General features: G+C 53.9%; 41 protein-coding genes and 3 pseudogenes. 14 read left to right on the top strand and 30 right to left on the bottom strand.

Features of this window, described 5'->3' with window-relative positions:
• Window positions 1–21: 21 nt before the first annotated feature.
• Window positions 22–330 carry a tyrosine-type recombinase/integrase gene (locus BM035_RS20220; protein ID WP_302848267.1) on the top strand — a complete coding sequence of 103 codons (309 nt, stop codon included), beginning with the start codon at window positions 22–24 and terminating at the stop codon, window positions 328–330.
• A 510-nt stretch (window positions 331–840) separates the two neighbouring features.
• On the opposite strand, the gene BM035_RS20215 is transcribed toward BM035_RS20220, so the two are convergent.
• The gene (locus tag BM035_RS20215; protein WP_092034107.1) at window positions 841–1,362 is read right to left on the bottom strand and encodes a cytochrome b; all 522 of its coding nucleotides are present in this window, start codon (window positions 1,360–1,362) and stop codon (window positions 841–843) included.
• A gap of 140 nt (window positions 1,363–1,502) precedes the next feature.
• Here BM035_RS20215 and BM035_RS20210 point away from each other — a divergent pair, with 140 nt between their 5' ends.
• From BM035_RS20210 to BM035_RS20190, 6 genes are all read left to right on the top strand, one after another.
• Window positions 1,503–2,390: a LysR family transcriptional regulator gene (locus tag BM035_RS20210; RefSeq protein WP_092034106.1), complete on the top strand. Its 888-nt coding sequence runs from the start codon at window positions 1,503–1,505 to the stop codon at window positions 2,388–2,390.
• A gap of 307 nt (window positions 2,391–2,697) precedes the next feature.
• On the top strand, window positions 2,698–2,838 hold the full coding sequence (locus tag BM035_RS22715; RefSeq protein ID WP_175497439.1) for a hypothetical protein: 141 nt from the start codon (window positions 2,698–2,700) through the stop codon (window positions 2,836–2,838).
• A 632-nt stretch (window positions 2,839–3,470) separates the two neighbouring features.
• Complete coding sequence (locus tag BM035_RS20205) at window positions 3,471–4,136, top strand: HupE/UreJ family protein (RefSeq protein WP_092034115.1); 666 nt, start codon at window positions 3,471–3,473, stop codon at window positions 4,134–4,136.
• Window positions 4,137–4,147: 11 nt separating this feature from the next.
• Window positions 4,148–4,747, top strand: a complete 600-nt coding sequence (locus BM035_RS20200) for a hypothetical protein (RefSeq protein ID WP_053115069.1) — start codon at window positions 4,148–4,150, stop codon at window positions 4,745–4,747.
• A 29-nt stretch (window positions 4,748–4,776) separates the two neighbouring features.
• Window positions 4,777–5,124: a DUF6488 family protein gene (locus BM035_RS20195; protein ID WP_053115068.1), complete on the top strand. Its 348-nt coding sequence runs from the start codon at window positions 4,777–4,779 to the stop codon at window positions 5,122–5,124.
• Between the two features lie 61 nt (window positions 5,125–5,185).
• A complete protein-coding gene (locus BM035_RS20190) occupies window positions 5,186–6,496 on the top strand; it encodes an MFS transporter (protein ID WP_053115067.1) in 1,311 nt (436 codons plus the stop codon).
• Window positions 6,497–6,745: 249 nt separating this feature from the next.
• On the opposite strand, the gene BM035_RS20185 is transcribed toward BM035_RS20190, so the two are convergent.
• The 5 genes from BM035_RS20185 to BM035_RS20165 all read right to left on the bottom strand — a co-directional run bounded on the left by BM035_RS20185 (window position 6,746) and on the right by BM035_RS20165 (window position 14,484).
• Complete coding sequence (locus tag BM035_RS20185) at window positions 6,746–9,547, bottom strand: hypothetical protein (RefSeq protein WP_139216085.1); 2,802 nt, start codon at window positions 9,545–9,547, stop codon at window positions 6,746–6,748.
• A gap of 1,183 nt (window positions 9,548–10,730) precedes the next feature.
• On the bottom strand, window positions 10,731–10,934 hold the full coding sequence (locus BM035_RS22500; RefSeq protein ID WP_139216084.1) for a hypothetical protein: 204 nt from the start codon (window positions 10,932–10,934) through the stop codon (window positions 10,731–10,733).
• 15 nt (window positions 10,935–10,949) lie between these two features.
• Entirely contained in the window at window positions 10,950–11,705 is a 756-nt protein-coding gene (locus BM035_RS20175; RefSeq protein ID WP_092034098.1) for a nuclease-related domain-containing protein, read from the bottom strand.
• A 566-nt stretch (window positions 11,706–12,271) separates the two neighbouring features.
• Complete coding sequence (locus BM035_RS22495) at window positions 12,272–12,685, bottom strand: hypothetical protein (protein ID WP_139216083.1); 414 nt, start codon at window positions 12,683–12,685, stop codon at window positions 12,272–12,274.
• Between the two features lie 239 nt (window positions 12,686–12,924).
• Window positions 12,925–14,484, bottom strand: a complete 1,560-nt coding sequence (locus BM035_RS20165) for a tryptophan halogenase family protein (protein ID WP_175497438.1) — start codon at window positions 14,482–14,484, stop codon at window positions 12,925–12,927.
• A gap of 122 nt (window positions 14,485–14,606) precedes the next feature.
• Here BM035_RS20165 and BM035_RS20160 point away from each other — a divergent pair, with 122 nt between their 5' ends.
• The 5 genes and pseudogenes from BM035_RS20160 (at window position 14,607) to BM035_RS20145 (ending at window position 18,902) form a co-directional block, all read left to right on the top strand.
• Window positions 14,607–15,293 (top strand): DUF6445 family protein, encoded by a 687-nt coding sequence (locus BM035_RS20160; protein WP_092034089.1) that lies wholly within the window; start codon window positions 14,607–14,609, stop codon window positions 15,291–15,293.
• Between the two features lie 167 nt (window positions 15,294–15,460).
• Window positions 15,461–16,267: a PEP-CTERM sorting domain-containing protein gene (locus BM035_RS22825; protein WP_092034087.1), complete on the top strand. Its 807-nt coding sequence runs from the start codon at window positions 15,461–15,463 to the stop codon at window positions 16,265–16,267.
• A gap of 613 nt (window positions 16,268–16,880) precedes the next feature.
• Window positions 16,881–16,991: pseudogene (locus BM035_RS23300) on the top strand (IS5/IS1182 family transposase); the annotation flags it as partial.
• Window positions 16,992–17,338: 347 nt separating this feature from the next.
• A complete protein-coding gene (locus tag BM035_RS20150; protein WP_049756875.1) occupies window positions 17,339–18,331 on the top strand; it encodes a TolC family protein in 993 nt (330 codons plus the stop codon).
• Entirely contained in the window at window positions 18,306–18,902 is a 597-nt protein-coding gene (locus tag BM035_RS20145; RefSeq protein ID WP_368073295.1) for a substrate binding domain-containing protein, read from the top strand. Before BM035_RS20150 ends, BM035_RS20145 begins: the two co-directional genes overlap by 26 nt.
• 15 nt (window positions 18,903–18,917) lie before the next feature.
• Here the strand turns inward: BM035_RS20145 and BM035_RS20140 are convergent, their stop codons facing one another.
• The 10 genes and pseudogenes from BM035_RS20140 to BM035_RS23045 form a co-directional block, all read right to left on the bottom strand.
• On the bottom strand, window positions 18,918–21,968 hold the full coding sequence (locus tag BM035_RS20140) for an efflux RND transporter permease subunit (RefSeq protein WP_008172293.1): 3,051 nt from the start codon (window positions 21,966–21,968) through the stop codon (window positions 18,918–18,920).
• A 1-nt stretch (window position 21,969) separates the two neighbouring features.
• The gene (locus BM035_RS20135; protein ID WP_008172291.1) at window positions 21,970–23,124 is read right to left on the bottom strand and encodes an efflux RND transporter periplasmic adaptor subunit; all 1,155 of its coding nucleotides are present in this window, start codon (window positions 23,122–23,124) and stop codon (window positions 21,970–21,972) included.
• Between the two features lie 23 nt (window positions 23,125–23,147).
• The gene (locus BM035_RS20130; RefSeq protein WP_014420756.1) at window positions 23,148–23,684 is read right to left on the bottom strand and encodes a TetR/AcrR family transcriptional regulator; all 537 of its coding nucleotides are present in this window, start codon (window positions 23,682–23,684) and stop codon (window positions 23,148–23,150) included.
• A 64-nt stretch (window positions 23,685–23,748) separates the two neighbouring features.
• Window positions 23,749–24,276, bottom strand: a complete 528-nt coding sequence (locus BM035_RS20125; protein WP_053115066.1) for a MerR family transcriptional regulator — start codon at window positions 24,274–24,276, stop codon at window positions 23,749–23,751.
• A gap of 50 nt (window positions 24,277–24,326) precedes the next feature.
• Entirely contained in the window at window positions 24,327–25,130 is an 804-nt protein-coding gene (gene lgt, locus BM035_RS20120; RefSeq protein ID WP_053115065.1) for a prolipoprotein diacylglyceryl transferase, read from the bottom strand.
• Window positions 25,131–25,169: 39 nt separating this feature from the next.
• Window positions 25,170–26,054, bottom strand: a complete 885-nt coding sequence (gene ccmI, locus BM035_RS20115; RefSeq protein ID WP_227507756.1) for a c-type cytochrome biogenesis protein CcmI — start codon at window positions 26,052–26,054, stop codon at window positions 25,170–25,172.
• Window positions 26,055–26,056: 2 nt separating this feature from the next.
• The gene (locus BM035_RS20110) at window positions 26,057–26,545 is read right to left on the bottom strand and encodes a cytochrome c-type biogenesis protein (protein ID WP_053115063.1); all 489 of its coding nucleotides are present in this window, start codon (window positions 26,543–26,545) and stop codon (window positions 26,057–26,059) included.
• Window positions 26,536–27,057, bottom strand: a complete 522-nt coding sequence (locus BM035_RS20105) for a DsbE family thiol:disulfide interchange protein (protein ID WP_371915651.1) — start codon at window positions 27,055–27,057, stop codon at window positions 26,536–26,538. Before BM035_RS20105 ends, BM035_RS20110 begins: the two co-directional genes overlap by 10 nt.
• Window positions 27,057–28,808 (bottom strand): annotated as a pseudogene (locus tag BM035_RS20100) (heme lyase CcmF/NrfE family subunit); the annotation flags it as partial. The pseudogene BM035_RS20100 and the gene BM035_RS20105, both read right to left, overlap by 1 nt.
• The gene (locus tag BM035_RS23045; protein WP_254775546.1) at window positions 28,739–29,095 is read right to left on the bottom strand and encodes a hypothetical protein; all 357 of its coding nucleotides are present in this window, start codon (window positions 29,093–29,095) and stop codon (window positions 28,739–28,741) included. The gene BM035_RS23045 and the pseudogene BM035_RS20100, both read right to left, overlap by 70 nt.
• A gap of 31 nt (window positions 29,096–29,126) precedes the next feature.
• Here BM035_RS23045 and BM035_RS22480 point away from each other — a divergent pair, with 31 nt between their 5' ends.
• Window positions 29,127–29,495 (top strand): hypothetical protein, encoded by a 369-nt coding sequence (locus tag BM035_RS22480; protein WP_139216081.1) that lies wholly within the window; start codon window positions 29,127–29,129, stop codon window positions 29,493–29,495.
• Between the two features lie 455 nt (window positions 29,496–29,950).
• Here BM035_RS22480 and BM035_RS20085 read toward each other — a convergent pair whose 3' ends face one another.
• A complete protein-coding gene (locus BM035_RS20085) occupies window positions 29,951–30,847 on the bottom strand; it encodes a cation transporter (RefSeq protein ID WP_092034079.1) in 897 nt (298 codons plus the stop codon).
• A 97-nt stretch (window positions 30,848–30,944) separates the two neighbouring features.
• Between BM035_RS20085 and cadR the strand changes: the two genes are divergently transcribed.
• Window positions 30,945–31,349, top strand: coding sequence for a Cd(II)/Pb(II)-responsive transcriptional regulator (cadR, locus tag BM035_RS20080; RefSeq protein WP_053115060.1), 405 nt, complete (start codon window positions 30,945–30,947; stop codon window positions 31,347–31,349).
• Between the two features lie 140 nt (window positions 31,350–31,489).
• Here cadR and BM035_RS20075 read toward each other — a convergent pair whose 3' ends face one another.
• The 13 genes and pseudogenes from BM035_RS20075 to BM035_RS20015 all read right to left on the bottom strand — a co-directional run.
• Window positions 31,490–32,350: a sterol desaturase family protein gene (locus BM035_RS20075; protein ID WP_053115059.1), complete on the bottom strand. Its 861-nt coding sequence runs from the start codon at window positions 32,348–32,350 to the stop codon at window positions 31,490–31,492.
• A gap of 73 nt (window positions 32,351–32,423) precedes the next feature.
• A complete protein-coding gene (locus tag BM035_RS20070; RefSeq protein WP_075267711.1) occupies window positions 32,424–33,179 on the bottom strand; it encodes a helix-turn-helix domain-containing protein in 756 nt (251 codons plus the stop codon).
• Between the two features lie 46 nt (window positions 33,180–33,225).
• On the bottom strand, window positions 33,226–33,534 hold the full coding sequence (locus BM035_RS20065; protein ID WP_227507755.1) for a TlpA family protein disulfide reductase: 309 nt from the start codon (window positions 33,532–33,534) through the stop codon (window positions 33,226–33,228).
• Between the two features lie 31 nt (window positions 33,535–33,565).
• Window positions 33,566–33,817, bottom strand: a pseudogene (locus BM035_RS20060) (IS110 family transposase); the annotation flags it as partial.
• A 232-nt stretch (window positions 33,818–34,049) separates the two neighbouring features.
• A complete protein-coding gene (locus BM035_RS20055) occupies window positions 34,050–34,358 on the bottom strand; it encodes a DUF3240 family protein (RefSeq protein WP_053115057.1) in 309 nt (102 codons plus the stop codon).
• A complete protein-coding gene (locus tag BM035_RS20050; protein WP_053115056.1) occupies window positions 34,355–37,447 on the bottom strand; it encodes an efflux RND transporter permease subunit in 3,093 nt (1,030 codons plus the stop codon). The genes BM035_RS20055 and BM035_RS20050 overlap by 4 nt, the downstream gene beginning before the upstream one ends.
• 3 nt (window positions 37,448–37,450) lie before the next feature.
• The gene (locus tag BM035_RS20045; protein ID WP_053115055.1) at window positions 37,451–38,551 is read right to left on the bottom strand and encodes an efflux RND transporter periplasmic adaptor subunit; all 1,101 of its coding nucleotides are present in this window, start codon (window positions 38,549–38,551) and stop codon (window positions 37,451–37,453) included.
• On the bottom strand, window positions 38,544–39,755 hold the full coding sequence (locus tag BM035_RS20040; protein ID WP_175497437.1) for a TolC family protein: 1,212 nt from the start codon (window positions 39,753–39,755) through the stop codon (window positions 38,544–38,546). The genes BM035_RS20045 and BM035_RS20040 overlap by 8 nt, the downstream gene beginning before the upstream one ends.
• Window positions 39,756–39,984: 229 nt before the next feature.
• Entirely contained in the window at window positions 39,985–40,377 is a 393-nt protein-coding gene (locus BM035_RS22470; RefSeq protein ID WP_139216080.1) for a hypothetical protein, read from the bottom strand.
• Between the two features lie 293 nt (window positions 40,378–40,670).
• Complete coding sequence (locus BM035_RS20030; protein ID WP_053115052.1) at window positions 40,671–41,246, bottom strand: TlpA family protein disulfide reductase; 576 nt, start codon at window positions 41,244–41,246, stop codon at window positions 40,671–40,673.
• A gap of 56 nt (window positions 41,247–41,302) precedes the next feature.
• A complete protein-coding gene (locus BM035_RS20025; protein ID WP_254775545.1) occupies window positions 41,303–42,013 on the bottom strand; it encodes an SCO family protein in 711 nt (236 codons plus the stop codon).
• A gap of 36 nt (window positions 42,014–42,049) precedes the next feature.
• Window positions 42,050–42,640, bottom strand: coding sequence for a protein-disulfide reductase DsbD domain-containing protein (locus BM035_RS20020; protein ID WP_092034074.1), 591 nt, complete (start codon window positions 42,638–42,640; stop codon window positions 42,050–42,052).
• A 16-nt stretch (window positions 42,641–42,656) separates the two neighbouring features.
• A partial coding sequence (locus BM035_RS20015) for a protein-disulfide reductase DsbD family protein (protein ID WP_139216079.1) occupies window positions 42,657–43,837 on the bottom strand: 1,181 nt, incomplete at its 5' end.

Raw genomic sequence — 43,837 nt, 5'->3', positions numbered from 1 at the left:
AAGGACTTTGGTTGGCAGTACCTGTTCCCATCCGTAACAAGATGCGTTCATCCCATCGCTGGTTATGTGTGCCGCCACCATCTTCATCATTCATCGTACTCGCGGCGATTGAGGCAGGCCGTTCTGGCCACGGGAATCACCAAGCGTGTGACGGCTCATACCTTTCGGCATGCCTTTGCGACAGAGTTATTGAGATCGGGGAGCGATATCAGGACGGTTCAGGAAATTCTTGGGCATAGCGACATTCGAACGACAGAAATCTACACGCATGTCATTGGCGATCGACGTGCTGGAACCGTCAGCCCTTTTGATCGTTTGCCAAGTTCTTGATGGGGCATTGCTTACCCGTTTAAGGGGCGTAAAGCCTGGAATTGGGGATGCGGCGAATGTTCGCTTTTGTTTAGCTGAGTTCAGGGGATGCACTGGTCGCAAAGCGAGCATTCAGATTAAGGCGTAATGCCTGCGCTTTCTTCTCAAAGCGGTCCTTTTGTCCGGGCCGCGTGTCCCCGTTACTCCTCCCGATTCACTGTAAGACCTGACGTTGTGGGGATATCTGACAAAACGCCAAAGGTAGGGAAAACTCAAAGCAGCAGTGCAACTAAAACAGGTATGTTTACATATGCTCGTGTCGCTTAAAATCGAAAAGGGCCCTTTAACGGGCCCTTTTTAATCTTGCACAAATAATGAATTAGAACTCCGTTAACAGCTTCCGGCATCGAACTCCCATTGGCCGCTCACAGGATTATATTTTCGCTCTGCCGAAAGCGCTCGTCCCACATAAAATATTTCTCCAAGACTCCAACTAATATGTATGCCTCTTGAGGTTGGCATTGGCGCAGGTCACATCATGCGCTTCAGGGTATCGTCGCCCTTCAAAAAGTGATGACCCAGTGCCATGACAACGTGGCCTACAACCAGCACTGAAAGAACCCAGGCCAAAGGAGAGTGCAACCGTCCAAGGGCTTTCGCCCAGTCCAGTCCATCACCTTTGGGGAAAACCTCGATGCCAAAGGCTGTCACTCCATAGCCTCCACCGAGCATCACCAACATGCCGGTAACAGGCATCAGCAAAAGGGCCAGATACAACAATCCATGGCCCGCCTTGACCAGCATTGCCATAGATGCGTTTGGTTTGGGTCTCCGAGCGCTCTGACGAACCGCCCAGAACAGGCGCACGACAATGAGCACCAATAGCAAAGTTCCGATCGATATGTGCCACGGAACCAGCGTTTGCCCAATCCAGTGCTCGCCATCAGAAATGCGATCCCCAAACTTTAGAACTTGCCAGACCACGAGTAACGCCATAGACCAGTGCAGAAATCTGCTAATGGTTCCGTATCGAGTTTTGCTGTCTTGAATCATGGATCTTTTTCATCCCGGAAAAGTGGTGAGTCATTTAAGGAGCAAAACTATAGCTCCCACCTCATTAACTTAGAACCGGCTATAATCGCAGGAGAGCTTTAACTGAGAGTAGGAAGTAAACATTGGACAGGTATACCAGTATGCGCGTTTTCGTCCAGGCGGCCTCTCGCGAGAGTTTGTCGGCTGCGGGACGGACGCTCGGCATGTCTCCGGCTATGGCGACCAAACATGTCGATGCCCTTGAAGCGAGACTTGGAGTCAAGCTGCTCCATCGTACAACCAGAGGACTGTCCCTGACCGATCCTGGCAGAGAATATCTGGAAGGATGCCAGCGCATTCTTCAGGATCTGGACAAGGTGGAATCTGACATTTCCGCCCAGCGGCAAGAAGCAAAGGGGCGTTTGCGGGTGAATGTTCCGCTATCCTTCGGGCTTCGGTTCATTGCTCCAATGATCCCCGGGTTTACCGAGCGGTACCCGATGGTGGACGTTGAGCTGGGACTGAGTGATTCGCGGCAGAATCTATTTGATGGTACCTGGGACCTGATTTTCCGCGTGGGCTATCTGGCGGACAGCGATCTCAGGGCGCGGCGCCTGGGAGATACTCCCATGAAAGTCTGTGCCTCACCGGATTACCTCGCGCAGCACGGCACACCTCAACGCGTGTTTGATTTATCCAGTCATAACTGCCTGAGTTATACCCTGTCTCCGTTCCAGAGCAAGGGTTTTTGGGCGTTTGGTCACCATGGCGAAATAGAGGTTCCAGTAAAGGGTAACCTCAGAGCCGACAATGGCGATGCCTTGATGGCGGCCGCCATTCGGGGCCAGGGCGTTATCTATCAACCCGAGTTCATCGTGGCAGATGCCCTGGCCAACGGCGAACTGAAATCCTTGAGCCTGGACCACCCTCCTTTGGAGCCAGGCGGGCTATGCGTGCTGTTCTCGCCTGATCGGCGATTACCCCTTAAAGTACGGGCAATGATTGATTATTTGGTTGAGGTGTTTTCAGCCAAAATTCACGCGAAATGAACTAAGACAGTCTCACTGCGTTTGCGAGTTCAGATTAAGGGGCTACCAGCGTGGACAGATAAGCATTCAAATTGAGGCGATATATCCGAGGATTCCTCGACCCTAAACCAGCTTATTGTCCAACGGATCGGGTCCGCTTCAGGCTTGAAGGCTTCGGAGCAAACCCCTGACTCGAACGTCCGCTTTTATTTGGCTGAGGTAGATGGGTCGCCTCGGTCGCAAAGCGAACGTTCAGACGCACCTTATTGCCACCGCTTTCCTAGCCTTCCACCCCGTTCGGAACACGCTTGGGAGTTACCCCCGGCGGATGACACGCCGAGTGATGCCAGAGAACGTGTTTCAGGACGGCGGTGTGTTTGAGAGCGCCTCGAAAAATTTTGAAGTGGTAAAAGAAAAGGGCCGCTTCGGTTATTATCATGCAAAGGATCAAGCAAAAGGGCTTAAATAAAATGTAAACGGAACCCGAGCAAAGTTACTTTTAATACAGGTTCCAAATGCCGCTTTGCAAAGCAGACTGGACTTAGATAATGTGCCAAGCACCTGTTGATGTTAACGAGGAACGGCGTGGGTCCGAATACGGTCCAGTTTTCAACCGGCAACACTATTCTGGTAGTGATCGCACTGGCACTACTGATGACCTTTCGTGTCGTCTGGGCTTCCGATCAAAGCGCGCACGAGTCTTCAAAGAGCCTTTCCCTTAAAGAATTTGTTGCGAGTCACGGTCATAGCCACCCGTCTTCTCTCAATCATCTCCATGTTTCCACTCCCGAAATATCGGACCAAGACCATCTGCTGCTTCACGCGCTTGGCGCCGTTGAAAAGCACTTGCCTATCAATCTGGCGGCTGTCCCGTCCTCACTTCGGCAAGATAAGCCAAAACTAGAGAAAGTGCCTGCTCCTCTGCCGGAGCAGACGTATGCACTATATAGGCCTCCGAAAGCCTGAACAACTGACTGAGCATTGGCGCGTTTGCGTCTTTCTTTACATTTCAGTTGATATTTCGGAGATCACCGAATGAATCCCATTCCGTTTCTGAGCCCCTCAGGCGCAGGTTTAGGCGTGCGATGGCTGTCCCTTTTTATGACAGCGCTCGTGTGCTTGATGTTCTCTCCCCTGCTGTTTGCTCATGGTGTTGAAGAAGGCGACGCCACGTTCATAGAGCAGGCCAGTGGGGCACAATTGCTGCCCTTTATCTATCTGGGGGCCAAACACATGGTCACCGGTTATGACCACCTGCTGTTCCTGGCAGGTGTCATCTTCTTTCTTTACCGCATGAAAGACGTCGGTATCTACGTCACGCTTTTTGCGGTTGGACACAGTGTCACGCTTCTTTACGGCGTGCTCAGTGAGACCAACGTCAATGCTTATATGGTGGATGCCATCATCGGCTTTTCCGTGGTCTACAAGGCTCTGGATAACCTTGGTGCGTTTCGCCGTTGGTTTGGATTTCAGCCCAATACCAAGGCTGCTGTTCTGATTTTCGGATTTTTCCATGGGTTCGGCCTTGCCACTAAGCTTCAGGATTTCACGCTTGCAGAGGATGGCCTGGTGGCGAACATTCTGGCGTTTAATGTGGGAGTTGAAATTGGTCAGTTGATGGCGCTGGGTCTCATCCTGATTGCAATGAACTTCTGGCGCAGGACGGATGTTTTTCCCCGGCAGGCACTTGCAGCCAACGTTCTGTTGATGAGCGCCGGTTTTATGCTGATGGGTTATCAGTTGACCGGCCTATACACCGTTTCCTGAGGAGTTAGACCATGCAAGACATTTCCAATATGAGTCGTGAGGGACTTCCCTCCTCGAAAAGCCTGTTCAAGGCGACCGGAGTGGCTGCCGTCATCGGCGGCGTGGTTCTGGTCACAACCATCCTCCCGGCCGAATATGGCATCGATCCCACGGGACTCGGCAAGATGATGGGCCTTACTGTTCTCAGTCAGGCCAACGCCGCAGAGTCCGCGCAACCTGAGGCATCACCAGCCTCGTCGGGTAACCTGCTGGCATTGCCGGCTGGTCCGGTCTGGAAAACGTCAGAAGGATTGAGTTCGGATTCCACGACCGTAACCTTGGGACCCAACGAGGGTCTGGAAGTCAAAGCCACAATGGCTGAGGGCGATCGAATGGTCTTTAACTGGACCACGGAGGGAGGTCCGGTGAACTTCGACATGCACGGTGAACGGTTCAATGACGGCGACAATTTCACCAGCTACTGGCAGGGGCGCGACCAGCCTTCTGCCAGCGGCGCATTTGAGGCACCGTTTGACGGCACCCACGGATGGTACTGGGAAAACCGCGGAGAAGGCGCGGTCACCGTTGTTCTTAACACCAGCGGGTTTTACAACGACATCGTCAAGAAGTAATTCAATCATTCTCACTTAGGAGTTATCTCATGAAAAATATGATCCACGTATTTGCAGCTGTTATTGCTTTGTCCGTTTCAGGCCATGCTTTCGCAGGAGCAGGCCATAGCCATGGCGTTTCTGAGCCTGTGTCGAAAGCACAAGCGACTGAGCGAGCCGCTGCCGTTAAAAAGCAACTCGTTGACTCCGAGCAGGTTGCGTCTACCTGGACGAAGGTTTCCGAAGGCACGGCAGAACAGCGGTCTACGTCAGCCGGTAAACTATGGGTAGTCCAATTTTCGAATCCGGACGCTGCCAATGAAGACAAGGCAAACCTGTTTGTCTTCATGGATGAGTATGGTAACCCGATCGGTGCCAACCACTCGGGCAAGATGTAAAGCTGGAGATAGAACAAAGGCCCGCTGACCGCTTGGTTGCGGGTCTTTAGCCAGGAAAACCATGTTTGAGATTCTGAAGAACCGCACCTACCGTCACCTGTTTTTAGCCCAGGTCGTCGCCCTGCTGGGAACTGGCCTGGCAACGGTTGCCCTTAGCCTTCTGGCGTTTGACCTGGCCGGAGACGAGGCCGGACAGGTCCTTGGCACCGCCATGGCTATCAAGATGGTCGCTTATGTCTTGATAGCTCCCCTGGCATCAGCTCTGGCGGAGAACATACCCCGTCGTGCTCTGCTGGTCTCTCTGGATGTGATTCGAGCGACGACAGCGCTGGCTTTGCCTTTCGTCACCGAAGTGTGGGAAGTGTACGTGCTAATCGCGGTCCTTCAGTCCGCATCGGCGGCCTTTACACCAACCTTCCAGTCTACGATTCCGGAGACTCTCCCAGACGAAGACGATTACACCAAGGCGCTGTCGCTTTCCCGATTGGCTTACGATCTGGAAAACCTCATCAGCCCTGCGCTCGCAGCGTTGATTCTGCTTGCCACCAGCTGGCAGGCATTGTTTTCGGGCACGGTAATTGGCTTTATCGCATCAGCCTTGCTCGTGGTGTCCGTTGCTTTGCCCTCCGGGGCCAAATCGGAAAAACGTCGCGGCGTTTATGATCGCGCAAGGGCCGGATTCAGAATTTTCATGGCAACTCCTCGCCTGCGCGGGGTAATGTCGCTGAACCTGGTTGTCAGTCTTGCGGGAGCCATGGTGATCGTGAATACGGTTGTGCTGGTGCAGGGACAATTCGGCCTTACCGACCAGCATACGGCTATGGCTTTTGCCGCGTTTGGTGGCGGTTCTATGTTGGCAGCATTGGCGTTACCAGCTCTACTGAAGCGCTGGCAGGACCGGCAAGTTATGCTCACGGGAGGCGGGATTCTTGTGTTCGGCTTGGTTCTCGCGCTACCGGTGGAATCTCTGGAATGGCTATTACCCGTGTGGGCATGGTTAGGCGTTGGTTTTTCCACCGTTCAAACGCCCATCGGCAGGGTCCTTACACGATCGTCGCATGCCGAAGACAGGCCAGCTCTGTTCGCAGCCCAGTTCTCTTTATCCCATGCCGGATGGCTGGTCGCGTATCCATTAGCTGGCTGGCTCGGGTCTACTGCGGGAATGACCATCACTCTATTGATCCTTCTGGGGCTTGCTCTCGGCGGGCTGATCCTTGCCGTGAAGTTATGGCCATCTGTTGATCCGTCAGAACGCTCGCACCACCACGACGATCTTCCAAGTGACCATCCTCATATCGCAAGTGATTCCAACTCCAGTGTCCACAGTCACAACTACGTCATTGATAGCTTGCATCCCAAATGGCCAGATTGAGTTTTGCAGTTACCGCTTAGAAAACTTCAATGGCCGCCACCTCTGGAATGGGGGGGGATGCAGGGGCGTTTCTTGGGCAACTCGGGGGAATCAAATCCAGAAATTTGGGATGCTGCGAACGTTCGCTTTTGTTTAGGTGTCGCCGAGGATGCGGGACGGTCGCAAAGCGAACATTTACAACAACTGGAAGGGGACTATCACTGACAAGTGTGATGCCCGGACGCTTACTTTGCTTGCTGGTTTCTCCCGCTAAGCGTCCGGACGTGTTATTAAACGCGTCATGTAAAGCTGCACCTCCTGATCGAATTCATCGAGCAATTTGTATCCAATCAATCGATCAGCCAGCTGCTCGCGAGTCGCTAGAAGTTCATAGTACCTAGCAGGCCAACTGAGACGACCTGATACCATCTCACCTGGGGCAGGAAGTGGGAGCAGCACCTCCCTGTCACCGGATGAAAGAGCGAGGGCGGGTCCGCCACTCTCACCAGGAGCAAACTTCAAATCAGTTCCGAAAAGCCCCTTTAAAAGCAAGAAGCGGGCAGGTTGTTCTTCAGACGCCAACTTATAGGCTGCTCGATAAGCCGTTTTTGACGGGCGCAAGCGGCCTTCTTCTGGAAAAGCGATGGAGTAGCGCTTTTCCAGAAAAAGCTGCATTAGATTCTGGCCAAGGAACGGATTCGCGCTCGCAAGGTCTAGAGCCCTATTCGCTGCTTCGCCGCCCGATTCAAAGTCCTCAAGCAGCAGCGAAGCCACATCCGGGCCGTACACCATGGCGTAAGAGGCGATTGCAAAATCTACGACAGAGATAGCCGCCTCAACCATCAGTTCACCAGTGCTGCTTCCTTCTCCCAATTCTCCGGCCTCAGCACTTGAGAGGAGTTCTTCATAGCGCACCCATGCTCCGGCCTGTTGATCTCGAACATCCGCCAGTTGCGCCATCACTAAAACCCAATCGGCGATGTCATTCACTATGTCCGCCAAAACCGGGCTATCGAGCAGACGTGCGGCCTTAAAATCAGCCGAAGCACCGCCATGTGGGCAAAGCAAAAGCTTAAGCCGAACGTTAGGGCCCGTTCGCTGGTCGCAATGAAACGGATTCTCTACAACGAAGTCGACGCCGCGTCTCCAGTCATCGGTTGTTGCCATTGGTCGAGAAAGCATCGCAAACGCATCAGCATAGCCCAAGCCACTTTTTTGCTGTACGTATCGGTCGAAATAAGTTCTTGTCGGCCGAAAGACGTCTTGCTGAAACCGCAAGAGAAGACCTCTCCACTCCTCAGCATCGCCACTTGGCAGTGCCATCTCTGCTGTCAATCGCTCGTCGATTACCCATTGTAAATCCACAAAATTTCCGAATCGCTGTGTCGCACTGAGGCTCCCCATATCCGCCTGCATAGTTACCAGACAATCACGTGCTGGGTCTCCAGAGTTCTTGATAATTGCAAAGAGCGCGTCTTCATTGGCAAAGTAAAAAGTGCTCGGATCAACGTATGCCCCCAGGGCGCCTATTCCACGTACCGATCTGTCAAACACAAGATAACAATTTCTCCAATCAGTCCATATCAATTCACGGACGCCACGGCTTATTCTCCGCTGCTCAAATTCCATGTTTACGAGCTGCCGTTCGATCCGGAGAAAGCCTTCCCGCATTTGCTCTGAAACTTGTCGAACCGCATTCATTATTTTTTCTTGATTTTCGAGGACTGCATCAAGCTTCGCATTAATCTGTTCGAACTGCCCTTGGAGGTATTTCATTAATATCTTGAATCGTTCGGCATCCGGGTCAGTAGGTCTAGAGAACACTCCTGTGATGGAGGAAATCGCCCCAAGGTAGTTACCCGTCATAAATCCGGAAAAAGCACCAAATGCAGCATTGCCAATTTCTACTGCATCGTTCAACTCAGGGGAAGCTATACCCAAGTCGTTGGCGATCTTCCCAACAGTCATTAGGGCCCCAGCAGCCGCGGCAGCGTCGCTTAGCATTTCTTGAAGATCCGCTTCCTTTTCAAACCGCGCAATCATCGAATCACGTAATTCTGAACCTTCACAGGTTCTTTCACCTTCCTCACAAGCAAAGCGGTTTGCCAAAAAACCACGGTCGCGAAGAGCACGAACTTTCTGGGAGGGCGGCATCTCGTCAAAGATGAAGTCTGAAATTACAGCTTGATTATTCTCGAGATTGACCACACGTTCATCCAGATCGACGACTGCAACCTCAAGGTCGGCCACTTTACCCGAGAGATTGTTATACGCGGCGTTCAACTTATCGAGGCGCTCGCTCACTTCGACTTTAAAGTCTTCCAACTCTACTGCGAGATCTACGACAAAATCCGCTACAAGCCCAATGTTCTCTTCATTTACCTCAATGAGATCCCACTGAGCACGGTCGGTGTTAACAAGCGTTTGAACGATGAGATCCTGGCTTTGCTTCCAAACAGCTTCATCTCCGCCTGCACGTTCACGCAAATCTTGGAAGATCTCTACACCTTCGGAGAATGCTTTTTGCGCACGTTCCGGATTGGCCTGTAATTGTTCAAACGAGAGCCCAAGATCCACCAGAATCTCTTCTTCTTTCGACTTCAGTAGCTGCCTAAGCTGCGTTTGACTTGCTGACTCGAGATCTTCGTTACCGATATCAATCACAGTAGTAATGGCCGCTCCGACAAGGAGAGCAGGAATCGTAACTGTTGCTTGGGGACCGGCTACAGTTGCGACAAGGGCCATGCTTCCGCCCACACCGAGTGAAAGCCATTCTCCAGCGTTCTTTGCGCTGGCATATTTGGTGCGCATCTGAACGTACTTTAGATAGGTTTGCTCAACGGCGGCACTTCGTGTATCGGCAGACAGGGTGGATTGCGGCACAGAGAAGTCAGTACTGGTGCGCAACTGCCTGATGACATGCGGTCCATACTTTGCGGCAACACGGGCAATTCCAACGTCCCTATCAGACAGGCCAACGTTATCATCGGTATGCGCAGAGACCGACACCACAATAAATATGGCTGCCGCAATAAACCGGAATAGGCTCCTACCAAGGAGGCTCATGCTCAATGGTGAACTCATCCAGCGCAAATCTCTGACTGGCTGATGGGCAGACTTAGCCGCTTTTGCCTCTCCGTATACCAGTTATACCAAGCAGTACTCACGTAGCAACCGGCCGCGCGCGATTGCACATTACAAAACTCTCCAGCACTGTCGCAGAAAGGAGCCGGTGAGCATCCCCTGTGGTTAGTGTTATATACGCCGTAGTTGCCCGCATTCAGGCGAACCTCCGCGGACAATTTAGCGCCAACTAGTGTTTTACCCTGCTTGTTTCCTAGGGCTGGGACACAATTGAACACTCTCTTATGCGCACCGCCGGACCAGTATCCATGAGTAACTGCGAGCTTTACCGGCGGATGTCTCTCAGGTTCCTTCGGAGGGGGGTTGATAGCTGCATCCATCTTTCCTGCTGTCTCTTTAAGCTGTTTGTAAAGGCTCTGCTGTGTTCGCAAAAGTAGGTTTTGCGTTTCTCTCAGCTCTTCGAATCGATCCTCTATACAACTCAACCGTTCGGTTATTTGCTCAAGATTCTCAGTTTCTGGAAATGGGCAAGGATCAGTGACAATCGCATCTTGCGCTACTACTAGAGGTACGCTCCAAATCGGTATAATCCCCGTAAGAACAAAAACTCGAATTATCTTCATCGTAATTCTTCCCTAAACCAACGACTTATTTTTCCGCGTTATCATCCTTCCGGTTTTCTTGCCCAAAAAAATGCACGACCGTTCTCTTTAATCGGAATACCGAAAACCCTATAAAGTCTTAATATCGTCAATTCTATGCAATAGTGGGGCCTTAATAGTTAAACTTTCAGTTTCATCAGTAAATTAAAATCAAAGTGTAATTATGGGAGGAATCATGGTGTAAATTTTATCGACACAGATAAGGATTCCATGGGCTACCATGGAACTTAACGCCATTGATCACCACTGACTAGTCTTCTAGGAAGATGACGCAGCATTTCTCGCATTGTTCGCGGATCTACGGCCCCTAATCCTCGAAACAAAAGTCACGGTTGCCGGCGATCAAGAGCTTGAAGCTGTGAGGAAGGTATCAAAGCCACTCGATCGCCTCGAGGCCTTTTGGGATACTCCCACTGCCGGTCAGATCGCCTGCGTGTGTAGTACATCGCCGTCTGGGAGCTCCGGAATATGGTCATGCAATCTGTGAGTGTCCGAAATACATACGAGTCTCACGACGCTGAGCCATTGCTCTCAACGGCGTTGCTGACCTGACAATACTTTCCGAGGGCGTCTTCGCTGCAAAAACCATAGCGACTTACTCTAACATCATTGTGTTGCTTATAAAGTCGATCTAACTGACCACTAAATTTTCCCCGCTCAATAGTATTACCTTCTTTTAGCAGCTCACCCAGCATTTGACGTTTCGAAGTCATAACCAAACTCCTCGGCTAATATTCCATAATTGAAATTATATTAATTATTAAAATCAACTGACCAGCTCTCTCGCCCTTCTTAACCGTCCGAATAACCATTTGATTACCACATTTTGGACAAGCTCTCTCAGATTCTGGATTTACACGTTTTCTAAGATGCCTGACATGTTCACGGTTGGTTTTGAATCCTCTCTCCAATCTTCCTGATCGGATCCTGTCCACCGCATCTTCGACCTGATCCTTTTGCAGAACAGGTTCCGAGAAAGACTCGATATACCTGATGAAGCCACCAGCATGCGTCACATTCGCAGGCATTTCTGTCTTAAAAGTGCTGTCACCAGTGAAAACGATAAGTGACTTTACGCTTCCTTCAGGAGCTTCAAGAAGTTGTTCGATCGTCTTCGCGTGCTTATAGTTTTGACGGAGTGGATTTTGGAATTGGAACGTTTTTTTGAAGATCTTTTGAGTCCACTTAGCCTGCCATTCTGAACCGAAAATCCACCCTTTCATGTGTTTCGTTTCGACCACAAAGACGCCGAAGGCAGACACGAAAACATGATCGATTTGGGTTGTGCCATCCGCAGTAAGCAAAGTGACGTCATGGAAGGGCGTATAGGTTTCCTTTGGCAACCGATACCAAACCGCACTTTTGACAAGAGCTTCGCCGAGCTTTCCCTTGAACCAAGAGGACTTTAACAACGCACCTAAAATTACGATGGGCAAAAGCCACCAAATATTCATTACCTGGCCGATCAGCGGACTGTAATCCATTTGACGAAGTCTCCTGAGAATTAGAGCGGAAGCTACAGGTCAGCTTCTTAAATTGCGAGTTACGCTCATTGACTGATAAAAGCGGGCTAGGTGTGGCGGTCGTAAAGCGAACATTCAGATCTTGGGATAACGCCTTGGGCAGCGATGCAGTGTAAGCTGCGTCCGGCACGTGCAGCGAGCGTATTGCCCCAATTGGTTACACGTGCAGTTGCTACTTAATCGCGATGGATCATTTGGACTACCCTTCATTGCCAGTTTTCGTTCAACTTTTCTTAATTGGCGCAAGCAACCAATAAAATATCCATGCAAGCCACGATACAAAAATTATGAGCAGAACCCAGGCCAGCTTTTCGCCACCGGTCGTCTTACTCGACCTCAGAATAATTATTATCGGCAGCAACCAGCCAATAGTTACAATGAGGAATAGGATTGTGAAGTTGAGATCTGAACCTTCCATACGCATTAGTATCCTCGACTAAATATAGACATATAAAGCCTCTCATCAGCCGCAAAATTGAGAGCAAGCACGGCAATTTTGGCGGACAGCATCTGATTGTTATGTGTTGCTAATCTGGCTCTTCCCAGCTTTGAACCGAACCTCTATAAAAGGTAACTCGACCGCCATTTTCGTAATACCAATTTGCAACGATGCCTCCGTCAATTCTATGAGCCGGTCCGAGTATTCTCTCGACCGATTCATAGTCCATTTCCGCTTCCAGTTTTCTCCAACTTTCTACTCTCTTCCATCCGTCATTGATTGTGACAGGATCACCTGTACCCTTAATCAAAGATAATCTTGCTTCTAGTTTCGAGATTCGATTCTTTAGCCCCTGAAGCTCGTTCTCGATACTTACCAGTTCTTCAGTTTCGAGTTCGGTCTGGGTCGAATTGGTTTGCAAACCTTGGCTGGTGCCAGTTGAAGAGCAGCCAGAAATAATCAAGGTTGATATAAGGAACGATTTCAATAGTTTGTTTTTCATCGTATACCTCTGCGCTTCCCCAGGTCATCCCCATTCTTACTCGCCCTATAGAGTAGAGAATTAAGCTGTCTTTCGTAATCGCGTAGGAGGTAATTTGCGCAGCGAAAGGGTCCGTTTTGTGGTCATTCAGACAATTTTCGAATGTCCGCTTTTGTTTAGATGAGTTCAGAGGATGCCCTGGTGTAGGGTCACCCAACTCAGGCAGTTTTCGATGCTCGATAGCTGAGGCACTATTTGATCTACCTGAATGAAGCTGTGTATTTTTTGAGATACTCCGAGTGCGTCGGTGAGCCTTCGATCGCCATTTTTTGGAGTTTCCGGAGCTTAACGAAGTGTTCGAGGCTTTCCTGGGGAGGGATGTGCGAGATACTCACTGGCGTTTCTTCTGGAAGCCAATCCATCCCATAAAGCACCGTTGAGTAGTTTGGTGCTCGAAAGAGAACGGTTTCATTTTTGAAGTCACCGTCAGTTGGCGGTTTGTGCTCCCACATGGCCAATTTGTGTTTCAGTGCAGGTAGTTCCGCAGTTTGTGACTGGACATCACGCCAAAACGAGCTGTCCTCTCGTTTTGTGAGCACATAATGTAGAACGATAAACTCCATCGCTTCATCAAATTTAGAGTTGAATGCGTCATTGAACTGCTCTTGGCAAGCGGTGCTTTTTGAAAGGGGGTCCCAATAGTCGACTAAAAGTCTTAATTCCATTTCTACGAAATAAAGCCCGGTCGACTCAAGTGGCTCCAAGAACCCGGAAGAAAGACCGACTGCAACGCAGTTCCTATTCCAACTCTTTTTCAGTCGGCCAACGTTCATCTTCAAATGGTTGGCTTTCTGCTCTGGAACGATATTCGGATAAAATCGCCTCAGTGCTTCTTCAGCCGTTGCCGAATCACAATGTTTGCTCGAATAGATATAGCCGAAACCTGTTCTTCCCTGAAGATCAATTTCGAAGGTCCACCCTGACTCCCGAGCTGTTGCTGTTGTGTATGGGCGCGGTTCGTAGTCCGAACTCTTGTGAGGCAAGCGGATAGTGACTGCGCGATCGCAAAACAGATATTTCGAGTAATCAATAAATTCGCTGTCTAGAGATTTCATTAGCAAGCCGGAAAAACCTGTACAATCCAGAAACAGGTCACCATAAAGGTGTTGTCCACTTTTTAGATCGAGATGACTGATGTTTCCTTTCTCGCTCAGGTGTACGCCATTAATGTCCGCCAAGAGATGCTTCACGCCTTTTTGAAGCGATATTTTTTTCAGAAACGTCGCGAACTTCGTAGCATCCAAGTGATAACCATAATTTATTGGCGCCTCATATGCGGAACTTTGCCAAGTTTTTGGGCAGCGACCGGCGGCAGCAAGCGCCCCTTGAACTCCGGAGCAGCGATCATACCTTTCGCTGTTAAGGCCACTAAGTTTTGCGTTCAGCCAATGGCTCACAAGAGGTTCTGGCGCCAGGGTCATGGGGCCTTCGAAAGGATGAAAATATTGGTGTGGCAGTTCATCCTCACCCTGTTTATGAAGCCATTCTTTAAAAAGGATTCCATGCTTGAAGGTCGCGTCGGTCGCCACCAGAAACTCGCCCTCGTTAATACCGCAAGCAGCAAGAAATCCACGCATGGACTGTATAGTTGCCTCTCCCACTCCAATTGGTGCAATCGTCTCTGACTCGACTAGAGTGACTGTATATTTTTGGCTATTTTCTAACTTAAATACTTCACTCAGAAACGCTGCGGCCATCCAGCCAGCGCTACCACCACCAGCAATAACAACATCGAATATTTTTTTTTCGTCCTGGTTCATTATTAATTCCTGAAGGTCCATTATTAATAACGAGCTTGGCCCATTACTGCTACAACCATAGGAGATGTTTGCTATCTTTGTAGCTGAATTTTGGTGCTTCGCACTTAATCTTAGGAGTTAGTATGTCTTCTTTCAAAATAAATTTTAACTCCCGCCCTAAAGTAGTTTGGCTGGGGAATCGCGAAGTTCCACTGCTGGTGATTGATGACATTTTTGCAGACCCGCAAAATGTAAAAGCTCAAGCCTTAAACCAAAGTTTCCCAGAATCCCAAGCATACTACCCTGGCCGTCATCAGCCATTGCCGAATTCGATACCTGGAATCTCCGAATTCTGCCTGTTTATCGCACGTGTGCTGAGTCAAGCGACCGGTCGTGATATCTCTCCCTCTTCAATAAATACTGATTTCTCAGTGATCACGACTGCCGAGAACTCACTATTGGAAAATCAGGGGCAACCACACATTGATTCCACGCCAATGCTTGGAGTGATTTACCTGAACACTTTAGATTTTGGTGGAACTGTATTCTTTCGCAATCGGGAAACCGGCTCCATGAAAGTCACGACTCCAAGCGAAAAAGAGCACTATGAAGCTGTGACAAATAATCGGGCGGAAAAACGTCCCGACAAATATATTGTCGATTCATCAGGGCCTTGGGAAAAGGTGACGACAATCGACGGCCGTTTTAACAGGTTGGTCATTTGGCCCGGCAACGTTTGGCACTCCGTAGAAATTAAAATAGCTCCCGAGCAGGGCGAACTTCATGAGAAGCGCTTGACTCAAAGAGTCATCGTGAATGAGTTGAAATAAACTGAGACAAGAAATGTGTCAGATTATTTTACAGACTTAGATCACTTTGACGACCGAATAGTTAAAACCGACACCAAACTGATTGATAATTAAATTTATTCTTAAGTTGGCCTGGGAATTGCTTTGCTTCACCTAACTAAAAATACCTTATCTTGGGGTGCGAAGCCATGTATAAAATTCAAAAAAACCTTCTGGCAGCAGGGCTGTCCTCCTCTGCTTTTTTGAGCGGCCCCGTTAGTGCTGGTTTGATTACGTTTGAAAGTTCGATCGACAGCTATCTCGCTGAGGGTGAGTCTATTTCGGGCGCATTTGATATTTCGAATTTTCTTGATGAGCAGTCTTCAAGCGGTTTTGACGTATCGGCCAATGCCGGGACTATTCGACTCTACGGTTATTCCAGTGAAACGGCAACAGCGCCTTCATCAGAATACGCTGGCAGCTATAGTTACGTTTCTGGTTACCAACAGAGATCTTATACCTACTCCTATAGCTGTGGTAGTTGGCTGAATAGTCGCACCTGCTATAGTACTCGCTATTATTATAGTCCGATATATGAAACGGGCTCTTACTACGACAACTATGTCGGTGATGGTGAAACTGACACCTACATTGCCGACTTTGGTGATCAGCAATCTAGCGGAACGACTAGCAATCCTGATGTTTATGTTTCAACCGAATATGAAGGCTTAGCAACCCGAACTCGTATTTATGATCGCAACGAGTGGGGCGATACCTCTGATTATCTAGAACTGTCCGAGTTTTCGCTAAATGATCTTATGTCCGACGGTAACTTGGGATATGATTTAAGTGTCACTGGTGGTCACTTTGATCAGTTCAGCATATTCCTGGATCTTGATTACGATGCAATTGGGAAACCCGGAAACAGTGTCTCTGTGCCAGAGCCAGGAACAATCGGGCTTACTGGGCTTGGTTTGCTCGGCCTGTTCGCAAGTCGTCGGAAATTCTATAAATAGGATATTTGACGGGTTATCCAGCGTTCACATCTTCAATCGGTCAGTGCGATGGGGATGATTGGTACTTCAATGTCAAGACTCCCGATGTTTAAACTTAGGGCCAATCTACCACGCTTCCACAGACGGCTTTTAAGCTGATAATTTCAGGCTCTGAATAGCGACTTTACATCGCAACGTCGGATTATGAAACCGCTCTATGGACCAGAAGACATGGGCGGGAGTAATATTGATGCTGTCGCCACAGTCGATATCAGTAGATGGTTTGTTAATTCATCAGCCCAACTTGGTTGCGAGCCATACATGTCCAGTATTCGGTTGTCGAAACAATGGGCCGCTGTTCAGATTGAATTGATTAATTCCAGAGAGAAATAGGTGGGTGTAAAAAATACCGACATTCGGTGGCTGCTCTTGGTTGTTAGTTTCTATTGGAAGTGAAACGGAAGCGTGGGCGGCGGACCTTCCACCCCAATGTCCGCTTTTGTTTAGCTGAGATCCTTGAGTCGCCTTGGTCGCAAAGCGAACATTCAGCTTGGAAGATAGCGCCAGCCTAACGGGCCGATTCGTGGAATTGCACTGGAACACTCTGGTCCAGTTGACGGACTTTTTGAACTCGGAGCATCCCTTTCGCACCATCAAGCGGCAGTTAAGTTATGCCAAAGTCCGCGATCGCAGCCTGTCGAAGAACACCAACCTGTTCTACCTGTTCGCGGCGCTCAGCAACATGCGGAGTGACAGGTTCGCCGTTTTTAAGCCATTTTATGCGTCCTTCACCGCAGTAGTTCTTGTACTCTTCCGCCACGTCGGGGCGGCGGCTGCTTCGAATGCTTCTTTGGTCTTCGTGACACGCGCATGGCCCTGTTCTTCATGGAGCATCCATTGGTCGTCGCCGTAGATAATAGGCAGGTCCATGAAGGTCTTAACCCTCCATTAACCACCTCCTAGATAGTCTGTATCCCGTCGTTTACCGCAGATTTGACCGCGCCCGAATGGACTTTACCTATGTATCGCTTGCCCTGCTCGAAAGTAGTGCTGACTGCTTTATGCTGCCTGGTTATTGCAGGCTGCAGTTCGTTGTCCACGAGAACGGACTATCTCGCTCAGGCCGATTCCGAGCGTCAGAACGTCGTCTCCAAGTTTGAGATGGAGGTTGGTCTCGAAACAGCCTACCTGAATGAGCTGGTCAACAGCCATGACCTGGACGCGCTTATTGTCGAAGCGCGCGCGGCCAATCCTGATTTCCAGCAAACACGGCTTTCACTCCAAATTCTCCGTGCTCAATACCGAGCGACTCAGGCGGATCAACTCCCCGACGTCGAGGCTGGATTCGTCGCGAATAACACTGACGGTCTAGATACTGCCTACACCGGCACCGTCAGCATCAGCTGGGAGCTGGATTTGTGGTCGAAGATTTCTGATGAGGCGTCGGCTGCCGCCAGTGACGTTGCTGAACAGCTGGCTCTCTACCAAGCTGCGCGGGATACGCTCGCAGCCGAGGTCATGCAGGGCTGGTTGAAACTGGTGAATCTGAATCGCTCCGTTGCCATCGAAAAGCAACGCGCGGAGCTATTGGAAAAAAACGAACAGTGGATTCTTCAGCGTTACCGCTCGGGACTGGGTGACCTTGAAGATCTGGACAGCGCCCAAAGCTCTGCGGCCAGTGCCAGGGCGACATTGATTGCAGTTCAGGAATCCCTGCAGCAACAGCAAAGGGCGTTGAACCTGTTGCTCGGGCGAAGCCAGGCTAGCACGGTCATTTCCGCCGACTATCCGCAGGTTCTTTTACCCCTGTCCGACCTTGCAGAGCAAACATTGCAGCGTCGCCCGGACCTTAAAGCGGCCTATATGGCTATCAGGGCAAATGATTTTCGAACGTCCGTTGCCTACAAGGACATGCTGCCATCCATCAACCTGGAAACAGCGCTTAGCGAAACAGGCACATCGCCCAGTGACGCCCTATTGCGCAACCCGGTGTGGTCATTGCTCGGTCAGCTACCGCGTTGTGCCCTGGATCGACGAATTGATGGCAACGCATCCAGGTTTGAATCTCAGAGTTCAGATTACTGACACCAACGTGGACTTTTACCGGGATTCGGTCGACATGGCGCTTCGCTACGGCGCGCCCAGTGACACCAACCTGTATGGCTTCAAAATTTGCGATGTGCCGCGCCTGCTTTGCGCATCTCCTGATTACCTTTCGCGTCATGGTCGCCCCATTCATCCTGATGACCTTGAGAACCACAACGGACTGTTCTATCAGTTGCAGGACATCCCATTTGACCTCTGGACGTTCAAACGGGGAGACGAGGAATATCGAGTCAAAATGACGGGCGATCGCGCCTCAAACGATGGCGATCTGGTTCGCCGGTGGTGCGTCGCTGGTCGCGGTCTTGCGATAAAATCGTGTCTTGATATGTCGGATGATCTGCTTGCAGGCCGTGTCACCACAATCATGCCGGACTATGCGCCGCCGGTATCCGAGCTGTGGCTGATTTGTCCTACCCGACAGTCAATAACGCCGGCAATGAGGTTGTTGAGGGATGACCTGCGTGCAAAAGTAGGCGAACTGATGAATGCAATGATTGCCGGAGGCTTTTTTCCTCCGGATCGCTTGTCCGGAGGAAAAAAAGACGCCTGAAAAACAGCGGGTGCGTTATTGATGATAAGAAATTCTCATTAACGTGCAGTACACCACTGGCAGCACCACTAACGTCAATACCGTTGCAACACCCAAACCGAACACGATAACCACCGCCATGCTCGCGAAGAAGGCATCGCTGAACAGAGGAATCATTCCCAACATGGTGGTTACGGCCGCCATAAGCACAGGTCGTACCCGGCTTACCGCGGCCTCAACCACCGCAGTGAATGCATCATCCTGCTGTTCTAACTGAATATTGATCTCCTCAACCAGCACAATGGCATTCTTCAGTACCATACCGATCAGACTCAGAGTCCCGAGCAGCGCCATGAATGTAAAAGGCGCGCCGAGCAATACCAGTCCACCAATGATTCCAATCATCATGAGAGGAACAATCATCCAGATAGACAGAGCCTGTCGGAAGCTACCGAACAACAGCATCGAAATAATGAACATCCCCAGCAGTCCAAGAGGCAGCGAGGAGAAAAGCGAAGTCTGAGCTTCGGATGAGGTCTCGTACTCTCCACCCCACTCAATCGAATAGCCGTGGGGAAGCTCCAGCGCGTCGACCTGCGGGCGGATCCTCTCCAGCACACTCGCCGCCGTCTCCCCCGACAAAGGCATGGGTTCGGCATAAACCGCCAACATCCGCTCCCTGTTTCTGCGTTTTATCAACGGATCCCGCAGTTCCGTATTGATGGCATTGATGACGTTGCCCGCGCTGACATAGCGGCCCTGCTCTTCACTCCAGACATTGATCGAGGTAAGGTTTTCGATGTCAAAACGCTGCTCCTCTCTTGACCGCATAATGATCGGAATGAGGTCGCTCCCCTCACGGTACACTCCAACCTGCTGCCCCTGATTATTCAGCAACAACGCCTGGTGCAGTGATTCGCGAGATACGCCAAGGCGCCGGGCCTGTTCTTCGAGGAACTCCGGTACGATCACGGCTTCCCGATTACCCCAGGACAAGCGCACGCTGTCGGCCAGAGGTTCATTTTCAAAAATTGCCTGCACGCGCACACCGATTTTCCGGAGTTCTTCGGGATCTTCTCCAAAGATACGAGCTTCAAGACTGGCTTTGGCTGAGGGCCCCACCTGCAAAGCCTGCACTTTGTAATGCACGTTCGGGAAGTCTGTACGCAGTTGCTCAATGACTTCCTCCATACGGGCCTCTCTCGACGCCTTATCCCGGGTCTCTACGATCAATTGGCCAAAACTGGCGTATCGCTGCTCCGGTGAATACGTCAACGTAAAACGCTGGGCTCCGCCACCGGTGACACTGGTCACCTGAACGACCTGGTCCATGTCATTCACGCGCGATTCCAGCCGCTTTACGGTCTCTTCGGTTTGCAAGATGTCGGCGCCCTCGGGCAACCAAAGGTCAACAAAGAAGAGTGGCGTTGTGGCATTCGGGAAGAAAGCATTCTTAACCTGTCCCGAGAACGATAGAACCCCAGCCAGAAGCGCGATCGCAAGTGTTAATGTCACGAAGCGATAATGAATCGCGTAGGTCAGCAGGCGGCGGAAGACGACGAAAACAATTCCCTTATAGGGGTCGTTATCGGATGACTGCCCGACACTCTCGAGCTTGTCGGGATAGAACATATCAAAGAAAAACGGGGTCAGAGTGAGTGCCGTCAGCCAGCTCAGGAAAAGCGAGTAGCACAGAACCCAGAACAGGGAGCCAATGAATTCTCCGGTGGTGTCTGGTGAAAGGCCGATAGGAGCAAAGGCCGTAATGGCAATCACGGTAGCGCCGAGCAGCGGGTACCGGTTCTGCGAGACCACTTCTTTGGCTGCCTGCCTTTTGGACTTGCCCTTGGAAAGGCCAATCATCATGCCCTCGGTGACGACGATGGCATTATCGACCAGCATCCCCAGCGCAATGATCAGCGCACCCAATGAAATCTTCTGGAGCTGAATACCGTGTATTGCCATAAGCACGAATGTACCCATGATGGTAATCAGCAGGATCAGCCCCATGAGCAGGCCACTTCGCAGCCCCATGAACAGCAAAAGCACAATAATGACAATGCCCACCGCCTGAGCAAGGTTCATGAGAAAAGCAGATACTGCCTCCTCGACTACTTCAGGCTGGTTATACACTGTGTTCAGTGTCATGCCGATGGGTTGCTGTTTTTCCAGGCGTTTCAAAGCCTCATTGAGACTCTCACCTACATCAACAACGTTGGTGCCCTCTGCAAATGACACGCCGATGGTCAAAGCAGGCAATCCGTCAGAGTGGTAAAGCAAGGCGGGTGAGTCATTGGTCACCCTGCGAACTTCGGCCAGATCGCTGAGCCGGATAATACCCGAATCAGCGCTTCCAACTGCCAGTTGCTCAAGTGCCTGAACGGAATCAAGCTGACCGGTTGGCTGAACGGATAACGACAGCCCTTCACTGCGCAGGTGGCCAGCGTTGCCCACCGTATTCTGCGCATTCAGAAGGCTTGCCAGGTATTCTGGCGAGATGCCAAGAGCACGCATACGGTCACGGTCCAGTGACACGATCATCTGCTCGTCGACACGACCACCGATACTGACTTTTGCGACGCCCTCCAACAATCGCAGTTCTCGCTGAATGAGATCCGCATGGTCACCAAGATCTTTCAGCGAGTAGCCGTCACCACGCAACGTGAGCAGCAGGCCGAAGACATCGCCAAAGTCATCGTTCACGATGGACGTGTTCACGCCTGGTGGCAGACCAGGCTGGGCATCATTAATCTTTCGCCGAAGGATATCCCAATACTGGTCTAACTCCCCTTCTCTGACCGTCTTCTTGAGTTGGACAGTAATCTGCGACAAGCCGTCCGAGTTCACCGAAGTAATGTCATCGATGCCCGGCATCTGCTGGATCGCTTTTTCCAGAGGCAGCGTAACCTCCTCCTCGACTTCAAGAGGCGTTGCTCCGGGATATTGGGTGGTCACCAAGGCGGAACGTAACGTGAACTCCGGGAATTCAAGCTGGCCAAGACCCAGAAACGCGAACATGCCCCCAACCCCAAGCAACAGCGTGACCATCCAGCTGATGGACTTCCGATCAAGAAAATAATCGACCATCTCAGAGCCCGCCCTCTTTTTCCCAGGGACGGACCGAACGATCCCTGTTCATCCGGTGAGCGCCGGCAACCACGATTCTGTCGCCCGGGCTGAGCTCTCCCCGAACAAGCACGCCATCGTTCATTTTCTTACCCGGCTCGACATCCACCGGCTCGACGCTGCCCGTGTTATCGCCATTCTCACCATCGGCAGCAGCCACGTATCGCCAAACCACGCTAGTGCCGGGTTCTGCGTCAGGTGTTACAAGCGCCGCGGTTGGTATCAGCCACGACGGGGCGCTCTCTCCAGCCAATGTGCCGTAATCAAGCAGAACGGTCGCGCTCATCCCCGAAAGCACTGTGATGTCCTCGGGTTCAGGGAGCGTTACGGTAACCTCATAACTGAGCGACCCCTGAGAGGCATTGCTGTCATGCTCTTTGTAGCTCGCGGCGTAGCGTTTATCGGGAAGCTCGGGAAACTGTACCCACGCGATAGTGTTGCCATTGGCGCGAACGTTCCTGGATCTCTGTGGTTGAAGGCGGCGGACCTGTTGTTCAGGCATCTGGAACGAGACGTCGATAGAGCCGGGCCGTTGCAGTTCGGCAATGGCCTGCTGCGCTGATACAACCTGAAAGACATCCACCGGCACCCGTGAAATGACGCCATCAAATGGCGCTTTGAGAACGGTATAGGAAAGTTGGTCCTCCGCGCTGGCCAGTTGCGCTCTGGCAGAGAGGTACTCGGCCTCGGCCTCATCGAAACGGGCCTGACTGATGGCCTGGCGCTCCAACGATATTCGCATTCGCTCGAAGGTGGCCTGTGCCAGATTGAAATTTGACCGGGCGTTTTCCAGGCGGGTTCTTGCGTCCCGATCGTCCAGGCGGGCAACGACCTCCCCTTTTTCCACAGTGTCGCCTGCTTTAACGGCCAGCTCCGTCAGCTCTCCTCCCACTCTGAAAGAGAGTTCTGAATGGTCAGACGCCGAGACTCTGCCCGGATACTGATTGAGCGTGCCTGACTGCGCCTGCTCCAGCGTCATGAGCTTTACCGGGTAGACAGTTTGCTGTGTCAGAGGGGGCGCCTCCGCCGAACATCCCATCACCAGGAGGCTCGAAAGCATTGCAAGCGCTTGTAGGCCTCTCAAGGGCATGGCGGTACTGACCATCTTGAATTTCATAACGCGTCACTCTCCAGAAAAAATTAGGTATTCCGACGATCGGCAACCGCATCCCAAGCCATATTAAACGCTAATTCGATATGCTCATCGGTACCTTCGAACGACCCTTGCAGGCATCGTTGAACGAGGTGGTAAATCGGGCGGAACATAAACGTTTCGAGAAGTGGAAAAGGTACCGGTTTGATCAGCCCGGATTGCTTTCCCTGATCAACTGCATTCAAAAGATTTGCGGCTCGGCTTTCGTTTCGTGCCTGGATCTCGGGAGTCATCCAAGCAGAATGCGTGAACGTCTCGTGGTAGCGGAATAGTTCCGGACGCTCAAGGCCGATCCGGAACAGTGTGTGCCACTGGCGTCGCAGTCCTTCACGCAGATCTTTCCCGCGAGAAAAACTGTCCAGCGCCGCATCAATGACCTGATCGCTGACGTAATAAAATGTCGCCAATAAAAGCTGTTCTTTATCTTCGTAATAGATGTACAGCGTGGCTGGTGACAAACCCGCAGCCTTGGCTATCTTGCCAACCGAGGTTGCTGAAAAACCGTGATCTGCTACTTCCCTCACGGTAGCTTCCAGGAAGGCTATTCGTTTCGAGTCGTCTCTTTGCCGCATTTGTCTGCTCAACGCTTCAAATTGGTCGGCCTAAAATAAATGAACGTTCACTTATTTTCAAACCGAAAATATAGGCGTATACCGAAGTAGGTGCCCTACTGAATTCCTGGACAGAATGGCCATTGGGGGCTCCATCAGGCATCTGTCTCCAAACCTGGACTGTAGTTTTCATGTCGTCACGAAGTCTCTTGAGCTCCTTTAACTCCTGATCCAGTCTGCAAAGGCGGTCTGTGAATAGCTCCTTCAGGTCGCTGCCAGCCAAGCCACCCTCCGTCCCATGACTTAGAATGACTTTGACTTCACGCAGGTTGAATCCCAGCTTGTTTGCCACGCGAACAAACCGTAAGCGCCACAGGTCTTCCGAATTATACAAGTTGTAGCCATTTCGGGGATCTTTTCGTGGCCGAAGTAACCCTTCACGGTTATAGAAACGAACGGTGTCCGGAGAGACATCCGCCAAGTTTGCAATTTCATTGACTTTCATCGTGCCCACATCGCTCGCATGAAACAGATCCCGATATATCAGAGGAGAAAACGCCAGCATGACCACTCTGAAACTCTCTCAATTTGTTATTGCATAAATGAAGTCGACCTTTATCCGCCCGTCGCCACCTTTACGTTATTGATCGGTTGGCTTTTCGACCAAGCGACTAACCCAAGGCCTCCAAGGATCATCGGCAAGGTCAACAACTGCCCCATGGTCACCCAGTCAAGGGCAATGAACCCCAGTTGCGGGTCGGGGAGGCGAACAAACTCGACCGCAAAACGGAAAATTCCGTAGAGCAACAGGAACAGGCCGGACGTTGCGCCCATCCGACGAGGGTGGCGTGAGAACCACCACAGCACCACAAACAGCACAACACCTTCCAGGGCAAACTCGTACAATGACGACGGGTGACGTGGCGCCGACCCCATATTCGGGAACACCATGGCCCAGGGCACGTCGCTGACCCGCCCCGGGAGCTCGTGGTTGATAAAGTTGCCAAGGCGCCCCGCCCCCAGGCCAATTGGCACCAGTGGCGCTATAAAATCCGTGAGTTGGAAAAAACGCAGGTTCTGCTTGCGGGCGAAGACCAAGGCTGCAATCAGGACGCCGGTCAAACCGCCGTGAAAACTCATGCCCCCTTCCCAGACCTTGAACAGCCAAAGCGGATTGTCTGCCAGCTTGTCAAAACCGTAGAAGAGCGCATAACCGACGCGGCCACCGAGAATGACGCCCATCGCGCAGTAGAAAATCAATGTTTCAACAGCGTCTGCGTTCAACCCGAGTCGATGAGCCCGACGACGCCCCAGCCACCAGGCCGCGAGAAAACCGACAAGGTACATCAGGCCGTACCAATGGATTTTCAGTGGGCCCAGTGCAATGGCTACCGGGTCGATTTGAGGATACTGAAGCATAAGCTTCCCTGATTTCGTGTGTGAACGTGCGTTAGGGTTTCAATCAGTAACACGTTCCGCTCCATTGGCTGTCTCCTCCAATCGTTGCCTGGCAACAGCGATACCTTTACGAATGACCTCTGCGGAGGCGGAATCCTCGAAGCCAGCCAACGCTCGGCGCCAGTAACCGATCGCCTGTTCATAGCGGCCATCGTCGAAAGCCTCAACCCCCAGCATGCCCAACACTGTCGGCTGACGCGGATCCTTATCGAGTGTTTCATCTACCAGCGCCTGAACTTCATAGGTCAGGCTGCCTCCGGCCACATAGAATTTCAACTGAGCCAGTTGGGCCAGAAGATCGGCTCGGCGGCCTTCCAGTTCGATCAATCGCTCCAGGGCGCGAATCGACCGATCTGGCTGACCGACCTTCTGGTACAGCGGAAACAACAAAGCCCAGACCTTGGGATTATCCGGCTGACTCTCGGCCTGCTCTTCGAGCCGGACAATCAGGTTCTCCGGTGAGGCACCGGGAGAGTTAAGAACCTCCTGCACCACGGCATACAGAGCCAGATCGCCATTGGCGCCCACCCATCGATAGCCGGTTACGGTGGCGGCAATCAATGCCGTTATCACCAGAGGGATTACAAAACGTCCTGCCAGCGGGTTCCTGAGAGGCACGCGACGACGGGCCTCGGTGTCCTCCAGAAGATTGCGTTCAAGCTCGTGACGGCTTTCTTCAAAGCGTGCGACGTCAACCTCGCCGCGATCGCGGGCGCTTTCCAGTGCTGAAAGCCGGCGCTCATAGACGGCGAGGTTTTGCGCCTCCGCATGATCATCGGCCTCAAATCGCTGCTGCCAGTCATGGATCGCCCTTGCTCTCCGCAACGGTAGACTCAGGAACCACAGCGCAAGCAGCAGCAGTGTGCCGATACTTAACCAGAGCATAGTCATTCCGATCCCTCACGGTGACGATGAATCAGGGAAGACAGGCGGGTACGCTCCTCCTCGGAGAGCGGCCGCACTCGCCGGTGCCTGCGCGCCCGGACAAACGCAATCACAACCAGGGCGCCTCCTGCTACCAGCGCTGCCGGCAACGCCCAAAGCAGCCACGTTCGCCCGTCAAGGCGCGGATTGTAAAGAACGAACTCGCCAAAACGATTAGCCATGAAATCAAGAATTTCCTTATCCGCACGCCCATCACGAAGCATCATTGCTACCCGCTCCCGCATGTCCGCCGCCACCGGCGAATCGGAACTGTCGATGGCTTGAGCATCACATTTAGGGCACCGCAACGACGCCGTAAGGTCGCGATAACGCTCCGCCATCACCGGATCCTCGAAATGACGCGCATCGATTGCCGTGTCCGCCACCGACTGGAACGAAGCCAGCAAAAACACGATGACCACACAGCAACGGCTCTTTCGGTTTAGCGCCATTTCTCTACCTCCGCCATGACTTCATCCACCTGGGCGGGCGTTATGTACCCGACGTGCTTGTATCGAACGATACCGTTTGCGTCGACCAGAAAGGTTTCGGGCACGCCATACACGCCAAGCTCGAAACCCAGGTCGCCGGCAGGATCGAAGATGTTGACCTCGAAAGGTTTTCCAAACTCTTCAAGAAATTGTCGCCCCAGGTCACGTGTGTCTTTGTAGTTGATGCCCACCATCTGAATGCCGCGTTCGGAGAGCGCCAGTAGCTGGGGCATTTCCTCCTTGCAGGTCGGGCACCAGGACGCCCAGACATTGACCAGAGACATCTGCCCGCGAAGCAGGGATTCATCCACCTCGGTATCAGGGTCCTCCAACGTTGGGAGCGTGAACGCGGGAAACGCCTGACCTATCAGGGCCGACTCGCGAGCACTCGGGTCCAACGAAAGCCCCCGGTACAAAAAGAAGGCCAGGCCAAGAAACACCACAAACGGAAGCATCAGCAACAGGCGGCGCATCATGCGCGAACCTCGCGCGCCGGCCTCACCGATTCCCGGTCAGCGGCGGCGGCACGGCGGCGACGGTAGCGACGGTCTGCCACGGCCAGCACGCCCCCGGAGGCCATCAGCAGCGCACCCAGCCAAAGCCAGCGTACGAAGGGCTTGACCTGTAGGCGCATTGCCCAGCTGCCGTCGTCCAGTTCCTCCCCCATGGCCACGTAAAGGTCCCGCAACAGGCCGGGGTCGAGTGCGACATCGGTCATCGGCTGCCCTCGGGCAATATACAGGCGCTTTTCTGGGTACAAGGTGGTGACAATCCGGCCTTCACGGGCAACCTCGATGGCCGCCGTGTCAGCAAGGAAGTTGGGTCCCCGACGCTCGCCCAGTTCGGTCAGAGTAAAATCGTACCCGCCCAGATCTACCTGCTCACCGATATCAAGCCGCACATTACGCTCCATGGCGTAGTTCGACACCATCACCACGCCCACGATGGTGACGGCCAGGCCCACGTGGCCGACCACCATGCCCCAGTATGAAGGGGTCAACTTACGCAATCCGGCCAGCGCAGAGGACGCATTGCGGACTTTATCAAACAGGTCGCGCACCAACGCCAGTACTATCCACAGGGCCGCCACCATCCCCAGCGCCACGGCGACATTCCACTGGCCGTTGTAAAGAAACGGTATCGATACCGCAATCGCCAGTGCGGCCAGACCCGCCCCCAGTAGTCGCCGGAACAGCTCGCGACCGGGCATCTGCTTCCAGCGTGCGACCGGCCCCAGCCCCATAAAGGCACAAAGCATGACGGTCAGTGGCACGAACAGGCTATTAAAGTAAGGCGCGCCGATACTGATTTTGCCCAGCCCGAGTGCATCCAGGATCAAGGGGTACAGCGTGCCCATCAGGACCGTGATCGTCATGATGACCAGCAAAATATTGTTGATCAGTAACAGTGCATCCCGGGAAAGCCAGCTAAAGCCCGCATTGGCGCTCATTCGCGGCGCCCGTAGCGCAAAGATCAACAGCGAGACGCCGACCGTTATTCCCAGCAACGCCAGAATGAAGAGCCCCCGTGACGGATCATTGGCAAAGGCATGAACTGAGGTCAGTACCCCTGAACGCACCAGGAAGGTGCCCAGTAACGAGAGTGAGAACGTGAAAATCGCCAGCAGTGCCGTCCAGCTCTTGAACGTGCCGCGTTTTTCCGTGACCGCCAGTGAATGTATCAGCGCTGTCCCGCTCAGCCAGGGCAGGAGCGATGCATTTTCCACCGGGTCCCAGAACCACCAGCCTCCCCAACCCAGTTCATAGTAGGCCCACCAGCTACCCAGAGCGATGCCGAGGGTCAGAAAGGCCCAGGCAATGTTGGTCCACGGCCGAACCCAGCGCGTCCAGGCCGCATCCAGACGCCCTTCGATCAGCGCAGCGATGGCAAAAGCAAAGACCACTGAAAAACCCACATAGCCCATGTAAAGCATCGGCGGATGGATGATCAGGCCAACATCCTGCAACAACGGATTCAGATCGGCACCGTCGGCGGGCATGCCCGGCAACAGGCGATCAAAGGGGCTGGACGTAACGACGATGAAAAGCAGGAACCCTGCGCTGACGACACCCAGAACTCCCAGAACCCGTGCCAGCATATCCCGTGGCAACTGGCGGGAAAACAGACTGACGGCAAAGCCCCATCCACTGAGAATCAGACTCCATAACAGCACCGAGCCTTCTTTTTGGCCTCTTCGTTGGGTGGCGTTGTAGTGCTGGTGCCATCTTGGCTTTTCTTTCCGTGCCCCGTCGTGGCCACTTTGTTGTTGTCGGTGAGTTGTGGCGGTTCGGTTGGGCTCAGGATCTCGTCGAGATTGCGCTTGGTGCTGTGCGGTTGGGTCTGCATCTGCCGTCTTTTCTTGGCGGCGTGTGTCGTCTCTCCGGTTGGGCCCGTTCGCTTGGGGTCGGGTTTTGGATGGTTCATTCCGTACCGGTCGGCGACCACCTTCTGGTTTTGTGCGGGTAGGGGTTTCTTGGGCGTGTTGGGTTGGGTTTTCTGGGTTTCCTTCACCTATTGGTTATGGTTTTTGAGGTGTTGGTTGGTGAGCCCGCTCCGCTTCCCGCTGCGGCTTTCTCTCTTGTTTTTGCGCTTGTTGGCGGGTCCGGGGTCTGTGGTGTGTCTGGTGGTGTCGTCGGTGGGGTGTGCGCTCTTTGGGGTCTTGTTTTGTGCGCGCCGGTCCTGTGATTGCATGTTTGCCTTTGTTGCTGTCCCGGTGCGTTGGGGCTTTGTTTTTGTCGGTTGGCTTGTGCTCGTTTCTTTCTCGTTTGCTTTGGTTGTGGTTGTTGGTTTTTCTGGGCGGATGCTTTCGTTTCAGTCGGCTTTTCTTTGCGGGCTTTTTTCTGATTTTTGTTCGCCTGGTCCCTTTTGGTTGGGGTTTTTGCTGGATTTTTCGGTTCTGGTCGTGACCTAGCTGATCCTTGTGTTGCCGCGGGGGATGGTTGTGTCGGGTGGGTTGGGTTTTGTCGATTTCCTTGATTGCGTCTTTATGTGAGTGGAGTGGGTCGCCTGGGCCCGCGATCTGCTTTCCATCGGGTTTGGCGTGGTCGTGCTTAGGCTTGGGGTGTGCGCGGTGGTTTGTGGTCTGGGGGGGGGTTTAGTCGTCGGGGTGTTCAGTCCGCATGGGCCAGTTGTCTCGCCTGTGCTCATGAAGTTTCGTTTTTCCCTTGGTGGATGGGCCGGTGGGCTGGGTGGGGCTTTGTTGTTGTTGGCATGTCCTCGTTTCATTCTCGTTTTCTTTGGCGTTGGTTCTTGGTTCGTCATTGCCTGCTGTATCCTTCATTTTACCTTTTGGTTCGATGCCTTTATCGGGCCGGAAATAGCCAGCAGGCCGTACTGCAAGCGTTTCTTGGCAACGATGGACATTGTTTAACCCTTAAGCGCCAGGATGCGCCTGGCACCGTTGAGTACGATAATCCCCGCGATGCTGCCGATTATCAGGTCCGGATAATTGGAGCCAGTCCATGCGACCAGGGCGCCAGCGGTAATGACCCCTAGATTGATGACCACATCGTTGGCTGAGAATATCCAGCTCGCCTTCATGTGGGCACCGCCCTCCCGATGTTTGGATATCAGCAGCAGACAGGTGGTGTTGGCGATCAATGCGATGAACGCAATCCCCATCATTGCCAGCGACTCCGGCTCACTGCCGAAGACAAAGCGCCTCACCACCTCTGCGAGTGCGCCCACAGCCAGTATCAGTTGGAGTACGCCCGCGAGATGCGCCGCACGCACCTGCATTTTCACGCTGTGCCCAACCGCATACAGGGCGAGCCCATACACGGCCGCGTCGGCGAAATTGTCCAGGGATTCTGCAATCAGTCCGGTGGAGTGGGCGATCAGGCCGGCCGTCATTTCCACCGCAAACAGGACGGCATTGATACCGAGCAACCAACGCAGGGTGCCGGACTCCTGCTCGGCCGAGATAGCCGTACCCCCGAGCGCCTTGATTGATTCAGGGTCGGCAGCGGCCGTTTCCTGAAGCGAAGCTCCCAGCCCGAGGGTCGCCAGCTTCGCGGTGATAGGCTCAGCCTCGCCATCGTGCACAACCTTCAACCGCCGATCAGACAGGTCGAAGGACAGCCCGCGAATGTCTTCAAAACCATTCAGGGCCAGTCGAATCATCCGTTCCTCCGAAGGACAATCCATCTTCGGTACGGTATACACACTGATCCAGTTGCCGGACGCTTCAGAGGCCTCCGACCCGGCGTTACCCTCGGCGGACGATGCGTCGCAGCCACAGGCGTCTTCACAGGATTTACTCATGATACGGCTCCACTTGAGTATTGTCGGATTATGATTTAAAACCATATAGCCACTATAAGGTCAATAGAGCAGATACCATTTGTTGAGGAGACACCCGATGCGCATTGGTCAGTTGGCGCGGTCCGTAGGGGTTGACACCCAGACCATCCGTTTCTATGAGCGAGAGGGCTTGTTACCACCGCCGGATCGTCAGGACAACGGCTACCGTATTTACACCGAACGGCATGTTGAGCGACTGGCCTTTATCCGGCGCTGCAGAATACTCGAGCTGTCACTCGCTGAAATTCACGAGTTACAGCGTTATCAGGGCGCGCCCCATCAGCCTTGCAGGGTCATCAACACCTTGCTTGATGATCACCTCGCTCATGTACGGTCTCGGATAACCGATCTGCAGGTACTGGAGAAACAACTCACGTCGTTGAGAGCGAGTTGCAACGATGATCGGGACATTGGAGCCTGTGGGGTTCTCGAAGGGCTCAGTGAAGAAAGCATACAGCAGTAGCCTGAGGCATTTATGCCAAGTATTGGGGTAACCAGTGTGGGCGAATCAATATACTTGCGCAGATGTTGAAAATCCGCTTCCTGGCAGATCTTTTCGACAACACGGAGCCTGAGTAGCCGGCAGATGGAGCAAGCACCTCATCATCTCCTGTTTCGTTGAAAAGGCTGCATCAACTGTTGCCAGTAGTTCGTTGGGTAATTCGGCTCTGAAGCAATACCGAGATCTTTAGCGCCGATCGTTCGCTCGGAATCGAAGTAAGCCGTGCCTAAAAAGCGATCAGTCAAGGTTGTAAAAAGCCCGAAGTTCACATCACCCTCTTTTGCCGTATTCAAATGATGGAAACGATGCACGGAGTTGATTGCGAGAACCTTTTTCAGCGGTCCGGTAAAATACGCTACATTCGAGTGTTGCAGTAGCAACTGAAATACGACTGCAACCACCAACAACATCAGGACATTCTGTGGTACTCCTATAATGAGTAATGGTGTCGTCCCAGCAACTGTTTCTATAAATTGATGCAGTGGATGTTTCATGAGCCCATTAAAGCCGTACAACCGTTTTACGCTGTGATGAACGGCATGTAGGCGCCACAGCAACCGGAGGCGATGACTGGCAAAATGCGCCAGGGTGATACCAATATCAGAAATGAGGATTGCCAACAGCAACTGGAAAAGCAGTGGCCAACTGGAAGGCCAGATCGGTGCCAAAACGAGCAATCCTGCAATTAATGGGAGTACAGCTATGCCAATAACATTAAGCGACTCGTTCATGAGTGCATGGAGCACATCGCGCCGCTGATCCCGTTGAGGCTCATTAAACGCCCGATCATAGGGGATAAGTCTTTCAGTGGCGAAAGAAATCCCTATAAACACCAGGATCAACAACCCCAGCCAACCGGCGTTGAAGTCTTCGGCAACGAGATAGACAGCAACACCATTACCCACGAGCAAAAACAACGGCAAATACAAAAGCCTAACCAACCACATTACGTTACGGATCATTCCAACAGCCCTCGCTAACTAGAGCGTTCAGCATCTCATGGATGCACGCAGCCGAATTGAACGAAAGAGCTGATTATTCGGATAAAAGCCGTTGAATAACCGTTGGGGAAACGCCAAATGCCTCAGTAACAGACCTGCAGAAATGGGCTTGATCAGAAAATCCCGAAGCAATTGCTGCATCAGTGAGTGACATCTCGCGCGATAACTCAAACCCGGTTAATAGCTTTAACCACTTTCTATAGCTGCGCAAAGGTAAACCGGTACATTCGGTAAACCAGTGGGAAAAATGGCTTGGAGACAGGCAAACCATTTTTGCCAACTCGGCTCGTGAGACTGATCGCCCCCCCGATGCTTCGGCATTCAATGCTTCTAAAACGTCGCTCAACCTACTCTTTGGACCAGATGGCTTACTACCCCGGTATTGTCGCTCGAAAGCTTTCAGTGCAATTAACAGATTTTCGGTGCCAGTAAAGCGAGACAAGCACTCCGTAATGAAATCCTCATCGAGTGCCCGGATGGATCGCTTCGACGGATTTTTGATGTAAGGCAGTAGAACATTGCAGACATCAAGGTTTGGATCGATGTAAATACACAGTACCCTGGACAGTTTTAATTGATGAGTAACTCCAGCTGGTATCCATAACCCCCTTCCCTCGCATCGTGTTTCACCGGACATGACTTCAACGCTTGCGTCTAAACCGATCACGATTTGATGAGCCCAATGCCTGTGGGGCTTATTGTCTCCCGACTCTCCATGGAAGGCACCCATGCCTGGCTTTATCGCTACGGAGCCAAGCCATGGGTTCAATAAAGTCTTTGTTTTGGTCATTGCCTCATCTCTGCAAAGACAGACTTTCAGTCGGAGTGACCCTCGGTCAGTTCCAAGCCTCGTCAATGGTGCGGGTCATCAAATCCACCATGGCCGGACTGTCCCATTCCGCGGCACCGACCAGGCGGCCAATTTCGCGACCGTCATGATCAATCAGCAGCGTTGTAGGAACACCTTCTATGCCTAGCGTTGAGGTCGCCATTGTCGACGGATCAATATACTGGCGAAGATGTTGGATGCCGGTTTTCCGGTAGAATTTTTCAACAACGCTGATGCCTGCGTGGTCAACGGACAGCGCAACCACTTCAAAATGCTCGCCGCCCAGTTGAGCCTGAAGTGAGTCCAGCGTCGGCATTTCCTCTGCTGACGCGCTTGCGTTCCTGAGCCTTCATGTCATCACGCGCCCGGGTCAGATCGCGCATGGCTTCCTGTTCGTTATCAGGCACCCAGACCGGCGTCAGGTCGCCCCTGCGAGCCAGGCGCGCCAGCTTCAGAGCATCGCGCCGACCGGTCTTGATTCGCTCCCCGGGCGCCTTCGGAATACGCGAGGGCGCCACCACCTGAGCATCATGGCCGCTGGCGAGCAATTGACGATACAGGCCGTAACCACAGGGACCGGCCTCATAGACAAACTGCAACAGGCCGCCGGATCGACAGCAGAAGCGGCGGTGTGAAATGAAACGGATTCAGCGTTAAACTCTGTCATGACTTGCCCTCCTCAATGTGGCTCTGTCTAAGGGTTGTTTACCCACTCCCCAACGATAACCCACGAACGTTGAGGGTGGGCAGGTCAAAACATCATGTCTAAGAGGGATCTTAGCCTCTTCTTAAGATCCCTCTTCTTACTCAGGTAGGTTTCAGCGATCTAAATCACAGGTGTCCTCCATCTTCCACAGGTATTGTCCAATACACGCCTTGGCCGGTCACAGTGTTTTCCGCCTGTCGAAGCGCCTCCAGTACGACACTTACATCCGCGTCATCAAGCAGGATATCCACCCGCACCCGCGGTGTGTAACCAACCACTTTATCACGTGCCGAGAGAAACGGATCGCGTTCCACCTGAGCCCCGTGCCCTTCCACATGGCTGAACGTAAAGCCGGATACCTCGCTCAGGGTTCGCAGTTGATCGCCCAATTCCTGCTGGGTATTGGCATGCACAATAAGCGTCAGAATCTTCACGCGTGGTCCTCCGTTGTGGGCTGAGCGAGGCGTCGCTGCGCCCGCCCTTCTATCCAGGCATATAAGGTAGGAAGCAGCACCAGTGTGAGCAGCGTCGACGTGAACAGTCCGCCGATCACCACGACCGCCAGCGGGCGCTGCAACTCTGAGCCCGGCCCGGTCGCCGTCAATAGCGGCACCAGACCCAGGCTGGCGATTAATGCGGTCATGAGCACCGGTCGCAACCTGCGCTCGGCGCCTTCCTGCACAGCCTGGAGCAGAGTTCTCCCGGCTTCACGCAACTGGTTGAAGTAAGTCACCATCACCACTCCGTTGAGCACCGCCACACCGAACAGGGTGATGAACCCCACGGAGGCCGGCACTGACAGGTACAGCCCTGACAGATACAGGCTGACGACGCCGCCGATCATGGCGAACGGAATGTTGAGGATGATCAAACCGGCCTGGCGCAGGGATCGGAACGTGATGAACAGCATCACGAAGATCAGCGCGATGGCAATCGGCACCACCAACGCCAGACGGGCCGCAGCGCGCTGCTGGTTCTCGAACTGCCCACCATAGGTGACGTAGTAACCTGTCGGCAATTGCACCTCACGTTCCAGGGTGGCACGAACCTCTTCTACGAACCCCACCATATCACGACCTTCGACGTTGGCCTGCACCACTACCTGGCGCTTGGCCGACTCCCGGGTGATCCCAACCGGCCCATCGACTTCTCGGATTGCGGCCACGCTGTCGAGGCGAATCTTTTCCCCAGCGGGCGTTTCCACTCTTAGCGCCGCGATATCGTTCGGCGACGTGCGCGCCTGTTCCGGATAACGCAACAACACACCAACGCGTCGGTTGTCTTCGATTACCTCAGTGACAACCCGGCCGCCGACGGCAATTTCCACAAGCTGGTTGATATCCTCGATATTAATGCCGAATCGGGCAATGGCCTGGGGATCAATCTCAACCTGCAGATAGGTTTGGCCTGACAACGGAGCGCGAAAGACATCGACCGCCCCGGGAATGTTATTGATGAGCATTTCGATCTGTTTGGACTTTTCCTTCAGTACCTTCAGATCATCGCCGTACAACTTGATGGCCATCGCGGCCCGCACGCCGGTCAACATCTCGGAGACCCGCATGTCGATGGGCTGAGTGAAGGCGTAGTCGATGCCGACGAAGCGATCGAGTTTCTCGCGCAACCGCTCCTGAAACTCCTCCAGACTCACCGTCCACTGGTCCCTTGGTTTGGTGATGAGAAAATTATCGGTTTGATACAAACCCATGGGGTCCATACGCAGCTCGTCGGCGCCGGTGCGGGACACCACGCCGGTGACCTCCGGCAGCTCCATCATGGCCTTTTGATAGGGCTCGTCAAGCGCCAGGGAACGCTCCAGCGAGATGCTGGGCAGCTTTTCGATGATGACCACCGTGGTACCTTCGTCCATGACCGGCATGAACTCCTTCCCAATCAGGGGAAACAGCAGGGCGGCGCCGAGCAGTAGCATCAATGCGCCGCCCACGGCCGTCTTGAGGTGGCGCAGCGCCCAGCGCATGACCGGCACATAGCCGTGCTTCAACAACTTCAACACCCGGCTGTCTTCCTCAGCGCCACCCCGCATCAACAGGCTGGCCATCACCGGAATGACCGTCAGCGACAGGAGCAGCGAGCCGATAAGGGCGAAAGCGATAGTCACCGCCAGCGGCGTAAACATTTTGCCTTCTAGGCCGGACAGGCTGAACAAGGGCAGAAATACCACAATGATGATCAGCACGGCAGAGATCACTGGCGTAGCCACCTCTAGCGTCGCGCGGTAGATCAGATGCAGACGATCAACCCCCTTGGGCGCCTGGCTGAGTCGCGCATGAGTGTTCTCGACCACCACCACCGCAGCATCCACCAGGATACCGATGGCAATCGCCAGCCCGCCGAGAGACATGAGATTGGCGCTGACACCAAACAGACGCATCATCACGAAAGTGAACAGCACCGACAACGGCAAAATTAGCGCCACGGTCAGGGCGGCGCGTAAATTGCCGAGCATGACTATCAACACCAACAGCACCAGGACCACAGCCTCGCCAAGCGCTTTTTCCACCGTCCACACCGCCTGGCTGACCAACTCGGAGCGATCATAGAACGGCACAATACGTACACCTTCGGGTAACGTCGCCTTGAGCGCCTCGAGCTCATGCTTGACGCCTTCGACCATGGTCCGGCTGTTGGCGCCCCGGCGCAGCAGCGCCAGGCCGGTCACCACCTCGCCCTCGCCATCGGCGGTGACCGCGCCGTAGCGGGTCATGGAGTTGATGCGGACCGTGGCCACATCAGTGACGTGCACCGGGACGCCATTACGGCTGGCCACGGTGATGCTGCGGATATCCTCCATATCCAGTAGTTGCCCCACGGTACGCACCAACAGCACCTCGTCGTTACGGTTGATGCGGTCCCCGCCGGCATTGCGGTTATTGGCTTTCAGTGCGCGTTCCAAGTCATCAATTGCCAGGCCGTGGGCCAACAGCGCCTCGGGATCGGCAACGACTTCGAACACCTTGACTTCGCCGCCCAGGGAATTGACGTCGGCTACGCCCTCCACGGTGCGTAGGCGCGGACGGATCACCCAGTCCTGGATACTACGCAGTTCCCGGTTGCTGTAGCCCTCGCCCTCAACCCGATACATGTATCCCTCGCTCAACGGCGTGGTGATGGGCCCCAATCCGCCCTCCACCCCGGCGGGCAGTTCGCCCCAGACCTGATTGAGGCGTTCGGCCACCTGCTGGCGTGCCCAGTAGATGTCGGTGCCGTCCTCGAAGTCGATAGTGATGGAACTCAACGCGTATTTGGTGGTGGAGCGCAGCACGGTCTGACGCGGCAGGCCCTGCATCTCCCTTTCAATCGGAAAGGTAATGCGGCTTTCCACCTCGGTGGGCGACAGGCCCGGTGCCTTGACGATCACCAATACCTGGGGCGAGGCGATATCGGGGAAGGCATCGATGGGAAGCGTGCGAAACGCCCATACCCCACCGACAATCAGTGCAGCGGCCAACAGCAGTATCATTAGCCGCTGGATCAGGGAAAAACGAATCAATGAAGCGATCATGGCTTACTCACCCCCCTGGTACTGCCAGTGGGATTTGAGCTCGGCCACGCCGCCGCTAACGATCTCGGAATTCGCCTCAATGCCGCCGCGCACCGCAATCCAGCCTTCCGACTCCAGCCCGATCTCGATCGGCGTTGGCGCATAGCGCCGTGGGCCCAGCACCTTGAACAGGTAGGCCTGCTCACCCACCCGGAACACGGCGCTGGCGGGCACCATGAGTCCTCGATAGGCCACACCGGTCAGGGTCACGGTGGCGTACATGCCGGGTCGCAACTGGCCGTCCGGGTTATCGACCACGATGCGTCCGCCCAGGGTTTGACTTTGCCGGTCCACCTCAGCCGCAAGCGATTGCAGGCGGCCACGGTATTCACGCCCGGGACTGGCCTGTACCTGGACCGTGGCCTCCGCACCCGGTTTGATCTCAGATAAGTTGGCGACAGGGATGCGTACCTCGGCCCACAGGCTGGACAGGTCGTCCACGTGAAAGGCGGTCTGCCCAGCGGTTATCAACTGACCTGACTCGATCTCGACCCCGGTGACCATCCCATCGATAGGACTGGTCAACTCGAACTCCGCCAGGCGGTCCGGTTTCTGCGCCAGGGCCTGTATCTGCCGATCAGACAGGCCGGCAAGCGACAACAAGCGACGCCGCGCATCCAGCGTGGCGCGGGCGCTCTTGTATTCACTGTCCACTTTGAGCCAACGGCTTTCGGCGACGATGCCGTCTTTCCACAAGCCTTCGATACGGGCGCGCTCGGCGCGCGCCAGTTCGAAGCGGGCCAACGTTTCCAGATAGTCGGCCTGCGCCTGGCCCAGGCTGTTGCTGCGCAGGCGGGCCAGCACCTGCCCCTTGCGCACTGCCTCGTTCTCCACCGCCAGCAGTTCGGTCACCATGCCGTCCACGACAGGGGTGACACGATTGCTCTTGCGCCGGTCGGCAGTGAGGGTGCCGGTCAGTTTCAGACGCGGCTTGAGCTCGCGGGTAGTTACGGTGGTGGTCGTAAGCCCGGCGCTGGTCAACTGCTCCTGGGTCAGCTCCAGTTCAGCGGCCGGCGCCAGCGCCGGAATCAGCAGGAAAAACAGTGTGGCTAGTAGCTTATTCATTGTCAGTATCCTGTTCAGTGAGGACAAGGGCACGACCAGCCGCCAGGCGCAAATCTGCAGCCTCCAGCCAGGCCTTTTGCAGCAGCTCCAAATAGCGTTCATGGGCGTCAAAATAGGTGTTGTTGGCATCGATTACCGAGAGAATTTCCACCTCACCGTTGGCGTATGCCTTGCGCGTCAGTTCGAATACTTTTTGCGCAGGCTGGAAAACTCGCGCGCGGTAATGCTCACCCTGCTTAATGAGCTGATTCAGATTCAAAAAACTCCGCTGCAAGCGACTATCCAAATCCCGTTCCAGCGCCTGTAGCTCCGACTGGCCCTCAATTACTTGTGACCGGACTTCTCCAATGCGACCGCTGTTTCGGTCCCAGAGAGGTATGGTGATACCCAGGCCGATTCCAGTGACATCCTGACGGCGTCCGTTTAGTAAATCCTGCTCACGAAACACCCGCAGGCTGATATCTGGCAAACGCTCAGCACGGGCCAAGTCCACACCTGATCGCGCTGCCTCGACTCGGTGTTTCGCGGCGAGCAGCGCCGGATGATTCGCCAGACCAGCCTGCAACTGCTCCAGCCCGTGGACGGGGCCAAACGGTTGAAGGGAAGTCAATCGAGGTGTCGTCTCTCCGGGTAGCTCCAAGTAGACGCGAAATCTGCTGAGCGCTTCATTGTATGCGCCTTCTGCACTATTTAATTCCTGTTGCGCGGCTTCCCGGATCAGATCCATGCGCAAGCGCTCCAGGTCAGAAAGCTCACCGGCCTGAGCGCGTCGGCGCCCGGTGTTCTGCAGGTCATCGGCAAGTTGCAAGCGTTCCTCCGCCAGGCGAAGGCGCTCCCAAGCCAACTGCAAGCTGTGATAGCGCTGCGCTACCTGGGTTTCCAGACGAATCTTTTGATAGCTCTGTTCGGCCCGGGCAGCGTCCAGTCCCGCCCCGGCAACCGCCTTCTGGTACCCGATACGACCACTCAGTGGCAGCGGCTGGCTGATCGCAAACTGGGTGAAATCAGTACCTCCGGTGCCCGCGTCCTTGCCAATACTGTCGTCGGCACGCAATTCGATCTGCGGGTTCGGCCACACACCGGCCTGTTGCAGAGCACCCCGGCGGGCATTGACAGTCGCCTGCGCACCACGAATTTCCGGCGCAATCTCAACCGCACGCCGGATACTGTCTTCCAGTGTCCATATACCCTGCGATTGACCCATGACCGATACCGACGCAGTACAAGACAGCAGGAACCACAGCACCACCGCTCGCCGATTTTTTCGGCGCGCCAAGAAAAAAACATTGAACATTATCCACTCCTAAGCGCTGCGTCGGTGATACGACACGCGCGCAAAAGCATCCAAGATAAAAAGCCATGCGGCATTGCTAATGCACAGACCAATACTAAGTCTCTGCAGGCAAAACCATCTAAAGGGAAGTCTCAGATTCTCAGAGAGGGGGCGCGCGCAGAGGCGGCCTTAGACTGAAAGGGGAAGAAAGAAACCTTGTATGGCGATAGAGGCGCCACAATACCTGAGAGCAAAATCGTCTCGGCAGAAGTAGAATCACTGCCGCAAACAGGGCGAGGACCATCGACCCAAGCGGCAGTTTTTTCAGGGCTCCTTGTTGAGACAGGTCGATGTGACCCACTTCGTCAGGATGTTTCTTGCCCGAAGCACCGTAGTCGACGTGGCTTTGATCCTGATGCACATGTTCCGACGTGGTCGGCTCATGATCGTAGGTATGCATATGCAATCGCGCGCCTTGGATGAAGACCAGGGCGACAGCCAAATACGTTACCCAGAAAATTTTCTTGAGCGTGGTTAATTGCGATCGATGCATAGGATCGGATAATACCCATTCTCCCAATGCCAGGCAACAGATTAGTCTCCAGTTTCAATCTTCTACCCCGGATTTCTCATAAAGAGGTAAAAGGAAGCGGCTGAACGAGCGGTTATTCCAATCCAGCGGAATCAATTCAATAAATTCTTTATCATGGTCATTGCCTCTGCAAAGACAGACTTTCAATATATATGACTTGACCTTGAATTAATCGCCTGGCCAAAGCTGAATCGCCCGAGCCAACTTTAAGGTCAAGGCGTTTGTTGCAGACGTCCAGTCGGACTGACCATCGGTCAGTCTGGAACCCCGTCAATGGTACGGGTTATCAAATCCGCTATGGCCGGGCTGTCCCATTCCGCGGCACCGACCAGGCGGCCAATTTCGCGACCGTTGTGATCAATCAGCAGCGTTGTAGGAACACCTTCTATGCCCAGTGTTGAGGTCGCCATTGTCGACGGATCAATATACTGGCGAAGATGTTGGATGCCGGTTTTCCGGTAGAATTTTTCAACAACGCTGATGCCTGAGTGGTCAACGGACAGCGCAACCACTTCAAAATGCTCGCCGCCCAGTTGAGCCTGAAGTGAGTCCAGCGTCGGCATTTCCTCACGGCAGGGTGCGCACCAGGTCGCCCAGATATTGAGCAAAATCACCTTGCCCTGAAAGTCAGCCAGTGTCAGCGGTCTGCCGTTTTCGTCTTCAAAAGCCAGCTCGGGCAGAGTGCGAGGGGACTCCCAGATCAGGAACCCCTGGGGCCCCACGGACTTCGGAACCTTCCCTGCAGCCATAACTGGAGCGGCTATGGAAATAGCAAGCGCGAAAAGGACTACGGCGATTCCCCGGGCGGCGGATATGCGCTGGTGACTCATTAGACATTTCTCCTGATTACAGTGGTCGGTTTGCTGCCGGCATGGTGCCCCACGCGTTACTCGCTCTGTAGCAACGCTTCAATGCGCCCGTGCAGCCGGCCCCAGAACCCATCACCGGCTGCCGCGTTGGGGCCTTTGGCAATGGCCGTCAGGTAGGTCACCAGGTGTTCAGGCTTGAATTTTAATCCATGGAACCGGGCCCGCATCTGACCTTCCGGGTCAATCACGTGGGTTACCACGCCATGGACCTGTACACCCTCACCCGTATCCCTGAACTGAACGCCGTAGGCCTTGGCGAGCTCCGACGTCAACCCGGGCGATTCGCCTTCGCCCCGGTACAGAAAGTGCCAATTATCGGGGTTCAGGTCGAAATTGTCGCCATACGCGCGCATGTTGTCCCGGGTACCGGCAATATCCTCGCGATCAGTGGCAATGGTGATGAACACCACCTCTTCACTCAGCCCTTCTTCTTCAACCCCGGTTTGCAACTGCCGTATCAGGTTCATATGAAAAGGGCAGGCCTCGGTACAGCGCGTGTAGAGAAAATTGAGCACAACGGTTTTGCCGTTTAAGTCGGCAAGGGAAAGGGTATTGCCATCAACGCCTGTAAGATCAAATTCAGGGGCCGGCTGATCCACAAACTGGGCATACCGCTCTTTCTCGTTCAACGAGGCCTCCACATCCTCCATGGAATGGGCCATGGCATTGGTGCTGACCAGGGCAATCACGGCAATCAGGAATACTCTGAATAAGCTGTTCACAGTCATTCTCCATTTGAGTTGTTTTCCGAAGGGAGTCCCGGTTTATTGTGGCTTGATATCGTCCAGATTCAGCGCAACGGGCAGGTCAGCTGGTGCCAGGCAAACGCCCTCATCACTGCAGGCCTGTACCCGTACTGTCATGTCAAGCCTGCCTGCTTCTTTCAGCGCGGCGGTCTGTTTTTCGTCTGGCAGCAGCCGAATACTCGCACCGTCGTCGTACACCTCCAGGGCGGTGTCACCCAGCACAATGTCACTGACCCGGCCGCGCGGGTACTCCGTCGGAATATCGAGCGACTGGCCGCCAGCCGAAGACTTGGCGACGGTGGGGATCAGAAACTCCATGGAGGCTGGATTCGCATTCACGTGCCAGCCCGGTTCAATGTCCAGTGTCAGAACGATTTCACCGGTCTCCCCTATCAGGGCTTTGCCGCCTTCCGCAAGATTGAGGCGGACCTTATCGGAAGAATCTGCCAACCCCGTGCGGGCAACTGGCGCCTGGGGGTCGGAACTGGCTTGTTCAGGCTGGGCTGAGCCAGGGGCCTTTCCGGAATTGGTACCGATCAACATGAACGCCGCGATCGCGATCAGAAAAACCGCTATGCCGGTCAGCAATACTTTGGCTTGGGTTGTCATGGTTCATCTCCAGTATCTAGGGTTGTGAATTCTCGGTGCGGTTGATCGCCTCGACCAGGCTGTCGGTATCAAAGAGCCCAGTGAAACGGGCGACAACGGTGCCGTCAGCGTCAAAAATCGCCGCAAAAGGCAAAGCTTGCCCACCCGTCGCGGTTAACAATGCGTCTTTTTCGGGATCGCTTGCTGTCACATCCACCTGAATCGGCACCATGCCGGCCCGCGCTACGGCTTCAGCCACAGCGGGCTCTTTATACACGGTGCGCTCCAGGACCTTGCAGTTGATGCACCAATCGGCAGTGAACTCCAGCAAATACGGCGTGCCACGGGCTTTTGTGTCCGCCAGGAGTTCTGCGGAGTAGGGCTGCCAGACAAGTTCGTCTTCGCCGCTGCCCAACGGAGATGCGAATACCACTGTCACCGCAAGGGCAAGGCCTGTCGCCGTTGCAGTGATCACGCGAACGGCACCGCTCCCCTGAACGAAACGACGGAGACCCCAGACCAGCACCAGCGCCAGCCAGGCCCACCACAGCCAGGGGTATACCGCTTTGGGCACCAGGCTCGCGCTGAAAAAGACGGCGGCGGCCAGCAATATCAGCGCGAGCACTTCACGAATGGCCAGGGTCCAGGGGCCCGCCTTGGGCAACCGGCTCAGCCACTCGGGCCTGAGCATCAGTACCGCGTAGGGCAACGACAGCCCCAGCCCGATACTGCCGAATATCCCCATGATGACCGGTGTCGGCTGGGTAACGGCAAAGGCCAGAACGCCACCGAGGAATGGTCCTGCGCAGGGCGCGGCCAGAATCGCACTCAACAGCCCGGATACATAGGCTTCAAAGTAACGCCGGCCATGCGCCGAGGCGGCGAATGTCGGGACGGGGATGGGCAGATCGAGCCAGGTAATCACCGCAAACCCGACCATTAACGCAACCAGGACGGCCACGAATAGCGTTGACTGGAACAATGTGCCCCAGTTCCACTGCAGCAGTGCGGTCAGGCCGCCCAGCGTCAGGAAAAAGGTGAGTGTTCCGGCCGTGAATGCCAACGCGGCCAGCACCCGATGGGACCTCTGGCCGCCCGCCTCCCGCAGGATGGTCCGGACCTTGATGGGGATCGCGGGCAGCACGCAGGGCGTCAGGTTCAGCAGTAGACCTGCCATAACCGCCATCATGATCTGGCCGGCAATGAGTAATGAGGGCA

It is taken from the genome of Marinobacter sp. DSM 26671 (assembly GCF_900112835.1).
Classification (GTDB): Bacteria; Pseudomonadota; Gammaproteobacteria; order Pseudomonadales; family Oleiphilaceae; genus Marinobacter; species Marinobacter flavimaris.
This window is presented reverse-complemented; position numbering and strand designations above follow the sequence as displayed.

Bases quoted from the DNA above. Each gene is read 5' to 3' on its own strand.
- BM035_RS20215 (WP_092034107.1), bottom strand. From the start codon at position 1,362: ATGATTCAAGACAGCAAAACTCGATACGGAACCATTAGCAGATTTCTG.
- BM035_RS20210 (WP_092034106.1), top strand. From the start codon at position 1,503: ATGCGCGTTTTCGTCCAGGCGGCCTCTCGCGAGAGTTTGTCGGCTGCG.
- BM035_RS22715 (WP_175497439.1), top strand. From the start codon at position 2,698: ATGACACGCCGAGTGATGCCAGAGAACGTGTTTCAGGACGGCGGTGTG.
- BM035_RS20205 (WP_092034115.1), top strand. From the start codon at position 3,471: ATGACAGCGCTCGTGTGCTTGATGTTCTCTCCCCTGCTGTTTGCTCAT.
- BM035_RS20200 (WP_053115069.1), top strand. From the start codon at position 4,148: ATGCAAGACATTTCCAATATGAGTCGTGAGGGACTTCCCTCCTCGAAA.
- BM035_RS20195 (WP_053115068.1), top strand. From the start codon at position 4,777: ATGAAAAATATGATCCACGTATTTGCAGCTGTTATTGCTTTGTCCGTT.
- BM035_RS20190 (WP_053115067.1), top strand. From the start codon at position 5,186: ATGTTTGAGATTCTGAAGAACCGCACCTACCGTCACCTGTTTTTAGCC.
- BM035_RS22500 (WP_139216084.1), bottom strand. From the start codon at position 10,934: ATGACTTCGAAACGTCAAATGCTGGGTGAGCTGCTAAAAGAAGGTAAT.
- BM035_RS20175 (WP_092034098.1), bottom strand. From the start codon at position 11,705: ATGGATTACAGTCCGCTGATCGGCCAGGTAATGAATATTTGGTGGCTT.
- BM035_RS22495 (WP_139216083.1), bottom strand. From the start codon at position 12,685: ATGAAAAACAAACTATTGAAATCGTTCCTTATATCAACCTTGATTATT.
- BM035_RS20165 (WP_175497438.1), bottom strand. From the start codon at position 14,484: ATGAACCAGGACGAAAAAAAAATATTCGATGTTGTTATTGCTGGTGGT.
- BM035_RS20160 (WP_092034089.1), top strand. From the start codon at position 14,607: ATGTCTTCTTTCAAAATAAATTTTAACTCCCGCCCTAAAGTAGTTTGG.
- BM035_RS22825 (WP_092034087.1), top strand. From the start codon at position 15,461: ATGTATAAAATTCAAAAAAACCTTCTGGCAGCAGGGCTGTCCTCCTCT.
- BM035_RS20140 (WP_008172293.1), bottom strand. From the start codon at position 21,968: ATGGTCGATTATTTTCTTGATCGGAAGTCCATCAGCTGGATGGTCACG.
- BM035_RS20135 (WP_008172291.1), bottom strand. From the start codon at position 23,124: ATGAAATTCAAGATGGTCAGTACCGCCATGCCCTTGAGAGGCCTACAA.
- BM035_RS20125 (WP_053115066.1), bottom strand. From the start codon at position 24,276: ATGCTGGCGTTTTCTCCTCTGATATATCGGGATCTGTTTCATGCGAGC.
- lgt (WP_053115065.1), bottom strand. From the start codon at position 25,130: ATGCTTCAGTATCCTCAAATCGACCCGGTAGCCATTGCACTGGGCCCA.
- ccmI (WP_227507756.1), bottom strand. From the start codon at position 26,054: ATGCTCTGGTTAAGTATCGGCACACTGCTGCTGCTTGCGCTGTGGTTC.
- BM035_RS20110 (WP_053115063.1), bottom strand. From the start codon at position 26,545: ATGGCGCTAAACCGAAAGAGCCGTTGCTGTGTGGTCATCGTGTTTTTG.
- BM035_RS20105 (WP_371915651.1), bottom strand. From the start codon at position 27,057: ATGCGCCGCCTGTTGCTGATGCTTCCGTTTGTGGTGTTTCTTGGCCTG.
- BM035_RS20085 (WP_092034079.1), bottom strand. From the start codon at position 30,847: ATGAGTAAATCCTGTGAAGACGCCTGTGGCTGCGACGCATCGTCCGCC.
- cadR (WP_053115060.1), top strand. From the start codon at position 30,945: ATGCGCATTGGTCAGTTGGCGCGGTCCGTAGGGGTTGACACCCAGACC.
- BM035_RS20075 (WP_053115059.1), bottom strand. From the start codon at position 32,350: ATGATCCGTAACGTAATGTGGTTGGTTAGGCTTTTGTATTTGCCGTTG.
- BM035_RS20070 (WP_075267711.1), bottom strand. From the start codon at position 33,179: ATGACCAAAACAAAGACTTTATTGAACCCATGGCTTGGCTCCGTAGCG.
- BM035_RS20065 (WP_227507755.1), bottom strand. From the start codon at position 33,534: ATGCCGACGCTGGACTCACTTCAGGCTCAACTGGGCGGCGAGCATTTT.
- BM035_RS20050 (WP_053115056.1), bottom strand. From the start codon at position 37,447: ATGATCGCTTCATTGATTCGTTTTTCCCTGATCCAGCGGCTAATGATA.
- BM035_RS20045 (WP_053115055.1), bottom strand. From the start codon at position 38,551: ATGAATAAGCTACTAGCCACACTGTTTTTCCTGCTGATTCCGGCGCTG.
- BM035_RS20040 (WP_175497437.1), bottom strand. From the start codon at position 39,755: ATGGGTCAATCGCAGGGTATATGGACACTGGAAGACAGTATCCGGCGT.
- BM035_RS22470 (WP_139216080.1), bottom strand. From the start codon at position 40,377: ATGCATCGATCGCAATTAACCACGCTCAAGAAAATTTTCTGGGTAACG.
- BM035_RS20030 (WP_053115052.1), bottom strand. From the start codon at position 41,246: ATGAGTCACCAGCGCATATCCGCCGCCCGGGGAATCGCCGTAGTCCTT.
- BM035_RS20025 (WP_254775545.1), bottom strand. From the start codon at position 42,013: ATGACTGTGAACAGCTTATTCAGAGTATTCCTGATTGCCGTGATTGCC.
- BM035_RS20020 (WP_092034074.1), bottom strand. From the start codon at position 42,640: ATGACAACCCAAGCCAAAGTATTGCTGACCGGCATAGCGGTTTTTCTG.